This window comes from Dorea acetigenes, from assembly GCF_025567385.1.
In the GTDB taxonomy this organism is placed as follows: Bacteria; Bacillota; Clostridia; order Lachnospirales; family Lachnospiraceae; genus Claveliimonas; species Claveliimonas acetigenes.
On record NZ_JAOQJU010000004.1, the window covers coordinates 56,758 to 114,428 of the forward strand.

General features: G+C 42.1%; 54 protein-coding genes, 2 tRNA genes and 3 pseudogenes (1 of these 59 running past the window's edge). 49 read left to right on the plus strand and 10 right to left on the minus strand.

The annotated features are described in order from the left end of the window. The first annotated feature begins 194 nt into the window (after positions 1 to 194). From OCV99_RS05840 to OCV99_RS05945, 22 genes are all read left to right on the plus strand, one after another. Positions 195 to 758 (plus strand): MT-A70 family methyltransferase, encoded by a 564-nt coding sequence (locus tag OCV99_RS05840; protein ID WP_158369077.1) that lies wholly within the window; start codon positions 195 to 197, stop codon positions 756 to 758. Positions 759 to 764: 6 nt separating this feature from the next. After that, the gene (locus OCV99_RS05845) at positions 765 to 959 is read left to right on the plus strand and encodes a hypothetical protein (RefSeq protein WP_158369079.1); all 195 of its coding nucleotides are present in this window, start codon (positions 765 to 767) and stop codon (positions 957 to 959) included. A 16-nt stretch (positions 960 to 975) separates the two neighbouring features. After that, a complete protein-coding gene (locus OCV99_RS05850) occupies positions 976 to 3,132 on the plus strand; it encodes a type IV secretion system DNA-binding domain-containing protein (protein ID WP_158369081.1) in 2,157 nt (718 codons plus the stop codon). Beyond that, on the plus strand, positions 3,129 to 4,094 hold the full coding sequence (locus OCV99_RS05855) for a replication-relaxation family protein (protein WP_158369083.1): 966 nt from the start codon (positions 3,129 to 3,131) through the stop codon (positions 4,092 to 4,094). Before OCV99_RS05850 ends, OCV99_RS05855 begins: the two co-directional genes overlap by 4 nt. Before the next feature lie 113 nt (positions 4,095 to 4,207). Continuing rightward, positions 4,208 to 4,474 carry a hypothetical protein gene (locus tag OCV99_RS05860; protein WP_158369086.1) on the plus strand — a complete coding sequence of 89 codons (267 nt, stop codon included), beginning with the start codon at positions 4,208 to 4,210 and terminating at the stop codon, positions 4,472 to 4,474. A gap of 481 nt (positions 4,475 to 4,955) precedes the next feature. Further along, positions 4,956 to 5,186 carry a hypothetical protein gene (locus OCV99_RS05865; RefSeq protein ID WP_158369090.1) on the plus strand — a complete coding sequence of 77 codons (231 nt, stop codon included), beginning with the start codon at positions 4,956 to 4,958 and terminating at the stop codon, positions 5,184 to 5,186. A 388-nt stretch (positions 5,187 to 5,574) separates the two neighbouring features. Beyond that, positions 5,575 to 5,784, plus strand: coding sequence for a DUF5049 domain-containing protein (locus tag OCV99_RS05870; RefSeq protein WP_465245502.1), 210 nt, complete (start codon positions 5,575 to 5,577; stop codon positions 5,782 to 5,784). 29 nt (positions 5,785 to 5,813) lie between these two features. Further along, positions 5,814 to 6,473, plus strand: coding sequence for a DUF5688 family protein (locus OCV99_RS05875; RefSeq protein WP_158369092.1), 660 nt, complete (start codon positions 5,814 to 5,816; stop codon positions 6,471 to 6,473). Positions 6,474 to 6,505: 32 nt separating this feature from the next. Next, positions 6,506 to 6,754 (plus strand): DUF7678 domain-containing protein, encoded by a 249-nt coding sequence (locus OCV99_RS05880; RefSeq protein ID WP_158369094.1) that lies wholly within the window; start codon positions 6,506 to 6,508, stop codon positions 6,752 to 6,754. 14 nt (positions 6,755 to 6,768) lie between these two features. Beyond that, a complete protein-coding gene (locus OCV99_RS05885; RefSeq protein WP_158369096.1) occupies positions 6,769 to 7,833 on the plus strand; it encodes a hypothetical protein in 1,065 nt (354 codons plus the stop codon). Continuing rightward, positions 7,814 to 8,038 carry a DUF4314 domain-containing protein gene (locus OCV99_RS05890; protein ID WP_158369098.1) on the plus strand — a complete coding sequence of 75 codons (225 nt, stop codon included), beginning with the start codon at positions 7,814 to 7,816 and terminating at the stop codon, positions 8,036 to 8,038. The genes OCV99_RS05885 and OCV99_RS05890 overlap by 20 nt, the downstream gene beginning before the upstream one ends. A 90-nt stretch (positions 8,039 to 8,128) precedes the next feature. Further along, positions 8,129 to 8,416: a helix-turn-helix domain-containing protein gene (locus tag OCV99_RS05895; protein ID WP_158369100.1), complete on the plus strand. Its 288-nt coding sequence runs from the start codon at positions 8,129 to 8,131 to the stop codon at positions 8,414 to 8,416. Positions 8,417 to 8,481: 65 nt separating this feature from the next. After that, positions 8,482 to 9,795: a recombinase family protein gene (locus tag OCV99_RS05900; RefSeq protein WP_158369102.1), complete on the plus strand. Its 1,314-nt coding sequence runs from the start codon at positions 8,482 to 8,484 to the stop codon at positions 9,793 to 9,795. Continuing rightward, the gene (locus OCV99_RS05905) at positions 9,788 to 11,374 is read left to right on the plus strand and encodes a recombinase family protein (protein WP_158369104.1); all 1,587 of its coding nucleotides are present in this window, start codon (positions 9,788 to 9,790) and stop codon (positions 11,372 to 11,374) included. Before OCV99_RS05900 ends, OCV99_RS05905 begins: the two co-directional genes overlap by 8 nt. A gap of 497 nt (positions 11,375 to 11,871) precedes the next feature. Continuing rightward, positions 11,872 to 11,946, plus strand: a tRNA-His gene (locus OCV99_RS05910). A 1-nt stretch (position 11,947) separates the two neighbouring features. After that, a tRNA-Tyr gene (locus OCV99_RS05915) sits at positions 11,948 to 12,031 on the plus strand. A 135-nt stretch (positions 12,032 to 12,166) separates the two neighbouring features. Then, positions 12,167 to 12,703 (plus strand): RNA 2'-phosphotransferase, encoded by a 537-nt coding sequence (locus OCV99_RS05920; protein WP_158369107.1) that lies wholly within the window; start codon positions 12,167 to 12,169, stop codon positions 12,701 to 12,703. 41 nt (positions 12,704 to 12,744) lie between these two features. Next, the gene (locus OCV99_RS05925) at positions 12,745 to 12,888 is read left to right on the plus strand and encodes a hypothetical protein (RefSeq protein ID WP_262575009.1); all 144 of its coding nucleotides are present in this window, start codon (positions 12,745 to 12,747) and stop codon (positions 12,886 to 12,888) included. Between the two features lie 81 nt (positions 12,889 to 12,969). Then, a complete protein-coding gene (locus tag OCV99_RS05930; RefSeq protein ID WP_158369109.1) occupies positions 12,970 to 13,998 on the plus strand; it encodes an RNA ligase (ATP) in 1,029 nt (342 codons plus the stop codon). A gap of 54 nt (positions 13,999 to 14,052) precedes the next feature. Then, positions 14,053 to 14,724 (plus strand): hypothetical protein, encoded by a 672-nt coding sequence (locus OCV99_RS05935; protein ID WP_158369111.1) that lies wholly within the window; start codon positions 14,053 to 14,055, stop codon positions 14,722 to 14,724. Positions 14,725 to 14,960: 236 nt separating this feature from the next. Beyond that, entirely contained in the window at positions 14,961 to 15,392 is a 432-nt protein-coding gene (locus OCV99_RS05940; RefSeq protein WP_158369113.1) for a helix-turn-helix domain-containing protein, read from the plus strand. A 95-nt stretch (positions 15,393 to 15,487) separates the two neighbouring features. Next, on the plus strand, positions 15,488 to 16,093 hold the full coding sequence (locus OCV99_RS05945) for a class I SAM-dependent methyltransferase (protein WP_158369115.1): 606 nt from the start codon (positions 15,488 to 15,490) through the stop codon (positions 16,091 to 16,093). Between the two features lie 55 nt (positions 16,094 to 16,148). On the opposite strand, the gene OCV99_RS05950 is transcribed toward OCV99_RS05945, so the two are convergent. After that, the gene (locus OCV99_RS05950) at positions 16,149 to 16,721 is read right to left on the minus strand and encodes a flavin reductase family protein (RefSeq protein WP_158369117.1); all 573 of its coding nucleotides are present in this window, start codon (positions 16,719 to 16,721) and stop codon (positions 16,149 to 16,151) included. A gap of 78 nt (positions 16,722 to 16,799) precedes the next feature. Between OCV99_RS05950 and OCV99_RS05955 the strand changes: the two genes are divergently transcribed. Both OCV99_RS05955 and OCV99_RS05960 read left to right on the plus strand, forming a co-directional pair. Continuing rightward, entirely contained in the window at positions 16,800 to 17,633 is an 834-nt protein-coding gene (locus tag OCV99_RS05955) for an AAA family ATPase (RefSeq protein ID WP_264471520.1), read from the plus strand. Positions 17,634 to 17,654: 21 nt separating this feature from the next. Then, a complete protein-coding gene (locus OCV99_RS05960; RefSeq protein WP_227193492.1) occupies positions 17,655 to 18,203 on the plus strand; it encodes a hypothetical protein in 549 nt (182 codons plus the stop codon). Positions 18,204 to 18,467: 264 nt separating this feature from the next. Here OCV99_RS05960 and OCV99_RS05965 read toward each other — a convergent pair. From OCV99_RS05965 to OCV99_RS05975, 3 genes and pseudogenes are all read right to left on the minus strand, one after another. Beyond that, positions 18,468 to 18,707, minus strand: a pseudogene (locus OCV99_RS05965) (winged helix-turn-helix transcriptional regulator); the annotation flags it as partial. 252 nt (positions 18,708 to 18,959) lie between these two features. After that, positions 18,960 to 19,826 carry an SIR2 family NAD-dependent protein deacylase gene (locus OCV99_RS05970; RefSeq protein WP_158369123.1) on the minus strand — a complete coding sequence of 289 codons (867 nt, stop codon included), beginning with the start codon at positions 19,824 to 19,826 and terminating at the stop codon, positions 18,960 to 18,962. Further along, a complete protein-coding gene (locus OCV99_RS05975) occupies positions 19,777 to 20,556 on the minus strand; it encodes a protein-ADP-ribose hydrolase (RefSeq protein WP_158369125.1) in 780 nt (259 codons plus the stop codon). Before OCV99_RS05975 ends, OCV99_RS05970 begins: the two co-directional genes overlap by 50 nt. Positions 20,557 to 20,774: 218 nt before the next feature. Between OCV99_RS05975 and OCV99_RS05980 the strand changes: the two genes are divergently transcribed. The 6 genes from OCV99_RS05980 to OCV99_RS06005 all read left to right on the plus strand — a co-directional run bounded on the left by OCV99_RS05980 (position 20,775) and on the right by OCV99_RS06005 (position 34,540). Then, positions 20,775 to 22,190 carry a D-alanyl-D-alanine carboxypeptidase family protein gene (locus OCV99_RS05980; RefSeq protein WP_158369127.1) on the plus strand — a complete coding sequence of 472 codons (1,416 nt, stop codon included), beginning with the start codon at positions 20,775 to 20,777 and terminating at the stop codon, positions 22,188 to 22,190. A 413-nt stretch (positions 22,191 to 22,603) separates the two neighbouring features. Continuing rightward, positions 22,604 to 25,750, plus strand: a complete 3,147-nt coding sequence (gene ileS / locus OCV99_RS05985) for an isoleucine--tRNA ligase (protein ID WP_158369129.1) — start codon at positions 22,604 to 22,606, stop codon at positions 25,748 to 25,750. A gap of 29 nt (positions 25,751 to 25,779) precedes the next feature. Continuing rightward, entirely contained in the window at positions 25,780 to 28,269 is a 2,490-nt protein-coding gene (locus OCV99_RS05990; RefSeq protein ID WP_158369131.1) for a glycogen/starch/alpha-glucan phosphorylase, read from the plus strand. A gap of 94 nt (positions 28,270 to 28,363) precedes the next feature. Continuing rightward, complete coding sequence (locus tag OCV99_RS05995) at positions 28,364 to 29,251, plus strand: SpoIID/LytB domain-containing protein (RefSeq protein ID WP_158369133.1); 888 nt, start codon at positions 28,364 to 28,366, stop codon at positions 29,249 to 29,251. Between the two features lie 42 nt (positions 29,252 to 29,293). Then, positions 29,294 to 30,076, plus strand: coding sequence for a murein hydrolase activator EnvC family protein (locus OCV99_RS06000; RefSeq protein ID WP_158369135.1), 783 nt, complete (start codon positions 29,294 to 29,296; stop codon positions 30,074 to 30,076). A gap of 144 nt (positions 30,077 to 30,220) precedes the next feature. Continuing rightward, on the plus strand, positions 30,221 to 34,540 hold the full coding sequence (locus OCV99_RS06005; RefSeq protein ID WP_158369137.1) for an immunoglobulin-like domain-containing protein: 4,320 nt from the start codon (positions 30,221 to 30,223) through the stop codon (positions 34,538 to 34,540). A gap of 183 nt (positions 34,541 to 34,723) precedes the next feature. Here the strand turns inward: OCV99_RS06005 and OCV99_RS06010 are convergent. From OCV99_RS06010 to OCV99_RS06020, 3 genes and pseudogenes are all read right to left on the minus strand, one after another. Beyond that, positions 34,724 to 35,569, minus strand: a pseudogene (locus OCV99_RS06010) (SIR2 family NAD-dependent protein deacylase). A gap of 35 nt (positions 35,570 to 35,604) precedes the next feature. Further along, positions 35,605 to 36,147, minus strand: coding sequence for an NADH peroxidase (locus OCV99_RS06015; protein WP_158369139.1), 543 nt, complete (start codon positions 36,145 to 36,147; stop codon positions 35,605 to 35,607). Between the two features lie 94 nt (positions 36,148 to 36,241). Further along, positions 36,242 to 36,640 carry a Fur family transcriptional regulator gene (locus OCV99_RS06020; protein WP_158369141.1) on the minus strand — a complete coding sequence of 133 codons (399 nt, stop codon included), beginning with the start codon at positions 36,638 to 36,640 and terminating at the stop codon, positions 36,242 to 36,244. A 300-nt stretch (positions 36,641 to 36,940) separates the two neighbouring features. Between OCV99_RS06020 and OCV99_RS06025 the strand changes: the two genes are divergently transcribed. After that, positions 36,941 to 37,867 (plus strand): C40 family peptidase, encoded by a 927-nt coding sequence (locus OCV99_RS06025; protein ID WP_158369143.1) that lies wholly within the window; start codon positions 36,941 to 36,943, stop codon positions 37,865 to 37,867. Positions 37,868 to 38,251: 384 nt separating this feature from the next. Then, complete coding sequence (locus OCV99_RS06030; protein WP_158369145.1) at positions 38,252 to 38,455, plus strand: DUF1858 domain-containing protein; 204 nt, start codon at positions 38,252 to 38,254, stop codon at positions 38,453 to 38,455. A gap of 116 nt (positions 38,456 to 38,571) precedes the next feature. Here the strand turns inward: OCV99_RS06030 and OCV99_RS06035 are convergent, their stop codons facing one another. After that, complete coding sequence (locus OCV99_RS06035; RefSeq protein WP_158369147.1) at positions 38,572 to 39,306, minus strand: adaptor protein MecA; 735 nt, start codon at positions 39,304 to 39,306, stop codon at positions 38,572 to 38,574. Between the two features lie 433 nt (positions 39,307 to 39,739). Between OCV99_RS06035 and OCV99_RS06040 the strand changes: the two genes are divergently transcribed. From OCV99_RS06040 to OCV99_RS06115, 16 genes and pseudogenes are all read left to right on the plus strand, one after another. Further along, positions 39,740 to 39,952, plus strand: coding sequence for a hypothetical protein (locus tag OCV99_RS06040; protein ID WP_158369270.1), 213 nt, complete (start codon positions 39,740 to 39,742; stop codon positions 39,950 to 39,952). 256 nt (positions 39,953 to 40,208) lie between these two features. Next, on the plus strand, positions 40,209 to 42,011 hold the full coding sequence (locus OCV99_RS06045) for a glycosyl hydrolase family 18 protein (RefSeq protein WP_158369149.1): 1,803 nt from the start codon (positions 40,209 to 40,211) through the stop codon (positions 42,009 to 42,011). 62 nt (positions 42,012 to 42,073) lie between these two features. After that, a complete protein-coding gene (locus OCV99_RS06050) occupies positions 42,074 to 42,754 on the plus strand; it encodes an N-acetylmuramoyl-L-alanine amidase (RefSeq protein WP_158369151.1) in 681 nt (226 codons plus the stop codon). Positions 42,755 to 42,761: 7 nt separating this feature from the next. Next, positions 42,762 to 43,820 (plus strand): L-threonylcarbamoyladenylate synthase, encoded by a 1,059-nt coding sequence (locus tag OCV99_RS06055; protein WP_317247843.1) that lies wholly within the window; start codon positions 42,762 to 42,764, stop codon positions 43,818 to 43,820. Between the two features lie 14 nt (positions 43,821 to 43,834). Further along, positions 43,835 to 44,464, plus strand: a complete 630-nt coding sequence (upp, locus tag OCV99_RS06060) for a uracil phosphoribosyltransferase (protein WP_158369155.1) — start codon at positions 43,835 to 43,837, stop codon at positions 44,462 to 44,464. Positions 44,465 to 44,484: 20 nt separating this feature from the next. Next, positions 44,485 to 44,973 (plus strand): deoxycytidylate deaminase, encoded by a 489-nt coding sequence (locus OCV99_RS06065; RefSeq protein ID WP_158369157.1) that lies wholly within the window; start codon positions 44,485 to 44,487, stop codon positions 44,971 to 44,973. 104 nt (positions 44,974 to 45,077) lie between these two features. After that, positions 45,078 to 45,287 (plus strand): pro-sigmaK processing inhibitor BofA family protein, encoded by a 210-nt coding sequence (locus tag OCV99_RS06070; protein ID WP_158369159.1) that lies wholly within the window; start codon positions 45,078 to 45,080, stop codon positions 45,285 to 45,287. 254 nt (positions 45,288 to 45,541) lie between these two features. Continuing rightward, positions 45,542 to 46,462, plus strand: a complete 921-nt coding sequence (locus tag OCV99_RS06075; RefSeq protein ID WP_158369161.1) for a P-loop NTPase family protein — start codon at positions 45,542 to 45,544, stop codon at positions 46,460 to 46,462. Beyond that, a pseudogene (locus OCV99_RS06080) lies at positions 46,437 to 47,291 on the plus strand (CpaF family protein); the annotation flags it as partial. The gene OCV99_RS06075 and the pseudogene OCV99_RS06080, both read left to right, overlap by 26 nt. Positions 47,292 to 47,960: 669 nt before the next feature. Continuing rightward, positions 47,961 to 48,176 (plus strand): hypothetical protein, encoded by a 216-nt coding sequence (locus OCV99_RS06085; RefSeq protein ID WP_015525605.1) that lies wholly within the window; start codon positions 47,961 to 47,963, stop codon positions 48,174 to 48,176. Between the two features lie 124 nt (positions 48,177 to 48,300). After that, the gene (locus OCV99_RS06090) at positions 48,301 to 48,621 is read left to right on the plus strand and encodes a helix-turn-helix domain-containing protein (RefSeq protein ID WP_013976760.1); all 321 of its coding nucleotides are present in this window, start codon (positions 48,301 to 48,303) and stop codon (positions 48,619 to 48,621) included. 57 nt (positions 48,622 to 48,678) lie between these two features. Next, the gene (locus OCV99_RS06095; RefSeq protein ID WP_055150161.1) at positions 48,679 to 49,167 is read left to right on the plus strand and encodes a hypothetical protein; all 489 of its coding nucleotides are present in this window, start codon (positions 48,679 to 48,681) and stop codon (positions 49,165 to 49,167) included. A 110-nt stretch (positions 49,168 to 49,277) separates the two neighbouring features. Continuing rightward, positions 49,278 to 52,082 (plus strand): DNA methyltransferase, encoded by a 2,805-nt coding sequence (locus OCV99_RS06100; RefSeq protein WP_055150158.1) that lies wholly within the window; start codon positions 49,278 to 49,280, stop codon positions 52,080 to 52,082. A 22-nt stretch (positions 52,083 to 52,104) separates the two neighbouring features. Further along, the gene (locus OCV99_RS06105) at positions 52,105 to 53,826 is read left to right on the plus strand and encodes a DUF262 domain-containing protein (protein ID WP_055150156.1); all 1,722 of its coding nucleotides are present in this window, start codon (positions 52,105 to 52,107) and stop codon (positions 53,824 to 53,826) included. An 837-nt stretch (positions 53,827 to 54,663) separates the two neighbouring features. Continuing rightward, entirely contained in the window at positions 54,664 to 54,792 is a 129-nt protein-coding gene (locus tag OCV99_RS06110; protein ID WP_008374231.1) for a hypothetical protein, read from the plus strand. A gap of 238 nt (positions 54,793 to 55,030) precedes the next feature. Beyond that, entirely contained in the window at positions 55,031 to 55,597 is a 567-nt protein-coding gene (locus tag OCV99_RS06115) for a hypothetical protein (protein WP_055283378.1), read from the plus strand. Positions 55,598 to 55,654: 57 nt separating this feature from the next. Here OCV99_RS06115 and OCV99_RS06120 read toward each other — a convergent pair whose 3' ends face one another. Continuing rightward, complete coding sequence (locus OCV99_RS06120) at positions 55,655 to 56,047, minus strand: MerR family transcriptional regulator (protein ID WP_207747255.1); 393 nt, start codon at positions 56,045 to 56,047, stop codon at positions 55,655 to 55,657. A gap of 112 nt (positions 56,048 to 56,159) precedes the next feature. Here OCV99_RS06120 and OCV99_RS06125 point away from each other — a divergent pair, with 112 nt between their 5' ends. Then, complete coding sequence (locus OCV99_RS06125) at positions 56,160 to 57,047, plus strand: aldo/keto reductase (RefSeq protein WP_055151978.1); 888 nt, start codon at positions 56,160 to 56,162, stop codon at positions 57,045 to 57,047. Between the two features lie 469 nt (positions 57,048 to 57,516). Here OCV99_RS06125 and OCV99_RS06130 read toward each other — a convergent pair whose 3' ends face one another. Continuing rightward, a protein-coding gene (locus OCV99_RS06130) for a helix-turn-helix domain-containing protein (protein ID WP_055151981.1) crosses the window boundary here: on the minus strand, positions 57,517 to 57,671 show its final stretch. 643 nt of this gene lie beyond the right edge of the window; only the last 155 of its 798 coding nucleotides appear in the window; its start codon lies beyond the right edge, outside the window; its stop codon occupies positions 57,517 to 57,519.

Here is a 57,671-nt window from a genome sequence, read left to right on the forward strand (position 1 = left end):
TCGTTTTTTATATACCACAAAATGCATTTTCACCTCTGTTAGCGGGTGTCGCATCGTTGCGAAAGTGAAAACAAAATTGACTTTTTGTCAACCTACTTTTGTGGTTTACTCACTGCAAAGGCCGACAAAGCCTGGCACATTAACAAATCGATTGGGCGGTCGCTGTGGCCGCCCGGAAAGGAGAACAAACTATCATGCCTACGAAAAAATATTCCACCATCCTTGCCGATCCGCCTTGGAGTATTAATCAAAAAGGGAAGCGAGGAGCTGTCATGCATTATCAACTCATGTCTTTAGAAGATATTAAAAATATGCCCGTCGCCGATCTAGCGGAAGAAAATGCACATCTATGGCTGTGGATTCCAAACGGATTGCTCCAAGAGGGATTAGACGTCATGAAAGCCTGGGGGTTTACATATCGAGACCCCTTTGTCTGGATTAAGCCTCGTCTCGGGTTAGGAAATTATCTGAGAAATGCAAGTGAGACGATTCTGTTCGGAACACGCGGTAAAGCGCCTGTGAAGTTTAAAGCTCAGCCAAACTGGCTCTTTGCACCACTTCAGGATCATTCCCATAAGCCGGAGGAAATGTACCCCATTATTGAGCGCGTATCTCCCGGCCCGTATTTGGAACTGTTTGCCAGAAGACCACAGCCAAACTGGGATGCATGGGGCAACGAAATTGCATCCGATGTTATGATTCCCGGCTACCCCGTACCGGAATACAGCGATAAAGCAAAAGAACGTGAGGAGGTCTGATCATGTATGAATTCACCAGAAAGCCTTATTGCCAGAATTCTCAAATGGGCATTTGCCCTCTTCATTGCTGCGATTGTACTCCGCTGGACTGTATGTATCATCATGGAAATCTGGTGGGTACTCGTACTCCTCGCCGCCATTGGCATTGGAATTTATGTTGCTTTTCGTGTCTGGAAGAGCCGTCATGGAGGACAATGGTAAGAAAGGAGGGCGAGCTATGACCAGGCATCAAATAGAAACCATATGCTGGAAAGAGTTCGTCTGGCGGCGCTCATTCAAACTGGAACAGGTTCATGAGATGCTGGCACACCTGGCTACCGTATCCTCCCGTGGAGCAATCATCTGGGAAATCCGTGCAAGAGATGGATTTGTTAGGCATCTTCTTGGAACGGACTCGGCAAGTATCCGCAAAATCACCGAAGCGCTCCAAGTACATGGAGAGATTGAATTCTATCCGGTTGACGAACATAACCGCAAGGCAGTTGATACGGTAAGGCAAATAAAAGTATCTCATCCGAGCTTATCGCTTCGTACAGATATCACGGAATCTACGATTCGAGCAGGGCTGGCGGCTATGGCTGCCACAGCCCGTGGCGAAGAAGCGGTTTTACAGATCATTCTCGGCGCGGCTTATCCACCGAGCACAATTCCGAAGAACCTTCCCGATCCAAATGCCGGATGGCTACAGGCAGTGCTTGGAAATGTATCTCAGGCCTCCACCGAAACTCGAAAATCCATCAAGGAGAAAGCAGAGCAACATACCTTTCAAGCTATTGTTCGCATCGGCGTTTCTGGTGCAAGTGCAAAATATCGTATTAACTGCGTCCTGAGCGCATTACGCACTCTGGAAGCGGCTGGCGTCAGAATCTATGATGAATTTGATAAACCCGCGAAGCTGAACATTGCCCATGTACCATGGCACTTTCCGCTGAGGTTATCCGTTAAAGAACTTGCGGGATTTCTAATGCTACCATCTGGCGATGAGGAACTACCAGGAATGTCTGGCGTCCATCCTCGAGCAATGTACCCACCGACGTGGTATAGGGAACCGACAAACCGGTTTAATGACCGTTCGTTTGGAACAACCTTAAACCCAGCAAACAGTCAGAAGCTCAGTATCTCTCCGGACGATAGTTTAAGGCCGACAATCATCCTAGGTCCTACCGGCGCCGGCAAGACTACTGTGATGCAGGCCATGATTCTCGCGGATGTCAATGCTGGGCGCAGCGTGTTAGTGATTGACCCGAAGGCAGATCTGGTTACGAGCATCCTCGAACGTGTACCGGCCTCAAGAGCAGACGATGTGGTCGTAATTGACCCTTCCGACGATAACCCTGTAGGTTTCAATCCCTTAGCTTTGCCGGGTAACCCCACCCTCATAGCCGATGCGATCCTGGCAGTCTTTAAGGAGATCTTTTCGGATAGCTGGGGCGTTCGAAGCCAGGATGTGCTGAGCGCGGCACTATTAACCTTGGTTGAGACGGACGGCGCATCACTGCTCTGGCTGCCACCGCTTCTGACAGATGAGAACTTCCGTCATAAGATCACAAAGGACGTCAAAGATAAGATTACGCTCAAACCGTTTTGGAGCACCTTTGATAACCTCCGTCCCGCTGAGCGTGAACAATGGGTTGCACCTGTGCTTAACAAAATGCGCCAGTTCCTGTTTCGACCGGGACTACGAGGCATCTTAGGACAGAGCCATCCCAAGTTTCAGCTAACAGATTTGTTCTCCCAACGTAAGATTGTCCTTGTCCCCTTGAATCGCGGCACAGTGGGCGCAGAAAGCGCCAGACTGCTGGGCAGCCTAGTGGTAGGCCTTACCTGGACGTTAGCCCTTTCTCGGGCGAACGTCGCGCCGGAACGCCGCCATTTGGTATCCCTGTATATCGATGAGCTGCAAGATTACCTGACCTTGCCTACGGATTTATCCGATGCTTTAGCACAGGCCAGAGGTCTGGGCGTGGGAATTACAATGGCGCATCAATATCGCGCACAGCTCCCCTATGAGATTCGTGCCGGTATTGATGCCAATGCAAGGAACAAAATCATCTTCGGGCTTAATGCCAGCGATGCCAGAGAAATTGCCACGATGGCTCCTGGATTGGAAGCGTTGGATTTCATGCTCTTGCCAAGATATCAAATCTATACAAATTTTATGTCGGGTGGTAGACAGACTGGCTGGATACAGGGCAAGACAATCCCCGCTCCACCGGCACTCCATACTGCGGCAGAAATTAAGGCACGAAGTCAAACTCGCTATGGTCGATCCAGTGGTGAGGTTGAGGCAGAATATCTCAAACTATTTGAGGAAGCCCCGAGCCTGATCGGTCCAGATCTTGATGATTCTGTCATCGGTCGGAGGAAAATATGAAGACGAACCGCCCGACCTTTCGCAGCGATGAATATGCCGATGATTCTCCCGACATATCGGCACAAAAACCGTTTAAGGGAAGCGACCCCTACCGCCATGTAGCGGTAGCCTATTCCCCCGGCGAGGAGGTGATCCCCATAGGAGTCAGAGTCGGAAGAAACCAACTGGAAAAATACAACGAGGAGCTATCAACACGCGACCGAGAGATTCTTGCATCTCTAAAAAAGTGCAAGTTTCTGCTTACCGGGCAGATCCAGCGTCTACATATAATCAATGCATCTACGCAGAAGGCTGCTAGGCGAGCCGCCGCCAGAGAGCTTCGTAAGCTGAAAGACTACGGTCTGGTTGCTACTTTAGAACGCCGGATTGGAGGAAGCCGTGCAGGTTCAGGGAGCCTCATCTGGCATCTAACCGAGGCCGGAGAACGGTTCTTAGTCATGGATAATCCGGAGCAATATACACGAAGGCGCTATCTCGAACCTTCTAGAATGTTTTTGAAACATTCTTTGGCTATCTCAGAATGCTATGTTCAGCTTGTAGAAATCTGTCGCAGAACTCCGGGACTGACATTACTTACCGCAGACTGGGAACCGGATTGCTGGCGACCATATACCCAGCACGGCAAAATCGTCTCATTAAAGCCAGATCTGTTCGTAGCCACGAAAAGCGATGGCTACGAGGACAGGTGGTTTATTGAGATTGATTTAAGCACGGAATCGCCATCTACTGTTATCGGCAAATGTGACCGCTATCGCGATTACTACCGCTCCGGGTTGGAGCAAAAGCAATTCGGCGTATTCCCGGTGGTTGTGTGGTTGGTGCTGGATGCAGGGCGCAAAGAACGGCTCCGCACAGCTATTCAAGAAGCGTATCCGAAAGGTGGCAAACTATTCATTGTCATTACGGCAGATGAATTTGAACGCCTGATCCGGCAAGGCTTTGACGCAAAAGATCTCTGCTAGTGGTTATCCTCTGGCAGAGATGTCAAAGGCCTGCGGCATGCAAGTCGAGGCATCGATGCTGAGGCGAAAAAGGCCCGATGACTGTTTTTACTAAATTTAACGAAAGGAATTACATGATACAAAGACCAAGCCAAGAAGAGATTGAAAAAGGCTTAGCGGAATTTAAGGGCGACTACAAAAGACTGCTCCGAAACATCACGAATTGTTTGGAGTTTGATTATAAGGCAATCTGTTCGCTCAGAACGCTCTTAGCTGATTCTAAGGAAGATATCGCTGAAATCAAAAGAACCATCCGTCCATATGTCGTAGATCTCATCTATGTCTTGATTCTCGATGAAAAAGATCTGAATAGCGGCGAATACGGGGTGGATGAAGAATGACGCGAAAAACTCTCACCGAAGAAGAAATTAAAAGCAAATACAACTCTATTTCAGAATGCCTTGCCATCTGCTACATCCAATCCAAGAGAATATTGGAAGATGCAGAAATACTCAATATGGATACGAAGCCCATCAAAGACGACTTAGCCTGTTTCACTCAAGAATTCATGCAGCTTTGTATGTAGCAAGCACCTTTTAAAACAAACACAGCAAAAACAAAACATTAGAGCCTTTTGTAGTCTATGCAAAAGATGTTCTCGGCTTGCATACCCCAGGCCTTTGGCAAAAATGCAATTGCTTGGAATTAAAACGGATTAGTCGGCGTTTCCGGCTAAGCACCTTATACACCCCCAAAACAGACTAGCTCATAGTAGAACATTCTTAAAGTCGCCGGAGGCCTGAAGCGTGCAAGTCGGGCAAACATAATCAATAAACGAAAATCTATCTATTTTAGACTATTAACTTTAACGAAAGGATCAGCATGGATTACCACACACTCGTCAGTTTATATGACGAACACCGCGACGCCGTCAGCGAGCTGGAGAATGCTTGCGAACGATTTAACCAAGCAGTTATCGATATGCATAGCTACAACATCTCGCTAATCGGCACGGCGGAGCAGCTCCGGGAATTTATAGATAAACTGGAGCGTTGTTATAAAAGCATTATCGAATTTCAGGACAATAAAGATAAGGAGTCGAAAATAAAATAAGGTTTTTGTGAATTGAGGCGTTTGTCTCCGGCTTGCATACTTCAGGCCTTCGGAAATAACAACACATTAATAAAGGAAATTTATGAATCACACATTACATTTTAACTTTGAGGAAAACGGTATGTCGTAGCAATTACGGCATTAAGAGGAGATAGCTCAGGTCGTTTGGTTATCTATTCTTGCCGCTTTCCAAAGAATAAACGACAGTACATTAAAGGTATATAGCCACGCCGAAAGGAGGTTAAGATTCGTGGATATATCATTCTCGCAAATCCGAAATCACATCGGACGCACCTTAACATCGTAGTCTCAGACCATTCTGAGAAAACACTGTAACCTGCAGGAATAACTGCACAAATCCAATTCTTTGAGATAGGAGGACATGACAATGATGACACAGATCATTAAGGAACAGATTTTGGCTGTCCGGGATACCGGAGAAACCAACATGTTTGACGTAAACGCCGTTCAGTATATCGCTAACCGCGAAGGATACTATGAATTGGTCGTTTACCTGATGGATAACCGTAAAGAGTACTGCAACTTCATCATGACAGGCACCGCGCCGGGGCTTGAAAATGATGATAGTGAAATGTAACCAGAAACCGTAGAGAGGGGGATATTTCTATGACGTTAGACTTTAACGATGATAGAACCTACACCAAAGACGTAGCTCTCAAAAATGTCAGATACGCACTATTTGATCCAAAAAAATTGCGAGACGATGTAGTCTCTGCTGAATTTCTGGATATGGTAGCTGCATTCGTTTTAATGGATCATTTCGATCCAAACAGACCGAGATACAAGATTATCGACGCAGTAGATATGGTCTCATTGGATATCAAGCTCAATGAAATCATGGACGCTGCCAATGAGAATTGCAAAAAAGTCGGATATCGCATTATGCCTATGGAGGATGCCATATCCGAGATTACCGGAATAGCGATTCCGAGCGATGCTCCCTATCCGATGTATGTCGGAACAAATCCGGAACGCATACTCGGAGCTTCCATTCTGATGTATGAGACATATCTTGAAGATCTTGCGGCACAAATAGAGGATGACCTCTGCATCGCACCGTCAAGCATTCATGAGGTTCTCATCTTTCCACTTTCTCTCGTACAACCCTCAAAAATCATTGAAATTGTACGGGATGTGAATCGGACTGTTGTATTGCCGCAAGAGAAGCTCAGCGATAGTGTATATATTTATCGCCGAGGCACTCATGCTATCTCGCAGGCCACGCTGAAGAATCCTGATGATTCCACTTGCGAACAAAATGATTAAGAGTGATGAATGTATAAAAGGAGGAATTGAGTATGTGGCAAGAAGGATCTATTGGCATTCCGGTAGACAAAGCAACCGGAAAAAGTTACATAACGATTCATTACGCCTTAAAGGTATATGATGAACCGAGCGAATTCGGCATCAACCATGGCAAGATTTCAAAACTGGAATTAAGGCAAGATGGCGAGATTGTTGCTAATTACGATCGTGGCTGGGATATTTGTCCGACCACTAAGGAAGCTGAACTTGCTCTTTATATCTTGTTAAACCGACACAATTAAAGGAGGTCTCTATTATGACGACTATAAAATATGCCGCATCTGGCGAACAGAGAAAGAAACTCGTAAACGCCTTATCTGAGATTCTCGAATGCGAGTCTAAATATCTCAAAGCTCCAAGCTATGGATATGAAGTTGGTTCATGCGTTGTTAATCGTACTGGGGATATTGAATTTCCGGACGATATGACCGAAGAGGAAATCGAAGCTATCGTCAAGAAACTTACCTGGCATGGTTTTGAAAGAATTTTAGACGAGCCTACGGAAGAAATCGACGGTGCACCTGTATTGGAAGAGTCTGCTCTCGGAGCAGAAGATCCGACTGAGGAAAATGTATCCGATGCCGTGGAAGCAAACGTCGAAGAATCTGAAGATGTTTTAGACGAAACCGTTGTTGAGGAAGACAAAATCGCCGCTGCTGAGGATTCGGCCGCTTCTAAAGAAACATCGGCAGAGTCCATCGAGGAATCGGAAGCTCCAGTTTTGCCAGAAGGCAACTTTGAATCAGCGGAAGCTACGAAAGAAGCTACAGGCGAACCATCTGAGAAAACTTCTATTCCAGAAGCGACCGAACCAAAGAAGATCGTAATTGAGCTGCCAGGCTCTTACCTTGATGAGGCTGAACTTGGCAGAGTCAGAGCGATTGTTGCCAGTAAAGCAACGGTTCTCAAGAAAGCGCTCGAAACAGACAATCTGTCCATTGAGCGCAAAGAGGACAAGGTTTGCTTTCCGTGGTTCACTGATCATGGCATTGATGGAGAGGCGAAAGCATATATGCAGCTTGTATCTGGTATTGCGAAGAGAGCCAAAATGCTCACTCGCGTTACGGCTACGGAAAGTCCGTCAGATAACGACAAATTTACAATGCGGCTCTTTCTCGTATCTCTGAACTTCAAAGGGCCAGAATATGCCTTTGCTCGTAAATTCCTGCTTCGCAACCTGTCTGGAAACAGCGGTTGGCGAACCGAGGAAGCGAAAGCAAGACATGATGCCCGTAAGATCAGAACAGAAATTGAAGCACCGGAAGTAACTATTGGACAATCATCTGAAGGAGGTGAAGCTGATGCAGGAATTTCCGAATAAACAGACGATTGAAAGACTACGAAAAACATATCCAGCCGGGACACGCGTAGAACTTGTTTCTATGAACGATCCATACACTAAGCTAATGCCAGGAGAGCAAGGAACCGTGCAGTTCATTGACGATATTGGTACGATCTTTGTTAACTGGGACTGCGGCTCCGGCCTTGGTGTCGCTTATGGCGAGGATATTATCCGCAAAATTTAGGGCTATACCCACTCACACGCCAGCCCCAAGTGGGCTGGCAATTCTATAGTTAAGTCTATCGCACATTAACAGAGAGGAGGCATCAATAACATGCTTTTAAAAGACAAGCAGGCAATCGAAGCCCTTAGAAAAGAAAACTATTCGTATGCCTGTATTGCAAAAACACTTGGACTTTCGCCCAATACCGTAAAGTCTATCTGTCGCAGGAACGGCTATGTACCTAAGCAGGAGTTCAAGACAAAGGCCGAGAAAAGTGTCTTACAGATATGTAAAAACTGTGGTCGCATTTTGGATTGTTCTAATAGCCATAAGAAATACTTTTGTTGCGATGCTTGTCGCATAGAATGGTGGAAAAATGTCAGAAGAAAAGGAAAATAATAATCCATTTTCAACTGGACTTTTCTCCTTAAAAGAGTGATGAATGTCTGTAGGAGGTGGAATTTATGCAAATTAAAGAGATTAACGCAACAAAGCTACCGGATATCGGAATAAAACGTGTCGCCGCATACGCCCGTGTATCTTCTGAAAAAGGAGAAGCACTACATTCTTTATCCGCACAAATCAGCTATTATAACGAGTATATTTCCAATCATATCGGCTGGGAGTTTGCTGGTGTGTATGCTGACGAGGGCATTTCCGGGACAAAGGACTCACGTCCCGAGTTCCAGCGCCTATTAGCGGATTGCCGCAAAAAAAGGATAGATCTCGTCATTACGAAATCTATCACCCGCTTTGCCAGAAACACAGTAACGCTCCTTGATACAATTCGGGAACTAAAGTTGCTAAATATTGATGTGTTATTTGAAAAAGAAAACCTTCACAGCCTCGGCGCGAATGGGGAACTCATGCTAACGCTCCTAGCAATGTATGCAGAGGAGGAAGCACGTTCGGCCAGCGAAAACCAAAAATGGCGCATCCAAAAGATGTTTGAGGAAGGACGACCAAATACTGGTCGCATGTTAGGCTATTGCCTGAAAGACGGGCAGTTGACCATTATTCCTAAAGAAGCGGAAATTGTCCGTATGATTTTTGATGATTACCTCTCCGGAATGGGGAGGCTTGCTATCGCTAAAAAGCTGAATGCTATACATGTTCCTACGGTGCGAGGCTGTGATGATTGGCGCGAAGGCAGTATCTATCGAATTCTCCATAATGAGAAATATACCGGAGATATGATTCTGCAAAAAACCTACGTTGAGGATTTTCGAACGAAGAAAGGAGTCATTAACCGAGGTGAGAAAAGAAAATACTTTGTAGAAAACAGCCACGAGGCGATTATCTCAAAGGAAATTTTCGAACGGGCGCAAGCCGAAGCAGAACGCAGAAAAGCCAAGATAAAGTTACCCGAAAAACGCATGAAAACTATCTTTACAGGTATGCTTATCTGCGCTTGCTGTGGTAAGCATTTCAATAGAAGAGTCGCGAATGCCAGCACTAAATATGCGAAGCCCGCTTGGATATGTGCAACATTCATGAGGAAAGGAAAGAAATATTGCAATAACCGGCAAATACCAGAAAAAATATTGATAGCAAAGACAAAGGAGGTTCTTGGCTTGCCGTCGCTCGAGGATATTGATCTAAAAGATTATATATCCGAGATTGTCTGCGGTAAAGATTACGACCTCACTTATGTCATGAATTCTGGCGAAGAAGTTAAAACAATATGGCATCCCTATTCCCGAAAAGACAGTTGGAATGAGGAAATGCGACAACAAGCGCGAAATAGAACCTTAGAAAGGAGTACTTTGTATGAATAACGCAAAACGAGTGACTGTTTGGGAACCGATAGATATCCAAGCTATGTGCGAAGAAGAATCGGAAATTCCCAAACTAAAAGTTGCCGCATATGCCCGTGTTTCTACGGAGCAGGACGAGCAACAGTCCAGTTATGAGGCACAGGTGGATTATTATGGCAAATATATCCGTAGTAATCCGGCCTGGGAATTTGTCGGTATCTACGCCGACGAAGGTATAACCGGGACAAATACCAAAAAACGCGATGGCTTCAACCGTATGATCGCCGACGCAAAAGCTGGCAAAATTGACCTGATTCTTACGAAGTCGATCAGCCGTTTTGCCCGCAATACTGTCGATACGCTTCAGACAGTTCGTGAGCTTTCCGCCCTCAAAATCGAAGTAATCTTTGAAAAAGAGGGAATCCGAACCTTGGATAAGCAATGCGAAGTTATGCTGACAATCATGTCCAGCCTTGCGCAGGAGGAAAGCCGGTCTATCTCGGAAAATGTTCGCTGGGGAATGCAGAAAAGTATGCAGGATGGTAACATCTCTTTGCCATATAAACGTTTCCTCGGTTATAGAAAAGGCGAAGACGGCAGGCCGGAAATCGTACCAGAAGAGGCTGAAATTATCAGAGATATCTACAAAATGTTTCTTGATGGAAAAACGATCCGCACCATTGCGGACACTTTAACCGAACATGGCATTAAGACGCCCGGCGGAAAAGATAGGTGGTCAGTCAGTACTATTAAAAGTATTCTCTCAAACGAGAAATACAAAGGCGATGCCTTGCGTCAAAAGACCTACACTGTAGATTATCTGTCGAAAACAGTCCGAAAAAACAATGGCGAAGTAAAACAGTACTATGTGTCGAACTCGCATGATGCCATCATCGACGAAGATACTTTTAATCTGGTACAAGCAGAGCTTGAGCGAAGAAGCAATTTTAGGTCTGCCCTAAGAGATAACAGCATGTTCAGTACGAAGATCATTTGTGGTGAATGCGGATATTTTTACGGCAGAAAAGTGCTTCACAGCAACAGCAAAAAGCATCGAAAGGTCGTGTGGTATTGTAACCATCGGTATGATGGTGACGAAAAATGTGCATCTCCCAGCATTTCTGAATCAGATATTAAGAAATATTATCTGGAAGCCCTGGAAAAATTACTGTCCAACAAGGATTCATACATTACAGAATGTCAGGAGCGTCTCGAAAATGAAGATGTATTAGTACAGCTTAAAGAAACGCGCCAGCAGGCTGAAATTTCACTTGAGGACCTTATGGCAGAGATTCAGGGGGTAGTCCACGAAAACGCCCGAAAGTCTCAGGATCAGCAGAAATACCGAGCTAAATTCAATAAGTTCGTCCAGCAAATTGATGAACAGAAAAAGCGCATGGCCGTTCTGAAAGCCGAAGAACTTAAACTGGTGGGTATGCGCGAGAAACTTCATCGTTTTATTGAGACGCTGAAAAACTGCAAAGATGCTACAGTATTTAAAGAGCAAGAATGGAACAACTTAGTAGAGCGTGCAGTCGTGAAGACAGAATCGCTTGACTTTGAATTTAAGAATGGCGAGAGGATAAAAATCACAATCTAATCTCAGGCAAACTATATACCACAAAATATGAGCGGCCAGCAATTGACCGCTCTTTTTTCTTGCTTCTTTTCTACTCATATAGCCTCACAGAACTCTAGTTCTCATAAAATTGGTGCAACTGTGAAAAGGCGTGTGCTTATGATTATTCTCCTCAACTCCAAGATAATCCGTGCGGCTTGCGCTTATTTCTTTTCAGAATGTAAGAATCCGTGCAACTTATGCTTGTAATGCACCAATTCTGAGCAAGACAGAGATCATTAAAATTGGTGCAGACTGATACTGAGTCTATAGCAGTGATTAGAAAAACACTCATTTTCTAACCCTGTGTTTATATTGTTCCTAGAAAAATTGGTGCAGACATAAAGAAAAACCCCCGAAAAATCGGGAGTTTTTCTCACGCCATTTTGTATCAAAAGTGACGTCTAAACCTGGTCTAAAGGTTAGGACACAACCCTTTCAAGGTTGTAATGCTCGGTTCAAGTCCGGCGGGGATCACTGTGGCTATAGTACAACGGTTAGTGCGGCAGATTGTGGCTCTGCATATCCGGGTTCGATTCCCGGTAGTCACCCCATGGGTAGGTAAGCCTAGCGGCGAAGGCGGCGGACTGTAAATCCGTTACATCAGAAACATCGAAGGTTCGAGTCCTTCCCTGCCCACTTTGTCAGCGTGTCTGAGTTGGTTTATCCTGATTATTCCAAATTGCTTTCTTAAAGATGAGCAGAACTGGCTAATACTACAGATGAGTGTGATTTTATGAGTGAAAGGTTTAAATGGTACGAGGAGTGATGTAAATGGATTTAAATAAAACAAGCAGATTTATCAGTTTGATTCTCCGGCACAGGCCAAATACTATTGGGATCTCGTTAGATGAACATGGATGGGCAAGTGTTGAAGAACTTTTGGCTGGTATCTCAAAGACACAGTACATTGATATGGAAATGCTTGAGAAAATTGTGGAAACAGATAGCAAGCAGAGATATTCTTTTAATGAAGATAAGACATTGATCAGAGCAAATCAAGGTCATTCCATTGACGTGGATGTAGAACTTCCGAAGAAGCAGCCTCCGGTAATTTTATATCACGGAACGGGAGAAAAATACGTAATCTCGATTGATGAACAAGGCCTGATTTCCAAGAGCCGCCTCTATGTCCATTTATCTGGTGATGAAGCAACTGCGGCTGTTGTCGGTTCACGGCATGGGAGACCCGTGGTGTATGAAGTACTTGCGAGTCAGATGTACTATGACGGTTATGAATTCTTTCAATCTGTAAATGGAGTATGGCTCACGAAGGCAGTACCGGTACAGTATTTGAAAAAACTTAAATAAAGCAGTGGGAGAATTAAATCCTATGACATGTACGATGCTAAATGGCAAAGGTTACAATTCTTTCTAACATTACAAGCATTCATCGAATTACTATAGACCGGGCAACAGAAAAAAAGGACAAATGGCGGAGTGAAGAAAAGTCAGTCAACGATGTGTTGAATGACAAAAACGGAGTGCTCATTTAAAATAGAATTATTCTGTAACACAAAATGCTTGCGAGTCAGATTGAGGAGGAGAAAAAGAAAGATAAGGAAGGTGTGAAATAATTGGAGAAGAGAAAGTTAGCATCCGTACAGTATGTACATCATATCACACCCATTGAAGGTGCAGATAAGATTGAGTGTGTACATGTCCTGGGATGGCAGTGTGTAGCCAACAAGGGGCAGTTTCAGGTGGGAGACCGTTGCGTATATATAGAAGTGGATTCATTTCTTCCTGTATGTGAGGAATTTGAGTTTCTAAGAAGCAGCAGTTTTAAAAAGTCAGAGATTCTTGGAGAAGGTTTCCGTTTAAAGACATTGAAGTTCAGAGGACAGATTTCACAGGGATTGGTCCAACCTTTATCGATTCTTCCGGAAGGTAAATATGAAATCGGAGCGGACGTGACAGAAGCTCTGGGTATTCGAAAATGGGAGATTGAGGAGAGAGTTACCAGCAGTGGTACGGTAATCGGAGATTTCCCTTATGGTATTACAAAGACAGATGAGCTTAGAGTTCAGTCTTATCCAGACTTAATCAGTGAGTTCAAGGAAATACCTGCTTACTATATCAGTACGAAGATGGATGGAACCAGCGTGACAATGTACTGGAAGGATGGTAAGTTTGGCGTCTGTGGACGAAACTATGAATATGAAGATAACGATAAGTGTGCCATGTGGAAATATGCCCATGAGCATAAGATTGAAGAGCGTTTAAAAGAGAATAACATTCCTGATGTGGCAATTCAGGGCGAGTTCTGCGGAGCAGGGATTCAGAAAAACAGATTGAAGCTTGTAAAACCGGAATGGTATGTCTTCACGATAGTCAATATGGAGACCGGACGTAGATATTCGCTTCAGCAGATGCAGGAACTTTGTGAGAAGGTCGGCCTTAAGATGGTACCTGTCGAAGAACAGGGAGAAGAATTTCCTTATAGTTCTGTTGAGAAACTGCTTGAAAGAGCAAAAGGAAAGTATGATTCCGGGATGAATAAGGAAGGGATTGTTATCAGACCAGTGGAGCCTGTTTATTCAAGAACAATAGAAGGACCATTGTCCATGAAAGTTCTGAATAATGATTATTTGCTGAAGGAGTGACAGGGATGACAAGAGGAATTATGTGAAAGATGGCGCAGGTTCAGGAGAAACCAGATGTTTAAGAAGAGAAGAAAAGAGGATCTTGAGGAAGGACATACAAATAATATATGGAACAGGCGCGATTTTGTAATGTGCGGCTTGGGAGAAAAAAGCAGAGTGTTGGCAATTGTTAAGCATATCAGAAAGTGTATGAAGTGGAGTAAGCAGAGAGTTGTCAGAGGATATGCAGATTCGGATATCTGGAATATGTATGGTTATCTACAGGTATTATTGCCGGACATGCTGGAATATCTGAAAAATCATCGTTGCGGTTCTCCTGGTTATTTTGGAGAGAACTATACAAATGAGGATGGGATTCTTGTAAATGATACTTGCCATGAGGTCTGGGATAAGATACTGGATCGTATGATTTTTCTTTGGAGAGAAACAGATGAAGAAACATGCTCTAAAAAAAATCCATACGAAGAGGAGTATATGAAAGCTCTCGATGAATTCACAGATAAATATGGAATATTTGGAGAAAAACTTCAGACACCGGAAGAACTGGAAGCCAATCGAAAACGTGGAGGCGGTGGCACTGTTCATTTTATGCATGAGCTGCCAGAATACAAAGAGATATCGGAAAAAAACATGGAAGAAGAAAAGAAGTTGGAACAGTACAGAATCGACTGTAAAGACGAGGTTATGGATTTGATGAAAGAACACTTCTTTGCCTTGTGGGATTAAAACGAATGAATTTTCCTGGAGAAGTGGTAAGAAACTTCTGAGATTGGCTTGCGATTTACCAGCGGATAAAGTAAACTAAAACTAAGAAAGTATAGGGAATATATGTTGAAGCAATTGCTTGCTGAGAATGGGGAGTGAGCAATTGTTTTTTCAACTATTATGGAAGAACGCCGCCGGTTCCGTGAAAAGCTGAAAGAGGCTCTGAAAAAAGTGGTGTGAATCAGGAAGGAGAGTGTATGAAGTACAGACCTGAATATGATCCAAAGGTAATTGGGAAAAATTTAAAACGGCTGAGAGAAGCGAAGAATCTGTCTGTGAATGAGGTAAGAGAGTACTTGCGTCTCAGCAAACAGGCAGTTTATAATTATGAAAGTGGTAAGCGATATCCGCAGTCAGATACCATGTTTGCGTTAATGGAACTGTATGAAGCAGATCTGCATGACATTATAGATGAACACGTGGAAGTCTCTGCGATCATGGACATGCCATGTAATGCATTGGAAGAATCTGAACAAACGATTTGTAAGGAAGCAAGTTGTGATGTATTAGAGAATACGGAGCCTGAGGCAGTACAGGGAATCGAGATGGTGGTTACGAATGTAATCTCGATTGAAGAGCGCAGGAAAAAATATGCGGAGTTGTTAGGCAAATACTATAAAGCTGGGTAAAGGTGGACAGCCATAAGCTTATGGATATGAGTGTGAGGCTGATGATCTGTATGCCTATAGCAAAACGCTCGCGGATCAGGGGAAAGGGGTTGCAAATGAATAAAAAAATATGGGATTTATATGCACCAATATATGAACGGGCAATGCGTTCAGATCGTAAAATTTATCAGACAATGTATGACAGGATTCCAAAAGTTATTCAAGAAAAAGATGTGCTGGAAATCGCTACCGGTCCCGGATTGCTGGCAAAGCATGTGGCATATGCTGCAAATAAAATGATTGCCACGGATTATTCCGAAGGAATGATTGCGGAAGCCAGAAAAGGAAAATACCCTGCTAATCTGACATTTGAAGTTGCAGATGCTACAGACCTGCCGTTTGATGATAGTTCCTTTGATGTGGTTCTGATTGCCAATGCACTTCATGTTATGTCGGATCCGGAAAAGGCGCTCATGGAAATAAAACGGGTATTGAAGGATAAAGGAATACTGATTGCGCCTAATTTTGTAAATCATAAAGGTGGGTTTATAAGCCGCATATGGTCGGGCATACTGAAAATAGCAGGAATAGGTTTTGAACATCAGTGGAAGGAAGAGGAATACAGGCAATTTCTTGAAAAAAACGGATGGAAAGTAAAAAACTGGAAATTAATGCAGGCGCGTATCCCTATTGTCTATGTTGAATGTGTAAGAGAACGGTAGATTCCGGTGTTATGTGGGGCCGCAGCCTTCTAAGCTGCGGCACCACTAAGTTTCATTATTTTTTCATCAGTTCGACACCGGCATTCCAGGCAGTTGCAACTTTCTCTCCGGTGGAGTAGTAACCATTCTGGAATTGATCAAACATGAGTGCCTGAAGTTTTGTCGGATCGACCTTTCCATTTTCAGAGAGTACGTTTTCTTCTGCTTTAACATTTACAATCTTTCCAACGATTGCGGATACATACTCGGTTTCCAGAAATTCCAGCAGTTCGCATTCCATAACAACAGGAAATTCCTCAATAATCGGAGCGTTTACTTTATCACTCTTTACGGCATGGTAACCGGTACGTTCAAATTTGTCATTAATTTTATTTCCGGAAGCGATGCCAAAGAAATCTGCAACATCTACATGTGCTTCATCAGCCAAAGCGACAGTAAAAGCTTTGCTTTCCTGAATATTCAACCAGGTCTTCTTGCCTTCGCCGATAAACAGAATGATTTTATCCATATCGCAAATCTGACCCCAAGCTACATTCATTACATTTACTTTTTCGTTTGCGTCATATGCGGCTACCATCAGAACCGGCATTGGATAGACAGCCGGAATGACACCAATATCTTTCTTCATATTGTAGATACCTCCTTATAATGATTTGATTGTATTTCTTTATGAATCTACTTATAATTATATTAATATCGGGAAAGGATGGCAAGTTTTTCAGTGATATATTTGAGTAGTTTTAAGCTAAGTAAAGAGAGAATAAATAACCCCAATATATATCCGTATAATGTATTTCATGGGAAAGATGTGGAGCCATTTGTCTTTTCGCCAGTTACAGTGCTATATGGGAATAACGGATCCGGGAAATCTACTATTCTAAATATCATAGCGAACAAGCTTATGTTAAAAGGCAAGGAGTATGCAACCAGCAATTCTTTCGGGAGTGTAGATTACTGTGGCAGATTTTCATCGGAATGCAGGTTTAGTTTCGGAGATGATGAGTCTGGGAATACAATTAGAAAACTTCCGGAGAATAGCAGGTTTATTAAGAGCGAGGATATTTTATACGAGATCAAAAAAATTCAGCAAAGACAGATTCTGGCTGATGGCATGGAATATGATTATATGAAAAATGGACATTCGCACAAAGAGGCAGCAGATTATTTCCGGACGAAAGAAGGAATGCAGCAGATTGAATATATAGAATTTGCGCAGGAAAAATATTCAAATGGGGAAACAGCGATGCAATTCTTTGAGGACTATCTGCTACCGGATGCATTATATCTGCTGGATGAACCGGAGGTATCGCTGTCACCGGCAAATCAGGTATTACTGGCAAAAGAGATTAATAAGCTGGCGAGACTGCTTTCGTGTCAGTTTATTATTGCGACACATTCGCCGTTTATGCTTGGAACACTGGATTCTAAAATATATAATATAGATACGGAAGATTATAGTATTTGTGAATGGTACGATCTTGAAAACGTGAGATATTTTTATGATTTTTTTAAGAAGCATGAAAGTGAATTTGAAAGATGATATAGTATAAGATACGGGATTTTGGAGGGGTACGATGGAAATATAAAGAACAGGAATATAAATATCATAACGGATTTGAAGGGAAATAAGATTGTCCTGATTAATGATATTATTTTTAAAGGAAAGAAAGCAATCAACTGGAATGATGTAAAGGTTTACCTGGAATCCTATGTAAGAGAGTTTTATGAAATTGCTGATACAAAGGATATTGTGTATATCGGGAAAGACTTGCCGGATGAATATACAGGTTCCAGATATACTTATTCGCTGAAGGGTGCGAATGCAAAAGCAAAGGCGAATGCTTCCCAAGGGATACCGGAAATGTTGGAAATAGCAGTTGGTAAACAATTTCGGGAAAACTCCGGAGAGAAACATTTGAGAAATGCGGCAAATGGATGGTACAGGTATGATTCCCGTTTTGCGCTTCCTGTTTATGATGAATCGGGAGAGGTGGAGCGGTATAATATTTTTCATGCGTCTATGCTGATACGCCACGCGAATGATGGAAAAATGTATTTATATGATGTTTTAGACATAAAAAAAGAAACGAGCAACCCGTTCAAATCATAAAATTCTACTTGGCAAAAACCCATTTCCTAAGACCCACTATAGAATATGATTGGGCATCTGTCAAGCAATATTTTGAATCCAGCATTGAAACTGTAACAGTTCAGCCCGCGTCATTCGCAAAACGCATCTGCGATGCTTCTCCGCTGCTATGCAGCTATTTTTGCTCATAAAATGGCGCTCCACTCATAAGTCAAACAGTAGGAATCAGAGATATATCAAAAGAGTGAAGATACCGCGATGGAAAAGTATCTTCACTCTTTTCTTTTACAACATGTTTTTATAAGCATTTCCCCACTCAACCATGGAATCAAGAATTGGTTTCAAAGACTTTCCTAAATCACTTAATGCATATTCTACTCTTGGCGGAACTTCCGGATAGACCGTTCTTGTAATCAAACCATCGTTTTCCATAGAGCGAAGGCTGTCAGTGAGAACCTTCTGGCTGATGCCTTCTAAATCCCTTTTGAGTTCGTTGAAACGCCAGGGGCGTTGTAAAAGATTCCTTTTTTATATCATCTACAATTACTTCCTTCAGCTCTACGGTTTCACTTTCCCGGAAAAGTATAATACCATCTCCCTTGCTTTCATTCGCTGGACACATTATGCCCACAAATACAGATAAGTATTACACCTAAATCAGTGCTGTTTTCCAAGTTACAGAATGAGAACATATCAATTCTACTCATTATTCTAGCCAGCGTTTGATACGATTGACACGATAAATGATATCATAGAAGTGTAATTGAATCTGTTGTCTTATAATTGTTCCAATACCGCTCCAATGTCTGCATCGATGCAGATGGAGCGCTCTGCGATTTTTGATGGTGCATAAGCTTCCCCATAATTGATACAGGCATAGACAGCCTTCGGGTTCTGCGCAGTCATCTGCCAGAATGGATATTTAATAATCCCGGGGGTGTTTATACCAACGCCAAGCTCCAAGAATAATACGTTAAGTCCTTTATGCCTGCGGAGAAAGTCAGAATATCTTTCACTTGCACGGTACCAGCCGTCATCCTGAACAAAGGTATTATCAGCTCTTAAATTCATTGTCATTGGTTTTCCACAGACGGGGCAATAGGGAATTAGCCTGGCAGGTATCTTCCGATTGGTCTGTTGTTTTACCATATCACGGATAACTGTCTCGTTATCATAGGTGGCATTATGGCAAGGCTTGCTGCATTGAAACAAACCGTAATCACCCTGCGTATAAAACAATCTGTGCTTATCAAACCCTGCTTTCTGGAATTGGTGGTCAACATTGGTTGTAAGCACAAAATAATCTTTGTCTTTTACAAGTTCAAACAGTTTTTTATATGTTCCATTATCCCTGTCTCGATAGCGATTGATAAAAATATATCTCGACCAATACGCCCAATGTTCTTCAAGGCTTTCAAAAGGATAAAATCCACCGGAGTACATATCACGGAAACCGTATTTTTGGGTGAAATCCGAAAAATTGTCCTCGAAGCGTTTTCCTGTATATGTGAAGCCTGCTGAGGTGGATAATCCTGCGCCTGCTCCGATAATTACCGCTTCTGCATTTTGCAAAAGTTCTTTTGTCCGGTTGATATTATCCAAGTATTCTTTTGTAGATGTCGTAATCTTCCTGTTTGAAAACATTAAATACCACCCTTTCTATCTGTGTGTCTGTCTGTAAAAATTCTGTAACTGTCTGTACGGCAATTTCTGCCGCTTTTTTCTGTGGAAAATGAAACTCTCCTGTGGAGATACAGCAAAAGGCAATACTTTTCAGCCCCTTGTCAGAAGCAAGTTGTAAACATGACCGATAGCAGTCTGCAAGCTGCCTTCGATGTGTTTCCGTAAGAAGACCGGACACAATCGGCCCGACGGTATGAAGCACATAGCGGCATGGAAGATTATAGGCAGGGGTTATTTTTGCCCCGCCTGTCGGCTCGTCATAGCCCTGTTCGTTCATAATTTTATCGCAAGCTAAACGAAGCTGTATGCCGCTGACGCTGTGAATGATATTATCCACGCAGGAATGGCAGGGGATGAAACAGCCCCTTAAAGCGCTGTTCGCGGCATTTACGATTGCATCAATTTTTAGCGTGGTAATATCGCCGCGCCATAATACCAGACGGCTATTCAAAGGAGAAACCGGCAATAAAGCGCTATCTGTAATTCCTTTTTCTGCTACTTCTTCACTTAAATATTCATTCTGAAGCGCAAGAAAGCTGTCACTTATCGGACGGGGGGAACGAATATTCATCAGACTCCTAAGAAGCCTTTTTTGTTCATTTTCATTTGTGGGTATCTGCATTTCTCTGTACTGCGGCAGTTCTGTAAGCAATTCTTTAATCAAAATTTCCCGCTTTTCTTTATGTGTCATTTCTATCCCTCCTGAATATTATGCCATCATTGTATCGCTGACGGTGTCAACTGTAAAGTACGTACAATATTGTGCCGTAGTTACCGCAAGGAAACCATAGTGAAGAAATATACGATGGCTTTAGAGACGAAAGGAGAGGTATAAGAACACTTTCAGAAGTTGTTTTTTACTTATAAATAGGGTAAGATAATAAGTAAGAAAGCAAGGGGGATGCGGGAATGAGGTATTGCAGGTACATATTGGCAGTGATCCTGGCAATAATGGTATTTTCGGTTTTTACACAGCCTGCAGCAGCTGCTGAGCCTACAGAAACTGCTGCATCAGATGCGAAACCCGCGGCAGATGCTGAGGAAGAGAAAACAGAAGAGGAAAAGAAGAAAGAAGCCTATGAAAAAGAGCTTCAGGCCGTCTATCAGCTTCCGGTTCAATCCAATGAATTAGAGGACTGGGCGCAGGGACCGGGAACATATGGCGATGCGGCAATTGTTATGGAAGCCGGGAGCGGCGCCGTTCTCTATGCCAAGAATATTGATGCGAAAGAGTATCCTGCCAGTATTACGAAGGTTCTGACGGCACTTCTTGCGTATGAGTATGGGGATATGAACAGTAATGTTGTGATTACGAAGGAGGCATTGTCCTGTCTTGGCTCCGGCTATGCGTCAATTGGTATGAAGGAGGGCAACTCGATTTATATGCGTCAGGCTATGCACGCGATGCTGCTCGCTTCCTCGAATGAGGTTGCCTATGCGGTCGGTGAGACGGTTGCCGCCGGGCAGGGACAGAGCTATGACTGGTTTATCAGTCAGATGAATGAGAAGGTAAAGGAACTTGGCGGAGTAAATTCTCATTTCATTAATACGAATGGGGTTCACGATGAGAATCATTATACTTGTGCCAGAGACATGGCGCTGATTGGAAAGGAATTATTTGCTTATCCCGAATTTTTTGAGACCTGCCGGACGCAGCAGTATAAGATTGATGGGTCGGCCACCACGGAGGAGCATGTATTTCAGCAGAAACATGAGATGCTTATTGCCAATAACAGTGAGTACTATGAGAAGGCGGTCGGAGGAAAAACCGGATATACCACGGAAGCGCAGAATACGCTGATAACGATGGCAGAAGATGGAAATCTCCGGCTGGTATGTGTAGTTTTTAAAACTTACGGCGGCCATGTGTATTCAGATACCAGGGCGCTTTTGGAGTATGGCTTTCAGAACTTTCAGAAAGTGTCTGTTCTGGAAAATGAGGCGGATAAGCGAATGAAAAATATACCGAAAGACGCATATGTCTGTCTGCCGGAGGGAATAACCTTTGAGATGCTGGATAAGGAAATTGAAAAGATTGACGGCAGCAGTGAAGCGAAAATCACCTATCTGTATCAGGATATGCCGGTGGGGACGGTTACAGCGGAGGTGGAGGATGTTTTTGCAAGTAATCAGACAGTCAGAGTTGCGGCAAAGACTTCGGAAGAATCGGGAAAAAACAGTGGGAGTGGCTCCTCACAGTGGATGCGGACATTTGCTGCCACACTGGCAGCATGTATTGTGCTGGTTATTGTAATGATGACAGTATTATCTGTCAGGCGGGAAAGAAAGAGGCTGGAAGCAAGAAGAAAGAGAAGGAAAAATTAAAGCAAACCCTTGACTTGCAGAAAATTTACGATTATAATATCCCCGTATATAAAAAGATGTTAAAAATGTTGACGAAGACAGTAAGGCATAAAGGAACGTGTCAGAGAGCCGGTGATGGTGGAAATCCGGTGCAAGTAGAGTATGCCCGAATATCACTTCTGAGTTTCAGTTTCTGAAAGGAATCGTTGTTTTTGGCGAGTAAGAACTGACGGTGTCCGCCGTTATATGGAGAACATATGATAGTATGTTTAGGTGGTTTATAAGCGAATTTAACTTTCGTCCTATACAGGACGGAAGTTTTTTTATATAACAGGAAATTCCTTTGGAATCCCCTGTTATATAAAATGCACTTCGTGCAGCGATTGCGCGCAGGGCGCAATCTTTTTCATGATATAGGAAAGTGAGGATTGGATATGTATAAGAAGGTTTCTACAGATCTTAAGTTCGTGGACCGTGAGAAGGCTACGGAAAAGTTCTGGGAAGAGAATCATATTTTTGAAAAGAGTATGGAGAACCGCAAAGAGGGCGAGACTTACACTTTCTATGACGGACCTCCGACAGCAAATGGGAAGCCTCATATCGGGCACGTTCTGACACGTGTTATTAAAGATATGATTCCCAGATATCGTACAATGAAGGGATATATGGTTCCGAGAAAAGCGGGATGGGATACACATGGACTTCCGGTAGAGCTGGAAGTAGAGAAGCTTCTCGGTCTGGACGGCAAGGAGCAGATTGAGGAATACGGAGTGGAGCCATTTATCAACAAGTGTAAGGAAAGTGTGTGGAAATATAAGGGTATGTGGGAGGATTTCTCCAGTACGGTTGGCTTCTGGGCTGATATGGAGCATCCATACGTAACCTATGACAATAATTTTATTGAATCGGAATGGTGGGCGCTGAAGCAGATCTGGGAGAAAGGGCTGCTTTATAAAGGATTTAAGATTGTACCTTACTGTCCCCGCTGCGGTACGCCGCTTTCAGCACAGGAGGTAGCACAAGGCTATAAGGACGTGAAGGAACGCTCTGCTATTGTCCGCTTTAAAGTGAAGGATGAGGATGCCTACATTCTTGCATGGACAACAACGCCATGGACGTTGCCTTCTAACATCGGACTTTGTGTGAATCCGGATGAAGAGTATGCAAAGGTAAAATGTGTGGATGGATATACCTATTATATGGCGTCTGCACTTCTGGATACAGTGCTTGGTAAGTTAGCTGAGGAAGGAAAACCGGCGTACGAGATTCTTGAGACTTATGTCGGAAAGGATTTGGAATATAAGGAATACGAGCCGCTTTACCAGTGCGCGTATGACTGTGCTGCGAAGCAGAATAAGAAAGCATTTTATGTAGTATGTGATTCCTATGTAACGCTGACCGATGGTACAGGCGTTGTTCATATTGCCCCGGCATTTGGTGAGGATGACGCTAAGGTAGGACGGAAGTATGATATGCCGTTTGTCCAGTTGGTAGATGAGAAGGGAAATATGGGAGAGACAACCCCATTTGCCGGAATCTTTGTGAAGAAGGCAGACCCGCTTGTGTTGAAAGACCTGGAAGAGAGAAATCTTCTTTTCGAAGCCCCGAATTTTGAACACAGTTATCCACACTGCTGGAGGTGTGATACGCCGCTGATTTATTATGCGCGTGAGTCCTGGTTTATCAAGATGACGGATGTGAAAGAAGACCTGATTGCAAATAACAACACCATTAACTGGATTCCTGAGAGTATAGGGAAAGGCCGTTTCGGCGACTGGCTGGAAAATGTACAGGACTGGGGCATCAGCCGTAACCGTTACTGGGGAACTCCGCTAAATATCTGGGAGTGTGAGTGCGGACATCAGCATTCCATAGGAAGTATTGCAGAGCTTAAGGAGATGTCTGATAACTGTCCGGAAAATATTGAGCTTCACCGTCCGTATATTGACGAGGTAACCATCCGCTGCCCGAAGTGCGGCAAGCCGATGCACCGTGTGCCGGAGGTAATTGACTGCTGGTTTGACAGTGGTTCCATGCCGTTTGCACAGCATCATTACCCATTTGAAAATAAAGAAGTATTTGAGCAGCAGTTCCCGGCAGACTTTATTTCCGAGGCTGTTGACCAGACGAGAGGATGGTTCTATTCTCTGCTTGCGATTTCAACTCTGATTTTTAACAAGGCACCATATAAGAATGTTATTGTTCTTGGCCATGTGCAGGATGAGAACGGGCAGAAGATGAGTAAGTCCAAAGGAAATGCGGTGGATCCTTTTGAAGCCCTGGAGACTTACGGGGCAGATGCAATCCGCTGGTATTTCTATGTAAACAGCGCGCCTTGGCTTCCAAACCGTTTCCACGGCAAGGCGGTTGTAGAGGGACAGCGCAAGTTTATGGGTACTTTATGGAATACCTATGCATTCTTTGTTCTGTATGCGAACATTGATGAATTTGATGCAACGAAATACAGCCTGGATTATGAGAAGCTTCCGGTTATGGATAAATGGCTTCTGTCCAAGCTGAATACCTTAATAAAAGAAGTGGATACGGATCTTGAAAATTACAGAATCCCGGAGGCTGCAAGAGCGCTGCAGGATTTTGTGGATGATATGAGTAACTGGTATGTAAGACGTTCCAGAGAGCGCTTCTGGGCGAAAGGGATGCCGCAGGATAAGATTAATGCATATATGACCCTTTATACCGCCCTTGTTATCGTGTCTAAAGTAGCGGCTCCGATGATTCCTTTCATGACGGAAGAAATCTATCAGAATCTGGTGAGAAGTATTGATAAAGAAGCGCCGGAGAGTATTCATCTGTGTGACTTCCCGGAAGCAGACGATGCAATGATCGACAAGGATCTGGAAGCGAATATGGAAGAAGTTCTGAAGTTGGTAGTTATGGGACGCGCCTGCAGGAATACGGCGAATATCAAGAACCGGCAGCCAATCGGACAAATGTTTGTGAAAGCAGATTTTGAATTGCCGCAGTTCTATCAGGATATCGTGAAGGAAGAGCTGAATGTAAAAACTGTGACATTTACACAAGATGTAAGAAACTTTACTTCTTATACTTTTAAACCTCAGCTAAAGACAGTCGGGCCAAAATATGGTAGAATGTTAGGAGGTATCAAGGCAGCTCTGAACAGTCTTGACGGCAATGCGGCGATGGATGAAGTGAACCGGACAGGTGCGCTGAAGCTTCAGATAGACGGACAGGAGATTACACTTCTGAGAGAAGATCTGCTGATTGATACTGCTCAGACGGAAGGTTATGTATCTGAAGACAATAATGGAATTACAGTAGTCCTGGATACGAATTTAACAGAGGAACTTCTGGAGGAAGGCTTTGTGCGTGAAATCATCAGTAAAGTTCAGACGATGCGTAAAGAAGCCGGATTTGAAGTGACGGATAAGATTCAGATAACCTATACAGGAAGCGGGAAGGCTGAGAATATCTTTGCGGCAAATGCAGATACCGTGGGAAGCGAAACACTTGCGACGGCCGTAAGTAAGGATGAGCCAAAGGGCTATGTAAAAGAGTGGAATATTAATGGCGAGAAGGTAACCATAGGCGTAGAAAGATAAAAGAATGTTGTGAGAGGGAGGAATTCGGCATGTACAACCCAAGATTTGATAAGAAAACATTTAAGAAAGAAGTAAAGAATAACGTAAAGTCTCTTTATAGAAAAACGGTAGAAGAGGCGACACCGCAGCAGTTATTTCAGGCGGTATCTTTTGCGGTGAAGGAAGCGATCATTGATGATTGGATTGCAACACAGAATCAGTATAAGAAAGATGATCCGAAGATCGTGTACTATATGTCCATGGAGTTCTTAATGGGAAGAGCGCTGGGGAATAACCTGATTAATATGACTGCATATAAGGAAGTGCAGGAAGCTCTGGACGAGATGGGAATTGATTTGAATGCAATTGAGGATGAAGAACCGGATGCGGCTCTGGGGAATGGCGGTCTGGGACGTCTGGCTGCATGTTTCCTGGATTCTCTTGCATCACTGGGCTATGCGGCATATGGCTGCGGCATCCGTTATAAATACGGTATGTTCAAACAGAAGATTGAAGATGGATATCAGGTAGAGACGCCGGATAACTGGCTGAAGGACGGTAATCCTTTTGAACTGCGCCGTGAGGAATATGCGAAGGAAGTACGTTTTGGCGGAAATATCCGTGTAGAGTATGATGTAACAACAGGGAAAACCCATTTTGTACAGGAAAATTATGAATCCGTAATGGCAATTCCATATGATATGCCTATCGTAGGATATGGTAATCATGTAGTAAATACGCTTCGTATCTGGGATGCGAAAGCGATTGTGGATTTCCAGCTGGAGTCTTTTGACCGGGGAGATTACCACAAAGCGGTAGAGCAGGAAAATCTTGCAAAGACGATTGTCGAGGTGTTGTATCCGAATGACAACCATTACGCAGGAAAAGAGCTGCGTCTGAAACAGCAGTATTTCTTTGTATCTGCAAGTATTCAGGCAGCAGTGGCAAAATATAAAAAGACACACAGCGACCTTCACAAACTGCCGGAGAAGGTTACCTTCCAGATGAACGATACCCATCCGACCGTGGCTGTTGCAGAGCTGATGCGTATTCTTCTGGATGAAGAGAATATGGAATGGGATGAAGCATGGGAAATCACAACAAAGACCTGTGCATACACTAACCATACAATCATGTCCGAGGCGCTGGAAAAATGGCCGATTGACCTGTTCTCCAGACTGCTTCCGCGTGTATACCAGATTATTCAGGAAATTGACCGCCGTTTCGTAATCAAAATCCGCGAAATGTATCCGGGCAATGAAGAAAAGGTACGCAAGATGGCAATCCTGTACAACAATCAGGTTAGAATGGCACATCTGGCAATCGTAGGAGGATTTTCTGTCAATGGTGTTGCAAGACTTCACACAGAGATTCTGAAACAGCAGGAACTGAGAGATTTCTATGAGATGATGCCGTCCAAATTCAATAATAAGACCAATGGTATCACGCAGAGACGTTTCCTGAAGCATGGCAATCCGCTGCTTGCAGATTGGGTAACAGAGAAGCTGGGAACAGAAGATTGGGTAACGAATCTGTCCTTGATGGAAGGATTGAAGCCGCTGGCAGAGGATACGAAGGCACTGGCAGAATTTATGGATATTAAGTATAAGAACAAAGAGCGCCTGGCAAAATATATCCTGGAACACAACGGAGTTTCCGTAGACCCGCGTTCCATCTTTGACGTACAGGTAAAACGTCTCCATGAGTATAAGCGCCAGCTTCTGAATATCCTGCATGTTATGTATCTGTACAACCAGATCAAAGAACATCCGGAGATGTCCTTCTATCCGAGAACCTTTATCTTCGGGGCAAAGGCAAGCGCAGGTTATATCCGTGCAAAGGAGATTATTAAGCTGATTAACTCTGTGGCAGATGTGGTAAATAATGACAGAAGCATCAACGGCAAGCTGAAGGTAGTATTTATTGAAGATTACCGTGTATCAAATGCGGAAATTATCTTTGCGGCTGCAGATGTGAGTGAACAGATTTCTACGGCTTCCAAGGAAGCATCCGGTACGGGTAACATGAAGTTCATGCTGAATGGCGCACCGACACTGGGAACGATGGACGGGGCGAATGTAGAGATTGTAGAAGAAGTAGGCATCGAGAATGCATTTATTTTCGGACTCAGCTCAGATGAAGTTATTAATTATGAAAATAACGGAGGATATAACCCGGTAGAGATCTACAATAACGATCCGGATATTCACCGTGTGGTAGATCAGTTGATCGATGGAACTTATTCAAATGGTGATACAGAGATGTACCGTGACCTTTACAATTCTCTGTTAAAGGCACAGGGAGGCGCCCGTGCGGATATGTATTTCATCCTGAAAGATTTCCGTGCATATGCAGACGCACAGAAGCGGGTAGAGGAAGCATATAAAGATACCGAAGGATGGGCGAAGAAAGCGCTGCTGAATACGGCATGCTGTGGTAAATTTACTTCTGACAGAACCATTCAGGAATATGTAGATGACATCTGGCATCTGGATAAGGTAAAGGTAGAGCCGATTATAGACCAGACGTCACAGTATTAAGCTTAGCTTTAAAAATAAAGGGATAATTAAACAAGCCCTCTCATACATTGAAGTATACCCTTTGGGCAGGCTTCGGTGTATGGGAGGTTTTTTTATGCGGCAGAAAATAAAACAATGGGGATGTTATGCAGTTATTATTATTCTATTGCCTTATATAGTGACGGTATTTTTAAATGGCCCGAGTATAGAAACTTCTGCGAATGTAGATCATATTTATATAAAAGTGAAAAGCGGGGATCAAGAGATAGAACTTCCTATGGAGGAATATTGTATCGGCAGACTGGCAAAGGAAATTCCGGCTTCTTATGAGACGGAGGCATTGAAGGCGCAGGCGATTCTGGTGCGCACGGCTGTTTTGAAGAAAATTAAGGAGGCAGGAAGCGGCGCGGTTCTGGAGGATGAATTCTGGAGTGAGGAAGAGATGAAGAAAAGCTTTGGCACTTCAAAATACAAAAGCAGCTATGAAAAGCTTAAGAAGGCATGGATGGATACGGAGGGAAAGGTACTTATGTATGAAGATAATCTGGCGCATACACCGTTTTGCCGACTGACCAATGGAAGTACCAGGGATGGAAATGAAGTGCTGGGCAGTGAAGAATATCCTTATCTGAAAATCAAAGAATGTCCGCTGGATATTGAATCTAAGGAGCAGATTCAGACAGTGGTACTGGAAGATATGGACGCGGAGATAACGGGAACGGATACGGCAGGATATGTGACGACTGTGCGGGTAGGGCAGGAAACGATAAACGGAGAAGAATTCCGGAATACCTATCATCTTGTTTCGGGCTGTTTTACAATACAGAAATATGACGGAAAGCTTCGAGTTACAACAAGGGGCGTGGGACATGGGCTTGGAATGAGCCAGTATACAGCTAATGAGATGGCGAAAGAGGGCAATAAAGCGGAAGACATACTGGAATATTTTTTTGAAGGAACCCAGATAAAAGAAGTTGCGGATATTGTGTTGGATACTGAATAAGAAAAAGCACTTCTGGCAAAAATACTGTCAGAGGTGATGATTATGAATAAGGAGCAAAAGCCTTCAAAAAGCAAGAAAGGCGCATCGGTCGGAATCGCAATCTGCTTCGTGGCTGCAGTTGCAATTGTAGGAACATATACCCTCAGGGACTATCAGGAAGCGAAACGTCAGGAGCTTTCCGTGACGGAGGATACTGACAGTGCAGAAGATACCGACGGCACAAAAGAAGAAGAACAGCCTCTGGAAGAGGCAAATAATGATAATTTGACGATTGGCACGGAGGAGGATGCGGACGGTACGGGTACACAGACAGAAGATGGCGCAGGTGGGCAGGAGACTACGGCGGCTGATACAGCCCAGACCACAGGGACAGCCCAAACCACAGGATCAGGAACTTCCGTTAATTTTACGGAGGACAGTCAGATTTTATGGCCGGTAGACGGTAATGTCTTAATGAGTTATAGTATGGACAAGACTGTTTATTTTTCTACATTAGACCAGTACAAGTATAATCCTGCAATGATTATCTCCGGTGCTGAGGGAGACCAGGTAATCTGCGGAGCGCCCGGCATCATAAAATCTATTGATGTGACTGCTCAGACGGGAACAACGGTTACGGTGGATCTGGGAAATGGGTATGAACTTCTGTACGGACAGCTTAAGGAAGTTCCAGTCAACGCAGGGGAATATGTGGAATCAACGACTGTTCTCGGCTACGTCAGTCAGCCTACGAAATACTACAGCTTAGAAGGTTGTAATGTCTATTTTGAGATGAGAAAAGACGGGCAGCCTGTCAATCCGATGGATTATATGTCAGAAGATTAAAAGTAACAGGATGATTCTTTAATGCCATGGTGCAGGAGAGGAATCATCCTTTTTGTGTTAAAAGAAAATTCCAGAAAAATGTTTTGTTTTTCTGAAAATAATGATACAATGACAATATCAGCAAAATAAAGGAGGAAAGAATTTATGAAAAAGAGACGACTAATGTCAGTATTACTGGCAAGTGCGCTCACAATTACTTCAGTGCTTCCGTCTATGGCGGTATCGGCTGCTGGGGATTCTGTGGAAGACGCATTGGTTGCATCTTATGATTTTGATGATCAGACACTGAACAATTCAAAATTAGAAGGCGACGTGGCTCAGGCGATTGTTACCGGACTTAACAATTATACTGGTACGGTAACATACGGAGAAGGAAGAAATGGTGGTAAAGCGGTAAAGCTTGGAGACTATGGCCTTAAGCTGAACAAGCAGAATCTGGGCGATAACTTCACCGTATCTCTGTGGTTAAAAGCGGAAGGCAGAATTGCTAATAACCAGAGCGTAATGTTCCTTGGATACCATAATCCAGAGAAATGGTATGCTATAGCAGGAAGAGATTCCAATAATGGCGTCAAGATGTGGGCAAATGGAGGAATTTACGGCTGGACGGAATTTGGGACACTGCCACTTGCTAATGACTGGCATTCTGTGGTTATAACAGGAGATTCCGAGAACATCACCACTTATTTTGACGGGGTAGCCGTTACATCAGACGAGACAAATCATCCGTTGGCAGGAACAAACCAGGACATTTACCTTGGTGTTACATATTGGGATCCAGAATTTACGGGCTATGTGGATGATGTGAAGGTTTACAATACTACCTTGACAGAGGAGCAGGTTCAGGCAGAGGATAAGGAATATTATGAGAGCGTGCTTCAGGAGAAAGTGGATGCAGTGTCAGCAGACAGTTTACTGGGATTGAACGACAGTGCGGATGCAGTTGAATTTGATCTGGTGCTTCCAGAGACAATGGCAAATGGAGCTGTAACGTGGACGAGCTCCAATGAAGCAGTCATTGCTACAGACGGTACTGTTAAGAATCCAGACGAGGATGCACAGGTAACACTGACGGCTACAGTAAAAGCAGGAAGCCTTACTGCAACAAGAGAATTTACATTTACGGTTAAGGCAATTGACAGAACCGATATTGACGCATTGATTGCAAAAGCAGAAAGCCTGGATACATCCAAGTATACGGAGGAATCTGCTGCAGAGCTTGCCGATGCATTAGAAGAAGCGAAGGCGGCGGCAAGTAATGCTGAAGTGAAAGCGGCTGTAAAGAATCTGCACAGCGCAATCGCGGGACTTACGTATATGGAAGAGTATAGCAATCCATTTGCAGCGATTGATGCAGCAGCTCCGGCTGCAAGCAAGGAAATGGCTGTGGGAGACAGCGAGCAGCTATTTACCCTTCCTGACAGTGTAAAGGATAATGTTACGGTAGAATATTTCTCCAGTGATGAAGAGTCCGCTACATATGCAGACGGCAAGGTTACAGCGCTGAAGGACGGCAGAGTTACCGTGACCGCTATCGTAACGGCAAAGTCCAATGGCTATAAGGAAGAGTATTCTACAGCACTCAATATTTCTGATGCAGATGCAGCAGAAGCACAGGCAGTTCAGACGGCAGAAGCCTCTGACGGACCGCTTACCATCAAAGAGTCTGAGATTAACCAGCTTCTGACAGAAGACCTGGAGCTCCCGACTCAGATAGATGGAAAAGATGCAGACATTACCTACAGTGTAGGTAACGCTGATGCCGACTATGTCAAGGTAGAAGGTTCAACATTAAAGGTTACAAGACCATATGCAGGAGAGGGCAATTATTCCTTTACATTGACAGCAACGGTGAAGACTGCTGATGGAACGGTAGAGCAGGAATTCCCGCTGACAATTGCAGAAGGAATATCTGCAGATACCTATGCAGGATATGTCTATGTATGCTTTGGTAATGTAGGCGGCGCTGATGTGCAGCAGCTTCATATGTTCCTGAGTGAAGACGGACTGAACTGGACGGCATTGAATGGATTTAACCCGGTTTTTGAAGTGGGAACCGATTATGCAGATTTGATTCAGAATGCAGGAACCCATAACTATACCATAAAGAGCGGAACAGACATTACGAAGACGGTATCCGGAGATGCTTCTGTATTATTCCCGTTCGAGGGCGATGATCAGGGTATCCGCGACCCATATGTATTAAGAGGAAGCAGAGAAGAAGATAAGAATAAAGTATGGATTCTGGCAACAGACCTGAATACCATGTCTTCACAGTACGGCGGAAATCTTTCCAGCAACAGAGTAGGTAACTGGGGAACCATGTCAAGCGCCGGAAGCACCAGCATTTTTGTATATGAGACAGAAGACTGGGTTCACTGGGAGAGACGTTATATTGACGTTGGATCAGAAATCGACGCAGGCGCAGCGTGGGCTCCGGAAGCAGTGTACAATCCGGAGAAAGACAACTATCTGGTATACTGGTCCTGCCGTGTAGGGACGGACGGTTATGCAAGAAACAGACTGTACTGTAATGAGACTACAGACTTTAAGACCTTTGGCCCGACCAAGATGTATGAGGAAGAAGCTTTCTATCAGAAATGGGGTCAGCTTGTAAATGCGAATGATGGCTATGGAAATATCGATACTTCCCAGCTCTGGGTGGCAGATGAAGACGGCAATCCGTACGGCACTCTGTACAGACTGGTAAAAGATGAAACGAATAACCATATTGAGCTTATGAGTGCAGACACAGTTCTTGATCCGGACGTTGATTATGACAATACGGATCCGAAACGCATTACTCCATATACAAAGAATGGTAAAGAATATGCAGCACTTGCAGATCTTGCCGGATTAAATGATTTTGAGAAGGCTGACATAGTATGGAACTGGTTCAAGAATGAGAGCACAGGAAATCATTTTGAATACATTTCCCAGAAAAACATGGAAGCAAAGAGCGGCGCTTATGAGGGTGCTACCATGTTCAAGTTCAACGACAGAGACGAATGGTGCGTTATGATTGACTTCTATGGAAATAACAGTGTCCGTTATGAACCATACACCACCACAGACCTGTCAAAGGCCGACAGTATTACGAAGGTAAGCAGCGGTTATGGAAGAACCGGCGGCGACGTAGGATGCCACGGCGGAATGATGCCGATTACCGTAGAAGAATACAATACATTGATCGATACTTATAATGCAGATTCTTCTGTTGACAATTATCACCAGATTGATTACATCGAGTGTGATAAGAGAGAACTTGAAGATACTGTTAATACAATTAAAAAAGCTCTGGAAGACGAAAATATTTCTGACGCAGTACGTAAAGAATTAGAAGCGAGTCTGATAAAGGCAGAGAGCATGATGCAGATGCCGACTGTTGACAGTGATGAGGTTGCAGCATTGACAGAAGTTCTGGATGCAGCAGAGATTACCGTTTCTGACGAGAAAGTTTCCTCAAAAACAGGGGAATCCAAAGAAGTGACGGCAACTATCGATGCAGAGGGCGTTGACCTGACCTGGAATAGTGCAGATGAGAAGGTTGCAACAGTAGAAAACGGAAAGATTACGGCTGTGGGCGGAGGCTCTACATTTGTATTTGTAAGAGCCGGAAGAACAGCGCTGGCGAAAGTTCAGGTAACTGTAACGGAACCATCCGTAACTTCCATCACAGTAAAAACTGCTCCTGAGAAAACGGAATACAAGATTGGCGAAGAACTGGATCTGAGCGGAATCGCTATCGAAGCAGCTTACGATGATGGAACAAAGAAAGAAATCGACATCAAGGATTGTACAGTAACCGGTTTCGATAATACTAAGGCAGGAACACAGAAAATTACAGTTACTTACGAAGAGCAGACTGTAACCTTTGAGGTAACGGTTTCAACAAAAGCGGTTAGCGATATCTTTGATGATGTTGACAGCGAAGACTGGTTCAATGATTATGTACAGAATGTATATGACAAGGAAATTATGACCGGTCTTACTCCGACCCACTTTGGACCGACAGATACCCTGGCACGTGCACAGTTCGCACTGATGCTGTACCGTATGGAGGGAGAACCGGCGGTTACTACCACAACGGCTGCATTCCCGGATGCCGGTGAGGACTGGTTTAAGGATGCTGTTATCTGGGCGAACCAGAATAAGATCATCACAGGATATACGGACTCCGGTTTATTCGGACCGGCGGATCCGATTACCCGTGAACAGATGGCAACGATTATGTACCGCTATGCGAACTACAAAAAGTGGGATGTTACGAAATCTGCTGACCTGAGCACATTCCCAGATGCATCCAGCGTAAGTGCATATGCAAAAGACGCGATGTCCTGGGCAGTTGCAAATGAAATCATTCAGGGAAATAACGGACGTCTTGACCCACAGGGAAGCGCTGTACGTGCACAGGCGGCTACGATTGTTTCCAGATTTATAGCAATTTATCCGGTCTTTGAATAAGACAATAAAATGAAATTTCCGATGAAACCGGCGTGGCGGAGACCACGCCGGTTTTTCTAGTCTTTCAGACAGCCAATCGGAATCATCAAAAAAGATGGGGCTTTCTATATTTTCGGCATTTTGGCATTATTCGCAATTTTTTTTCTGCCGTTTTATCTATCTCTCCTTCTCCCTTTCGTTGAATCAGTCTGACACGATATCTTTCAATATCTCGCTGATATCGCTCTCTATACAAAGCGCGGAATCCACGATTTCCCGCGGAGCATAGGCCTCCTGCTTATTGATACAAACATAGACCGCTTGTGGATTTTTCGCCGTCATTTTCCAGAACGGATACTTGATGATAACCGGGGTATTTGCGCCGACTCCAAGTTCTAAAAACAGAATGTGCAATTCTTTGTGACACAGGATAAACTCATCATAACGGTTTGAAGCAGCATACCAGCCATCATCCTGCACAAAAGAATTATCACAGCGCAGATTCATCGTCATTGGCGCGCCGCAGACAGGACATTTCGGAACCAGTTCTGTTGGAATCTTCATGTCTTTTTGTTCAGCGACCATCTGCCGGACAACATCTTCATTATCGTAGGTTTTGTCATGGCAGGCTTTGGAACACTGCCAGAGGCCGTAATCGCCTTGTGTGTAGAACAAGCGCTTTTTATCAAAACCAGCAAGCTGGAACTGGTGATCCACATTGGTTGTGAGAACGAAATAATCCTTATCTTTTACCAGTTCCAACAGATCGGCATAGGGCTTTCCGATACCGGTGTCATAGCGGTTTACAAAAATATGCTGCGACCACCATGCCTAATACTCTTCTAAAGTGTCGTAGGGATAAAAACCGCCGGAGTACATATCCCTGATTCCATACTTCTTATGAAAGTCTGAAAAGTATCTTTCAAACCGTTCTCCATCGTAATGCATTCCTGCGGAGGTGGACATCCCTGCACCAGCGCCGATCACAATAGCATCGGCCGTTTCAATCGAATAACAAAAAATGCTATGCAATCGGCGAACCTTTTGCATAGCATTTTTTGTTATTCCTTTTGGCTGGTTATTGATTAGCCGAAGTATCTCTTTAACAGACCTTCAAATGCTTTTCCATGTCTTGCCTCGTCTCTTGCCATCTCATGTACGGTATCATGGATTGCGTCAAGATTAGCAGCTTTTGCACGTTTTGCAAGGTCGAATTTACCTGCTGTTGCGCCGTTCTCAGCATCAATACGCATCTCAAGGTTCTTCTTTGTGCTGTCAGTTACAACTTCGCCTAATAATTCTGCAAATTTAGCAGCGTGTTCAGCTTCTTCGTAAGCAGCTTTCTCCCAGTATAAACCGATTTCCGGATAACCTTCTCTGTGAGCAACTCTTGCCATTGCAAGGTACATACCAACTTCTGAACATTCGCCTTCAAAGTTTGCTCTTAAATCAGCAAGGATATCTTCGCTAACGCCCTTTGCCACGCCTACAACGTGCTCAGCAGCCCATTCTCTTTCGCCTGTCTGCTCTTTGAACTTTTCAGCGCCTACGCCGCAAACTGGACATTTATCCGGTGCTGCTTCTCCTTCATAAACATAACCACATACTGTACATACAAATTTTTTCATAGTTCATATCTCCTTTTTATATTTATTTTTAATATTAGTAACGATTACTAATATTAATTTACCATGTTATTACCTATCTGTCAAGTGCTATTCTTTAAATACTTTTTTTCTTTTTTAGACATTCCCGGCAAGTTCCGTAAAAGAGAGTCGTGTGAGAATGGATGCTGCCATCAAAGCATTTTTCAGCCTGTTCATTGATTGAATGAACAATATCCATGTTTAGATCAATAATTTCTCCGCACTCGGTGCATAATACGTGATAATGCGGTTTGGTAACGCCATCGAAACGATCGCCGCCGTGCGGGGTCGTGATTTTGATGACTTCTCCCATATCAGCCAATAAGTTGAGATTGCGGTATACAGTTCCCAGACTAATATGTGGAAACTCTTCTCTTACATGAAGATAAACTGCGTCCGCGGTGGGATGACTGGTAGTACTGGCCAAATATTCTTTGATAGATTCTCTTTGCCTGCTGTATTTTAATGCTGCCATGTGCTATCCTCCCTCTGTTAATAACAATAACAATTACTATCATTGTTATAATAAATGAATTTGACGGAAGTGTCAATATATTTTTCTTTTTTGTATCGGCGTTATTGTAACATTTTGTAACAAATTAATACAGTAAAAGTCTGTTTATTTAAGAAAAAGATAATAATTTGAAGATAAAATTTCGGATAAATGCCTTGACAGCCCGAATTTGCGTTGATATAATAACGGCGTAACATTTGTAACAATTCTGTAATATTTACAAAAGATAAGAAAACATAAACGTATATAAGGAGGTTGTTTATGAATTCTAATCTTAAGAAAGGATTGTTTCTGGTTACTTTATTTGGAGCAATATCGGTTCCCGGGGAGAAAGCGGAAGCTGCCGATGAGGATGCATCGGCAATGCCCGGTGTGGGAATCGAAGAGGTGCTGAATGACTGTTATGCTGCCGATGGGCAGATTGATGTGGAGAGTTATCTGGTACCAACAGAAAAAGGTGAGTATTTAGATATGGCGTTCGCAAATGTAGATTCAGATACGTTTCTGTTTATACGGAGCGAACCGACGAAAGAAAGTGAGTGGCTTGGTAAACTGTACCCGGATTATGCTGCGAAGATTATAGGTCCGGTGGGAGAATGGACGAAGGTACAATCCGGTACAGTTACCGGTTACGTCTGCACAAAATATATTACAATAGGAAACAGTGCAGAACAAAAAGCGCAGGAGCTGATACAGAATGCTTCTGTAGAAGTGGCAAATGAGCCGGAATATGCATTTTCATACGCAGAGTCTCGTGAGGAAGAAGAAGAGCGGCTTAGACAGGAAGCAGAAGCGGCGGCTGCTGCAGAAGAAGAAAGGCTGGCAGCAGAACAAGCTGCAAATGCGTCTCTTGGACAGCAAATTGTCGATTACGCATGTCAATTTATCGGAAATCCTTATGTGTGGGGCGGGACAAGCCTTACAAATGGTGCAGATTGTTCCGGATTTGTACAGACTGTGTATGCGCAATTCGGAATCAGCCTGCCGAGAACTACCTGGGATCAGGAATCTTCCGGAACGGGTATCAGCTATGAAGAGGCAATGCCTGGCGATCTGATTTTGTATGAAGGACATGTAGGAATCTATATAGGGGACGGGCAGATTGTAAATGCAATTAATCCATCAAAGGGAATCGGAATTCTTTCTGCTACGTGTATGAACATCAAAACAGTAAGAAGAGTACTTTAAAAAAGCATCAAAAATTATGTAATATTTCAAAAATCGAATATTTGTACAAATTACACAAAAATGTAAAATGCTGTAAAAAAATGTAAATACCACTTATCCAAGTTATCCACATCGAAACCAATGAAAAAGGTGGAAAAACTGACATTTTCTAAAACTTATCCCCATTATCCACAGAAAAAGAGGGGATTTTGGTGGATTACTTAATGAAAAAAATGGAACAAATGTTTTGTGAAGAAATAATGAAATTATGATTTTGTCGAAAAAAATGGAAAGATTTATTGACTTTTAAATAATCAAAAATTAAATGGAAATTCATTTTAAATGTTTACACAATGAAAAAAAGCGGATATAATATAGATTACCACGGTATACAAAGGAGGCGTAATGATGGCAAAGGTAACAAAGGATATGACGATTGGTGAAATCGTTACTACCACTCCGGAAGTTGCACCGCTTCTTATGGAAGTCGGAATGCATTGTCTGGGTTGTCCTTCTGCGCAGGCAGAGACACTTGCAGAAGCGGCAATGGTACACGGAATCGATGCTGATTTATTAGAAGAAAAGATTAATGCATTTCTGAATGCATAATAAATGAGGCGGGATGTGGATATCCCGCCTTGTTTTATATAACAGGGAATTCCAAAGGAATTCCCTGTTATATAAAATGCACTTCGTGCAGTGATGCGCACGAGGCGCAATCATCTTTATAAAGCAGCAAGCTGCTGAACGGCATGTGTGGAAATCAGAAGCTCGCAATGTTCTTCCAGGAATGCCAGAGCAGCACCAGAAGACTTTTCCATAGAACCATATTCAGACAGCATATTGCAGATACGGTTAAAATCATTTGTCGTATGGTCTGACTGCGTCAGGGCAAGAAGGTACAACCCCATCCCGGTATCTTTATATAAAGTGTTGGATCCAAAGTACATTCCATCTAATAATTTGGCGGCATGTATCACGCTATCCATTGTGGCGAATGAAAAGAGGCGAAGAGCCGGTTTCTTTGGCTTATTGTCCTTTTCAGAAGAATCGCCGGTTTCCTTCTTCTCAGGAAGAGATTCCTTGACTTTATTCAGCAGGTTGAAAAGTTCTTCAGCGCCTTCCAATTTAGAAAGCGGGCTTTCCTCTCTGCCGTGCGAATCGCCGGATAATGCCGGTGCAAACTTTGAAAATCTGGTGTCGAGCTCATCAGGATCTTCGACTTTAGTAATTATCAGCACAATGGAATCGGCAGAGGCAGGAATCGCTTCTATCATAAGCGGTATGTCATCTGCCTCGAAGCCAAACTCAAAGGCTGCTTGCTGCATCATATCATGGAAAAGTGATTTTGCTTTTTCAGTTCCGTAGGCTAGTTCGCTGAGTCTGAGTTCGCGGGCCGCCAGATCAGCACGTGTAAGAGTACAACGTATCTGATTATCGTTAATTTTCTCAATTTTCATAATCATCACTTCCTTTTAACACAGTATAGCATAGAGCATAATCATAGTTCAATAAAATAAAAATAAAAAAACGCTTGCGTTTACATAAAGAATCATATATAATAGTCGTACAGAAAATAGTATTCCCCAATAGCAGTGTTCCTAGAACAAGAGAGAGGAATCTTTTCAGTTCTATCAATATGTCGGCACCGCCGATGTATGAATATCAGCGTAAGGTCATTATAATGGTCAATTTAATTTTCAACAAGAGTCAAATCAGACAAATATCAGCAGATTTTTAGAACTAATTTTTATAATATCAATGTATGATACTATTTTCTGCAAGGTTCGGTATTTTTCAGGGAAAATCATATCACGCACTTCCAATGGAAAAATTTGAAAATATGCCGAGAATCTGAACATGCTAACAATACATTGGGAACAGGAGAAGGTTATGCCGGAAGAAACACAAGTGTTCCAGGATATGTTTCGGGAACTGAACCAGTATGAAAAAAGGGGAGTATACATGGCGATGGATGGGAAACCGGCAAGTCCGACACAGATTGTTAAGGCACATATGGTAAAGGAAGAATCCGGCTATATGCGAGATTATGTTTTGAATGAAAGGGGAGATTTAAAAGCACTTTATTTTTATATGATAAAATGATACTGATATGTAAATATCCCTCTTAAAATATTATTAAAATGTCGAAATAATTAATGACGGAACCCCCAAATGTTGATATAATGAACGCATAGCGACGAACGCAAGACCGAAAGAAATCCGTCTGCCCGCTTGCGGGCAAGAGGATTTCTAAGGTCTTATGTGAGTGCAACGAACACTGAGGAAGCAGGGCTTCCGAAGTGGCGTTCGGAGCGTAGGGAAACGCGAGAGTGCGGAACACAAATGTAGGAGGTGCAGTATGGATGATCAGGGACGGAGAGAGTTAGCTCGCCGTAGACGGTCACAAGCCAAAAGAAGACGTCAGAGAACCATCATTCTGAAGGGAATTTTTACATTTATAATAATAGTAGGTATTATTGCAGCATTATTTTTGTGGAGACGGTATGGCCCTTCAAAAGAAAGAGCGGATTTGGATGAATATTATGGAATAAAAAGTGAAAATCAGCTTGCAGTTGTTGTAAATAATGGGATTCTTGAACCGGGAGGAATGCTTTCTGACGGCAAGGCTTATGTGGAATACAGTCTTGTACGTGACTATATCAATGAAAGATTTTATTGGGATCCGAATGAAAATACCTTGCTTTACACTTTGCCCAACGATGTGGTTTCAGTGGGAGTGGGTAACAAAGAATATTCAGTATCAAAAGCAAAAAACAGTGTGGATTATACTATACTGAGAACGGAAGGAAGTACTGCTTATATTGCCCTTGACTTTGTGAAGCAGTATACCGACATGGATTATGAGGTCTATGACAATCCGGGACGGGTTATGATCTGTACAGAGACAGGCACGACGACGGTTGCTGAAGTGAAGCGTGATACGCAGGTACGTTATCAGGGAGGCGTCAAGAGTCCGGTTCTCACAGATGTTGAGAAAAAGGAAGTTGTTACGGTCATTGAAACAGAAGGAAGTTGGAAGAAGGTTCGGACAGAGGACGGCTTTATCGGATATATAAAAGAGAGCGCTCTTAAAAAAGAGAAGACGGAGAAGATTGACAGAGGCTTTGAAGAACCGGATTATACCAGTATTTCTAAGGATTATACCATTAATATGGCATGGCACAATGTGACAAATACAGATGCTAACAGCAGTGTACTGGAGATGATTGCGCAGACAAAGGGTCTGACTACGATTTCGCCGACTTGGTTCCATGTGGCGGATACGGCGGGTAATCTGGAGTCAATTTCCAGCGCGGATTATGTAAATTATGCGCATCAGTCCAATATTGAAGTGTGGGCTTCAATCCGCGATTTTGACGGAGGTATTAATTCCCAGGAAGAATCTTATGAACTGCTGAGCCATACGTCTAACCGTGATAATCTGATAAATCAGTTGATTGCGGCAGCATTGCAGGTAGGGCTTGATGGAATTAATGTGGATTTTGAAAAAATTTCTACAGAATGCGGAGAACATTATATTCAGTTTATCCGTGAATTATCTGTCAAGTGCCGGCAGAACGGGCTGGTTCTTTCTGTGGACAATTATGTTCCGCAGGCGTATAACCAGCAGTATCACAGGAAAGAGCAGGGAGTTTTTGCTGACTATGTAATCATTATGGGGTACGATGAGCATTACGCAGGTTCACCGGAAGCAGGACCGGTTGCATCTTACAATTTTGTCAAAGAAGGTATTGAGCAGACATTAAAGGAAGTCCCTGCCGAGAAAGTGATTAATGCGGTGCCGTTCTTTACGAGAGTATGGAAAGAGACGGCGAAAACGGCCGAGGAACTCAGGCAGCAGGAAGGAACGGAGAGTGCGGAATATTCCATGAATGTGGAGAGTGAGGCTTACAGCATGACGGAAGTAGAGAATATACTTTCTCAGGTTGGAGTTACACCGACATGGGATGACGAAGTTAAGCAGAATTATGCGACGTGGGAATCCGAAGGAAGTACTTATGAAGTGTGGGTTGAGGACGCAAGTTCCCTTGAGCCGAAACTGCAGCTTATAAAAGAGTACGGACTGGCGGGAAGCGCAGCATGGCGTCTTGGATATGAGAAGACTGAAATCTGGGATTTGATTTTGAAATATGTGAATTAGTTTAATAAATGTCCCCTGACAGGAATATATTTAACCAATATAGACTGTTAGGGGATGTTTTTTTGCGTCAAAAAGCAGAATTTATTCTGGCGGTTTTATTTCTGGCGGGGCTGATTGCTGCCAGCAGAAATATTACCAGGTATGTGGCTTCTGCACAGGTAGGGAAATCAAGCGAGCTGGTGGTTCTGGATGCTGGACACGGAGATTCTGATCCCGGCAAAGTAGGCGTGAATGAAGCGAAGGAGAAAGACATTAATCTGGCGATTGCGAAAAAGGTAGAAGGGCTCTTGAAAGAGAAAGGAATTCAGGTGGTTATGACAAGGAAGGATGATACATCGCTGGCGGAAGAAGGGGCGTCCAATAAGAAAATAGAAGATATGAAAGCAAGGGTTGCGCTGATTAACAAAGAGTCGCCGCGGCTTGCCGTGAGTATTCACCAGAACAGTTACCATGAAGAAAATGTGTCGGGAGCGCAGGTGTTTTATTACAGTCATTCTGAAGAAGGTAAGGCGGCCGCAGATGTTATGCAGAAGGCGATGCTTGCATGTAATGCTGAAAATACCAGGCAGGCGAAGGCGAATGACACCTATTATCTGCTGAAGCGAACGGAAGTTCCGACTATTATTGTGGAGTGCGGTTTTTTAAGCAACTGGAAGGAGGCGGAACTTCTGATTACAGAGGAATATCAGGATAAAATAGCGGGAGCGATATGCCAGGGAATTCTCGACTATCTGGGAAAATAATGCTATAATGGAAAACATGAAGACGAGAATAGAAAAAATAGACAGAAACAAACTGAATAAAAAAATTCTCTGTGAAGCCGGAGATATTTTAAAAAAAGGTGGTCTGGTGGCATTCCCGACGGAGACCGTATATGGGCTTGGGGCAAATGCGCTGGATGAAGAGGCAGCCAGAAAGACCTATGCCGCAAAGGGAAGACCGTCTGATAATCCGCTGATTGTACATATTGCGCGGATGGAAGATCTTCCGGCAATTGTAAAGGAGATACCGGAACAGGCAAAGGTGATTGCAGAAAAATTTTGGCCGGGACCGCTGACTATGATTTTTGAAAAAAGTGAGATTGTCCCATATCCTACGACAGGAGGACTTGATACGGTAGCGGTGCGTATGCCCGTTGATGAGGTTGCATGTGCCTTGATTCTTGCAGGAGGCGGTTATGTATCCGCACCAAGCGCCAATACATCCGGAAGGCCGAGCCCAACCACAGCGGAGCATGTGGCAGAGGATATGAATGGGAAGATTGAGATGATTCTGGATGGCGGAGCTGTAGAGATTGGGGTGGAATCTACGATTCTGGATATGACAGTTACGCCGCCTATGATTCTGCGTCCCGGAGCAGTTACGGAAGAAATGCTGGAAGAATTAATCGGTGAGGTGAGTGTGGACCGGACAATTCTTGACGCAGGCAGCAAAACGCCGCCGAAAGCCCCCGGAATGAAATACCGTCACTATGCGCCCAAAGCCGAACTGAGTATCGTGGAGGGAGAGATAGGACAGGTTGTATCTTTTATTAATGAGATAGTAAAGGAGAAGATAGAAGAAGGCTTTAAAGTGGGGATTATTGGAACAGAAGAGACGGTGGGACGCTATCCATACGGCGATGTAAAATGTGTAGGGACACGGGAAGATGAGATGACAATTGCAGGACATCTGTATGGGATTCTCCGGGAATTTGATACCGACGGCGTGGACTATATCTATAGCGAATCATTTGCCGCAGAAGGAATCGGAAGCGCAGTAATGAACAGGCTGTTGAAGGCGGCAGGACACCATGTGATTACTTTGTAAGGAGGAAGAAAACGATGGCAGAGGTACATGTTATGGATCACCCGTTGATTCAGCATAAAATAAATTTTATTCGCAGAAAAGAAGTAGGCTCCAAAGATTTCCGGTCGATAGTCGGAGAAATTGCAGCGCTGATGTGCTATGAGGCGACGAGGGATCTGAAATTGCAGGATGTGGAGATTGAAACGCCAATTTGCAAAATGGTGGGAAAAGAACTGAGTGGAAAGAAGCTGGCAGTAGTGCCGATTCTCCGTGCCGGTCTGGGAATGGTAGATGGAATGCTGAACATGATTCCGGCCGCTAAGGTGGGACATATCGGATTATACCGTGACCCGGAGACATTTAAACCTGTTGAATACTATTGCAAATTGCCCGCCGACTGCGATGAAAGAGAGGTCTTTGTGGTAGACCCGATGCTGGCGACGGGAGGATCCAGTTCAGCGGCAATCACCATGCTGAAGGAAAAAGGCGTAAAGCATATCCGCTTCATGTGTATTCTTGCAGCCCCGGAAGGCGTTGCAAGGATGCAGAAGGACCATCCCGATGTGGATCTGTATATTGGCGCGCTGGACGAATGTTTGAATGAACATGCCTATATTGTTCCGGGGCTTGGAGATGCAGGGGACAGGATATTTGGTACAAAATAACCGGAAGAAGGAGGAAAATGATGGGAAGCAAGCGGAAGGATTATATAAGCTGGGATGAGTATTTTATGGGAGTAGCGATCCTGTCAGGGAAGCGTTCCAAGGATCCGAATACGCAGGTGGGGTGCTGTATTGTGAGCCAGGACAATAAAATCTTGTCTATGGGATATAACGGGTTGCCGACAGGATGTTCTGACGATGAATTTCCCTGGGCGAGAGAGGGTGAGAATCCGTTGGAAACCAAGTATGTATATACCGTCCACAGCGAGCTGAATGCTATATTGAACTACCGCGGCGGAAGCTTGGAGGGAGCGAAGCTCTATGTGTCGCTGTTTCCCTGCAATGAATGCGCTAAAGCAATCATCCAGAGCGGAATCAAGGAAGTTATTTACGACAGCAATAAATACGAAGGAACGCCTTCCGTACAGGCATCCATGAAAATGTTTGACGCGGCGGGGGTACGGTATTATCAGTATCACCGGACAGGGCGGAAGATAGAGGTAGAATTGTAGGAGAGTGAGGATTGAATAAAAACATCGGGTAACCGGTGTTTTTTATTGCATACAGTTCTTTTAAGGTACATATGTATAGAAAAAGAACGAAAAGAGGGCTTCATATGTCTGAGCGGAGACCGGGATTTCTGGTGAATTTTTTCGTACGTGCAGTAATTGGGATGGCAATGATTTTTTTTGTAAATGAATTTCTTTCTATGAAAGAAATTCAGGTGAGCGTAGGATTGAATGCGGTTAGTTTTGTGGTATCGGGAGCGCTGGGAATTCCGGGTGTGGGGCTTTTATACGGAATTATGTTTTACAACATTATGTAAAACATATACGAAAATAGAAAAATATATTTATGTAAAATTCGTGAAAAACAAACAAAGTTTACATATTTTGAAAAAAGGTATAGACATTTGTGCGATGTGCGGATATAATACATCGTACAAGTTGTCATAACTTGTATCTGATTTGTTGAAATTTGTTGAATCTTGTTGAAATCTGATTATGTTCTGATATTCCGAAGCCTTATCGGCAAAGAATTCAAAACAGAAAAAAGAATATGAACTTACAGGAGGTAATAGTGAGCAGTAAGAATTTGGTCATCTGCGATCCGGAGAAAAGTTACGCCTCCAGACTTGCCGCATTTTTAAATGGGAAAAGGGGACTTGCCTTTCAAGTGAAAATATGTAGTGATCCCGAACAGGTGCGGGCAGTTCAGGAGGAGTTGACGGTTGATTTTCTGCTTATCAGTGATAAGTATCCTATTGAACAGCGAAAAGAACTGGCGGCAGAGGTTACAATCGTGCTTCTCTCTGAGATGTGCAGTACGACAGACAAAAATGAAAACAGTATATTCAAATATCAGTCGGCGGAGGAAGTGTTCAGCCAGATTATGAGAATTCTTTCGGAAAAAGAGAAGGAGGATGTTCTCTATGTCCGTAAAAAAGGAACCGGGAAGATGATAGGAGTCTTTTCTCCGGTACATCGAACCGGTCAGACGGTATTTGCGCTCAGAATGGGGAAGGAACTGGCGAAGAAGCAGAATGTTCTTTATCTGAATTTAGAGACTTATGCAGGAATTGACGGGCATTTTCCAAAGACAGAGAGAAATCTGTCCATGCTTTTGTATTATGCAAAACAAAGGATGGGGAATCCGGGAATTTTGCTGCCATCTTTAATCAGACAGATGGAACGGCTGGATTATATTCCCCCGGTTTCTCTTCCGGAGGAAATTAAGGCAGTGACGGAAAAAGAATGGCTGTGGTTGTTTTCGGAGATTTTGAGAACCAGTATTTATGAGGTGCTGATTCTGGACATAGGCGAGTGCGTCCAGGGTTTGTACGAGATTCTTAAAAGCTGTGATACTGTATATCTGCTTACGGCGGATGACCCGATTGCTGCTTCTAAATTGGCACAGTTTGAGCAGGTTATGTACCAGCTCGGTTATGGAGAAGTATGGGAAAGGATGGTGCCCTGTGATAAAGGCAGAACAATTATATGACAGGATCCTTGCAAAACTGGACCTGTCGCGAGAGGTGGAGGACGAAGAACTGCAGGAACTAATTTTCAGGGTCCTTGAGGAACAGAGCAGGCAAGAGTACATTCCGCTGCAGGAGAAAGCGGTTTTGGGAAGAGATTTGTTTAATGCGTTCCGTAAGCTGGATCTTTTGCAGGAGTTAATTGAGGACGATGAAATTACGGAGATTATGATTAACGGGACGCAGAATATTTTTATTGAGAAGAAGGGAAGGCTTTATCTGACGGACAAAAGATTTGCTTCCCGGGACAAGCTTGAGGATGTGATCCAGCAGATTGTGGCGGGATCTAACCGTATGGTAAATGAAGCTTCACCGATTGTAGATGCAAGACTTGCGGATGGTTCGCGTGTCAATGTAGTGTTGTATCCGGTTGCATTGAATGGTCCGATTGTTACAATAAGAAAATTTCCCAGAGAGCAGATAACGATGGAACAGTTGATACAGTTTGGGACGCTGGATGAAGAATTGGCGGATTTTTTGAAAATTCTGGTAGCCGCTGGATACAATATTTTCATAAGCGGGGGGACGGGATCCGGAAAGACCACATTTCTGAATGCATTGTCCCAATTTATTCCCAAGGATGAGAGGATCATCACAATTGAGGATAATGCGGAACTTAGAATCATGGGCGTGGCGAATCTTGTACGGATGGAAGCCCGCAATGCAAATCTGGAGGGAGTGGGTGCCATTCCCATCCGTGAGCTGATTCGCGCGGCGCTCCGTATGCGGCCGGACCGGATTATTGTGGGGGAGGTAAGGGGCCCGGAGACGATTGATATGATTCAGGCAATTATATGTACTATATAATAATTATATATATAACGTATATAAGGATGGAAAATATAGATTAGAGGGAGAGACATAGGAACGATATGAACATTAAGTATAGGTTATTGTGTAAAAGGTTAATAGAGGAAAGGAAGAGAGTAGGTGTCATTCAATATTATAATGTACTGTTCATAATGGAGTTAGTGTCAGATAAAGACATATGGTCTTTAGAACAGTGGGTGAATGGTATAAATAACATATATATGAAAGATATACATAATTGGTGTAGAATACATTTTGTTAAATATCACACTGTATTTGTTTACAGGAAAGAGTATCCGGTAAAAGCAAATATTTGGAATGGGTATTCATATATAAGGTGGCGGATGGAGCGGATGATGAATTTGGGATAAGATAAAATAGTGATTCTCTTATACGTTTGCCTATAAGTGCATAATTTATTTCCATGTCCTCACCTCCTTTCCATCACAACTTGACTTTTTTGTGTTGTAGATAGGAAAAATGGTGAGCTATACAACAGCAATTGGTTGTATAAAGAGAAGTATATCATATGTATATAGCAAAAAGAAGATTGTCGATTGATGGGAGAAAAAGGCGATAAGTTGTAATTGAACAACAGCGAAAAAAGGGTTATCACTTATGTATTAAAAATTATGTTTGGGAGGAAAATACATGGCAGATAAAGAGGAAATCAAAACACTGGAGGAATTAGAGGAAAAAGGAAGAATACTGCGGGAGTACAAAGAAAAATTCCGGCAGATGTGCCAAGAAAATAAAATGATAAAGGGTTCGACAGTGCTGAAACTATATGATAAAATTGAAGAAATACAAAGAGAATATGAGCATTTAGATAATAAGCTGACATTAATGGAATACAACTTTATATAGTTCTATTTTTTTTGTTTTAATACTACTGTTTCCCTTAGTAAATACTTGTAAGATACATCTCTAATATTTTTGCGGATTTCTAGTTACAATTAAGGTAACTACTATCGGAAAGAGGTGTATTTACTTGCGCACAGAGGATTATATTGCGGACAATATTATAGCTTTATGTAAAAAACGTGATATGAGTAAATATCGGCTGTCACAATTGACTGGTATATCTCAATCTTCGATTGGAAAAATTATTGCTAAAGAAAGTTTACCAACTATGCCTACTGTAGAAAAGATATGTGATGCACTGGGAGTAACAATGGCACAATTCTTTGCCGGAATGGATGTTCCAGTAAGCTTATCAGAATCACAACAAGAGGTTCTGAATATTTGGAATAATCTTGATGAAAAAGAACAGAATGTAGTGATACAAATGCTCCGGGGACTTCAAAAATAAAGGAAACAGTTGTAACGAAAATGTTGACTGTTTCTTTTTTTATGGAGTTGGGAGATTATGGTGATTGAAAAGAAATATTATGATATTGCACAGCGTGAATTGGAAGAAATGCAAAGAGAAATTAATGAAGAAAAAGCGCAAATGTCAGAAGAAGAGATACTAGAAGATAAAAAATGGCATGATGAACAATTGGAAACAATTATTAAAAAGGCAGAAGCTCATATGCGTCGTTTTAAGAAAGTTCCAGATTCTCAAAAAGTAGTGAAATTCACTTTTTTACAAAAAGATGCATTGGAAATTGCACGAAATATGCAGATGAATATAAAAACTGAGCGTAAAGAAGATGATTTATGGGGGACGATAGAAATGTCATTTAATAATATGTGGTTTTTAGATTCGGCTCCTAGTGAATGGAAAGATATTTGGAATAACTTGATGAAGGAAGCTCAGAGAGTGTATATAGAAGCAAAAGATAACATGATCATGTATCAATATTATTATGATTTGGCGGTAGAAGTTCCTTGTGTGCAGACACAATACAAATAATGATATATGAATGCTGTTCTGTAATAATTTTATGATATACTGTGGATATGATATGTAAAAATAGTCGGAGAAAGATTTGTGAATGCACGATTATTTAGGAGGAAAAAAGCATGACAGATGCAGAACAAAGAGAGGCTGCCCGTCAATTTGTAAACCGATGGATGGGAAAAGGGAAAGAAGATGAAGATGGACGTTCTTATTGGATTGATTTATTGACGAACGTTTTGGGAATGGATAATGTGACAGAACGTTTGAACTTTGAAAAGAAAGTTGTAATTGATGGAAATACAAAACGTATTGATGTATATATTCCTGAAACACGAGTAATTATTGAACAGAAGAGTCTTGGAAAAGCATTGGATCAGAAAATCAGGAATTCAGGAGATGTTGATCTTACTCCATTTGAACAGGCAGACAGATATAATGGAAAGCTGACTTTTGATGAAAGAGCTCGGTGGATTGTTACGTCAAATTTTGCGGAAATTTGGATTTATGATATGAACCAGAAACAGCCAGAACCGACAAAGATTGCTTTAGATGAATTACAAAGCAAATATCCATTGTTGGATTTCTTGGTAAAAAAAGAAGTAAAGACAATATCGCATGAAATGGAAGTATCAATAAAAGCAGGAGATATTGTTGGGCTTATTTATGATGCGTTTTTAAAACAATATCGTATACCGGATATTAAAGAAAAAGATGAAACGTCCGAACAGAAAGAAAAAAGAGAGCATAAATTAAAGAGCCTGAATGCTTTATGTGTACGGATTGTCTTTTGCTTATATGCTGAAGATGCTGGAATTTTGGGTAAGAGAAATATGTTTCATGATTATTTGGAAACATATGAAGTAAGGGATTGTCGAAGAGCATTAATAGAATTATTTAAAGTATTGGATACGCCGATATCAGATCGGGACGAGTATTTGGAGGAAGATCTTGCTCAGTTTCCATATGTAAATGGCGGGTTATTTGCTGATGAAACTATTGAGATACCACCTTTTACAGAGGAAATTAAAGAATTACTTCTTACAAAAGCGTCAGAAGATTTTGATTGGAGTGATATTTCTCCAACTATATTTGGAGCCGTATTTGAATCTACATTAAATCCTGAGACCAGACGTTCTGGAGGAATGCATTATACATCTATCGAAAATATTCATAAAGTCATTGATCCACTTTTTTTGGAGGACTTACAGGAAGAGTTTAATGCAATAAAACAAATTCAGGTAAAGCGGACTAAAGATAAAAAGCTGGATGAATTTCAGAATAAATTAGCAACTCTTACATTCCTAGATCCGGCATGTGGTTCTGGAAATTTCCTCACAGAAACTTATTTATCACTTCGACGTTTGGAGAATGAAGTGATACGTGAAAGAGTTGGCGGACAAATGACTTTAGTAGAAGCTCATAACCCAATTAAAGTCTCAATACAGCAATTTTACGGAATAGAAATTAATGATTTTGCAGTAACCGTTGCAAAGACAGCACTATGGATTGCAGAATCTCAGATGTTAGAAGAAACAAAAAGTATTGTTTATGGATTTAATGATGATTTTCTTCCTTTGAAAACATATGTAAATATTACAGAAGGAAATGCTTTAAGATTGGATTGGAATGAGGTCATTCCAGCAACAGGTCTATCTTATATTATGGGAAATCCACCTTTTGTTGGTGCTAGGTGGATGAATAAAGAACAGAAAAAGGATATGGAACTGGTATTTCATGGAATAAAGGATTTTGGAAACTTGGATTTTGTAACAGCTTGGTATAAAAAGGCAAGTGATTACATTCAGAACAGAGATATATTTACTGCATTTGTTTCAACCAATACTATTACACAAGGTGAACAGCCTGCAATATTTTGGAAGCCATTATTTGAAATGGGGATACATATCAATTTTGCTTATAGAACGTTCCGTTGGGATAGTGAGGCGAATTTAAAAGCACATGTTCATTGTGTAATTGTAGGATTTAGCCATGCTAAAAGTAATAAAAGAAAAGTCATTTATGATACGAATGGGGATATGAAAATTGCTGAAAATATTAATGCGTACTTAATTGATTCAGACGATATTTTTGTTGGTAGTAGAAAACACCCTATTTGTAGTGTACCGGAAATAGGAATTGGAAATAAACCAATAGATGGGGGATACTATTTATTTGATAAAGAAGAAATGGAGGAGTTTATAAAACAGGAGCCGAAATCTCAAAAGTATTTTCACCCATGGTATGGAGCAAGAGAATTTATTAATCGTACTCCAAGATATTGTTTATATTTGGGAAACTGTTCACCAAAAGAACTAAGAGAATTGCCAGAATGTATGAAAAGAGTGGAGGCTGTTAGAGAGTATCGACTTCAAAGCACAAGTGCAGGTACACGAAAAATTGCAGATACACCAACAAGGTTTCATGTATCCAATTTCCCTAAAGGGAGCTATATAGTAATACCACAGGTATCTTCTGAACGAAGAAGGTATATACCAATGGGATACATGGATGAAAGTGTGCTATGTAGTGATAAAGTTAGAATAATGCCAATGGGAACATTGTATCATTTTGGTGTACTTGAATCTAATGTACATATGGCGTGGATGAGAGCTATATGTGGAAGATTAAAGAGTGATTATAGTTACACAGTAAATCATGTGTATAATAATTTCCCTTGGCCAGAATTACAGGAAAAACAAAAAGAAAGAATAGAACAATCGGCACAAGGAATATTGGATGCAAGAGCATTATATCCAGATAGCAGTCTTGCAGATTTGTATGATCCTTTAACGATGCCAGTGGAATTAAGAAAAGCACATATTGCAAATGATAAGGCAGTTATGGCAGCTTATGGTTTTGGCATAAAAATGACAGAAGAAGAGTGTGTTGCAGAATTGATGAAACTATATCAAAAAATGCAAGGATAAGTAAGAGGAGTAGCGAAGAAAGATGGATGCACATAAAGCGTTAATTACCAATATTTTTAATAATTCGACATTGGTGGAAGTCCCTTTTTTTCAGAGATCGTATGTGTGGAAAGAAGATCTCTGGGGGCGACTTCTTGAAGATATGGAGTTTGTAGTAAAGACAAAAAAACCACATTTTTTGGGCTCTATTATTTTAAAAGAAGGTCGCAAACCTAGGCAAGGAGAAAATTTTGCAGATTGTAGAACTATAGTTGATGGTCAGCAGAGATTAACAACTTTTTTGATTTTTATGAAAGTGCTTTGCTTAAAATTAGGACAGACTGCACTGTTTGACTGCCAATTTAGAATCATGGGTCAAATGATTGCGCTTAGGCATGGAAGGAATGATATACAGGCTTTTGAAAAAGTAATGACATTAAGCAAAGCGGAAATAATCGACAATCCAGAGCCGGCGTCCAGAATAATAGGAGCATTTAATTATTTTGTGGAACATATTGACGAAAGTAAGTTGGACATTATGACAATATTTGTAAATACGCAATTTGTTCGTATTGATTTGGATGCGGATGAAGACGAACAGCAGATTTTTGATACAATTAATTCTTTGGGCGTGAATCTTACTACATCTGAGTTATTAAAAAATTATTTTTTCAATCGAGAGACTGTTGGCGAATATGAAAGAAAATGGGCAGATGTATTTGAAAAAGATGATGAGACTAAAGTATATTGGGATAGGGAAATTGAGACAGGACGAATAAAGAGAGCAATTATTGACATATTCTTTGATTCCTATTTTCAATTATTTATTCAGGATAAGCAGTACAATATTTCTAATGAAGACAAACTTATGTATTCCAGGGTAGACAGGCTTGCTCAGTCTTATCAGCATTTCATTAATAAGTATTGTGGTGGCAATAAAAATATTGTGCTAGATCAGATGAAAGAATATGCGGAGTGTTTCAGAAATAATTTGAAGCCAAATCAATGTGGAATGAGTATACCGAAGGAAGAAGGTATTGAACGTATAAATGTTGTGATTTTTGGATTAAAAAATACGACGATGATACCATATATTTTATATATTGCAAAAAACGTGCAGGACAAAAACGAGCTAAATAAAATGTATGGAATTTTGGAAAGTTATATAATGAGAAGAGTTGTGGTACATGCATCTACTAAAAGTTACAATAATTTATTTACTTCATTGATTTTGAATAAAGTGCTGGATTCGCAGACTTTAACTTTACGTTTAAAAGGAATTGGTGATGCAACTACATATTGTCCAGATGATAATGAAATGAAAATTGGCTTTGAAACATCAAAACTGGTTAATCTGCAATCAAAAGGAATTATTTATTTGTTAGAAAGTAAAATTCGTTCAGACAATAGTTCTACAGCATTGCTTGGATTTAATAATTACAGTTTGGAACATTTAATGCCAAAGAAATGGAGAAATAATTGGGGAGCTTGCGCGACAGAAGATGATGCAAAAAAAAGAGATTCTCTATTACTGACATTGGGGAATTTGGCGATTATTCCACAAGCTTTAAATGCATCTATACGTGATGCTGCATGGAATGTAAAAAAGGCAGGAAAGGGACAAAATAAACCAGGTTTACTTTTGTGTGCGAGCGGACTTTATACATTACATGACGTACTTCAAAAAAATGATTGGAACGAACATGAAATAGAAAATCGTGCAGAATGGCTCTTAGCTAATGCACAGAATATTTGGAAAATATAGAATATTCCAAATCCATAAAAGCTGAATGAAAACCAATATGGGAATTTTACAGGTGGTACAAAATTTGTAAAATTCTCATATTGGTTTTTTGGTAATCTGTAAAAATTATAAATTTGGATATCAAGTAAGGTTTCGGATTTTTGATTTTTATGTATTTTTCAATTTTGGATATGGCTCCGAAATTGGCAATTTTGCGGAAGTGTATCCACACTTCCTGTCCTTGCTGTTTTTATAATCACACAGTGATTTCACAGGGATATAGGGATATTTAGCCTATTTTATATCCCTGTGTTGTGACCGGAAAAATTCGGGGAACCAAGTGTATATTTATGCTGAATGTGAGGAACTGGGGAGCACAATCCTCAGCAAGATTCCTACGTCCGGAAAATACTATATTGCTAAAATAGCGATATGGTATTACCGGGGTGGATCTTGCTCTAGTGTGTACTGAGACCTCGGCATAAATAGAAAAATGGGTTTGGGGAATCCCCAGCAAGATGAAAACCTGATGAGAGAATATTGTGATGAAAGACAATATTGTTAAACACAGGTGGATCTTGCTCTGGGGTAAGAAAGAAGTATCTTTATATTATCAAAATGATATTTGGAGTTTATGTTGTTGGAAAGTCGTAAGCAGGAAGATAACTTCAAGTTGTTGGTGCAAATATAATGAATAGAAGTGTCCAGTACATTTTTGGTGATGGGTATTTTGGTGGAATCCATTTTTATTTATTTTTGAATAATATAATTTTGAATCTGCAGCCGATTCTGCCTGCCGGACAATGTTTTTAGATATCTGTAAACGTCACGGACTGGAACTTGATGAAGAACCATCGTATGATGGAAGAAAGTATTTGGAAACACGATAGAAGCAAACGCTGTACTTATCGTCTTGTCTGGCAGGGAAGATTATTAGGCATTAACCAGAGAGATATCGGCAGAGAAAACAGAAGTGATAGACAATGATATTTGTTAGATATGCTTCTTGTCGTTGGCTGCATCATATTAAAACGCTTTTTACGTTAAAAAAGTGCTGTGATCACAAGGCTTTTTGCAAGCAAAAATGAAAAGGCTATATATAGGTAGCCTGTGAAACTGGAAGTGCCCATTTTGGGCCTGATTTAAAGAATAATGTTCTGACAGAGACCAATGGAATGACTCTCTGCTGGGGCTCCAAAAGAAAGGAAAAATGATTATGGAAAAAATGATGAATACAAAAACAGAGGGTAACACATTTACAAAGAAAATCGGGCAGACAGTCTATGTTGACTATACTGCACAGTTTCCATGGGAAGCAAAAGAAGAATTTCCATTACTTTTTAATTCAATTTATAGAAACTACAAGACTGTCGAAGTAATTGCCAATAGCATTGGAGCGTATTTTGCTATCAATGCCTTATCAAATCAGCAAATAGAGAAAGCATATTTTATTTCGCCCGTTGTAGATATGGAAAGGCTTATTGCTGATATGATGATTTGGGCAAATGTTACAGAGGATGAACTCAAAGAGAAAAAAGAAATTCAGACAACCTTTGGAGAGACTCTTTCATGGGATTATCTTTGCTATGCAAGAGAAAATCCTATTATATGGGAAATCCCAACGCACATTTTGTATGGTGAAAAAGATAATCTTACCGCTTATGGAACGATATTTGAATTTGTACAGAGGACTAATTCAACACTTTCTATTATGAAAAATAGAGAGCATTGGTTTCATACGGATGAACAAATGAAATTTCTTGATGAATGGATAATAAAATCTTCCAAATAAATTCAAGTTTGGAGAATTGAGAAAATCGGAAGTTGCTGTGTCAACTGTACCGATATATCACTTCAGCAATTCCGGAACAAGATTACTGTAATACGCTGTCTTGCCTGACAGCACATCGTCATAGAATCTCTGCTTCCAGTCAATGTATGCCACTGCCTTTTGCAGTTCAACAATGGATTGGAGCAAGGTTTCTTTTTTTTCCGCAAGAATCACCTTACGTTCTGGAATTGTGCCTTCGCCCTCCATGCACAAAGCAAGATATTGCTTCATCTCTGCAATGCTCATTCCACAGCTTTTCAGGCAGTTCAGACTCTGAATCCATTTGATGTCATGTTCGTCAAAGACACGATAATTTCGTCTGTCTCGCTTGACATTGGGGACCAATCCCTCGTTGCAGTAGAATTTCAGATTTTCATAGGTCATATTGGTGAGAGTACAAGCCTCTTTCATAGAATACACAAAAAAGCCTCCTGTTTTTGAAAAAAATCCTTGACCGGTAGTAACTACCGGCTGTTACGATAATATCACAGAATAAAATTTAATACAACAGGAGGTTTTTGTTATGGACTATATTACTTTGAGCAATGGTGTGAAAATGCCACAGTTGGGCTATGGTGTATTTCAGGTGCCACAGGAGGAATGCGAACGTTGCGTACTGGATGCACTAAAGGCCGGCTATCGTGCCATTGATACGGCACAAAGCTATTTTAATGAAGAGCAGGTCGGTGCAGCAATCGAAAAAACCGGTGTTGACCGTAAAGATATTTTCCTGACCACAAAGGTCTGGATCGAGCATTACGGCTATGAGAAAGCTAAAGCGTCGGTTTTAGACTCTATGGAAAAGCTACGTACAGATTATCTTGATCTTTGCCTGCTGCATCAGCCGTATTCGGATTATTACGGGGCATGGCGGGCACTGGAAGAACTATACGAAGAAGGAAAAATTCGTGCCATTGGTGTATCTAATTTTTATCCTGACCGTTTGGTGGATATTTGCTCCTTTTCCCGCATTAAACCGATGGTAAATCAGGTGGAGGTACATCCTTTCTATCAGCAGGAAGAGGCAAAGAAGTGGATGGACAAGTACAGCGTACAGATTGAGGCCTGGGCTCCGTTTGGCGAAGGCAGAGGGAATATGTTTCAGAATCCTGTGCTGAATGAAATCGGCAAAAAGTATGGTAAAAGTGCAGCACAGGTTATTCTCCGCTGGCATTTGCAACGAGGCGTAGTGGTGATTCCAAAGTCCACACATATTGAACGAATGCAGGAAAACCTGAATGTATTCGACTTTGCACTCTCTGCGGAGGATATGGCAAGAATTGCCGCACTGGACACGAAAATGAGTGCTTTCTTTTCCCACTATGACCCGGCTAAGGTGGAATGGTTTGCAAATATGGTGGAAGAACGCAAAAAGAACCATGACTGTACAAAAGAAAAAAAGGATTGGTAAGGGAGGAAAAGGTTAGCAACGAAAGTACGTAACATAAGCAGATAAATTCCAGTTTGTAGAATTCAAAAATTTAATATGAAATGTGAGATAGAGCGTATGGAAATAATCTATACGTTCTATTTTTTTGCCTTTTTTGAAAAAGTGATTAAAAAACTATTGACATTTTGTTACTGGTAGAAGCAGATGGTTATAAAAAGCTTTTGATAACTATGAGTGCAAAAACAGATAGCTGCGAAAATTTATTATGAGCTAATAGCAAAATTTGATATTTTGTGATATTGAGGGTATGGGGAATCGTAATCTCCATTAAGTTCGTCAGAGAATCATAATCCAGAAATGGGATTTTGAGTTACTCTAGGCGATACTTGCTTTAGAAAATGATTTGCCATAATGAGTTAGAATATGGGAGGAGGAAGCGTTAAAAAAAGAGAGAGCCATAAGCAACTCTCTCTGTGATAAAATCAAAAAGTTATAGTATCAGTGATTCGGTAAGATTACAAAAATCCTTAACAGGAATATTTTCTTTAAGTGGTAAAGCTGTCTCTAAAAAGGTTTCGTCTGCAAATCTTTCGAGTTCAGAATCAAAATATATAATTGAAGCATTTGTATTTAATTGGAATGGTG

Coding starts and splice junctions, on each gene's coding strand:
- OCV99_RS05840 (WP_158369077.1), top strand. CDS start 195: ATGCCTACGAAAAAATATTCCACCATCCTTGCCGATCCGCCTTGGAGT.
- OCV99_RS05845 (WP_158369079.1), top strand. CDS start 765: ATGAATTCACCAGAAAGCCTTATTGCCAGAATTCTCAAATGGGCATTT.
- OCV99_RS05850 (WP_158369081.1), top strand. CDS start 976: ATGACCAGGCATCAAATAGAAACCATATGCTGGAAAGAGTTCGTCTGG.
- OCV99_RS05855 (WP_158369083.1), top strand. CDS start 3,129: ATGAAGACGAACCGCCCGACCTTTCGCAGCGATGAATATGCCGATGAT.
- OCV99_RS05860 (WP_158369086.1), top strand. CDS start 4,208: ATGATACAAAGACCAAGCCAAGAAGAGATTGAAAAAGGCTTAGCGGAA.
- OCV99_RS05865 (WP_158369090.1), top strand. CDS start 4,956: ATGGATTACCACACACTCGTCAGTTTATATGACGAACACCGCGACGCC.
- OCV99_RS05870 (WP_465245502.1), top strand. CDS start 5,575: ATGATGACACAGATCATTAAGGAACAGATTTTGGCTGTCCGGGATACC.
- OCV99_RS05875 (WP_158369092.1), top strand. CDS start 5,814: ATGACGTTAGACTTTAACGATGATAGAACCTACACCAAAGACGTAGCT.
- OCV99_RS05880 (WP_158369094.1), top strand. CDS start 6,506: ATGTGGCAAGAAGGATCTATTGGCATTCCGGTAGACAAAGCAACCGGA.
- OCV99_RS05885 (WP_158369096.1), top strand. CDS start 6,769: ATGACGACTATAAAATATGCCGCATCTGGCGAACAGAGAAAGAAACTC.
- OCV99_RS05890 (WP_158369098.1), top strand. CDS start 7,814: ATGCAGGAATTTCCGAATAAACAGACGATTGAAAGACTACGAAAAACA.
- OCV99_RS05895 (WP_158369100.1), top strand. CDS start 8,129: ATGCTTTTAAAAGACAAGCAGGCAATCGAAGCCCTTAGAAAAGAAAAC.
- OCV99_RS05900 (WP_158369102.1), top strand. CDS start 8,482: ATGCAAATTAAAGAGATTAACGCAACAAAGCTACCGGATATCGGAATA.
- OCV99_RS05905 (WP_158369104.1), top strand. CDS start 9,788: ATGAATAACGCAAAACGAGTGACTGTTTGGGAACCGATAGATATCCAA.
- OCV99_RS05920 (WP_158369107.1), top strand. CDS start 12,167: ATGGATTTAAATAAAACAAGCAGATTTATCAGTTTGATTCTCCGGCAC.
- OCV99_RS05925 (WP_262575009.1), top strand. CDS start 12,745: ATGGCAAAGGTTACAATTCTTTCTAACATTACAAGCATTCATCGAATT.
- OCV99_RS05935 (WP_158369111.1), top strand. CDS start 14,053: ATGTTTAAGAAGAGAAGAAAAGAGGATCTTGAGGAAGGACATACAAAT.
- OCV99_RS05940 (WP_158369113.1), top strand. CDS start 14,961: ATGAAGTACAGACCTGAATATGATCCAAAGGTAATTGGGAAAAATTTA.
- OCV99_RS05945 (WP_158369115.1), top strand. CDS start 15,488: ATGAATAAAAAAATATGGGATTTATATGCACCAATATATGAACGGGCA.
- OCV99_RS05950 (WP_158369117.1), bottom strand. CDS start 16,721: ATGAAGAAAGATATTGGTGTCATTCCGGCTGTCTATCCAATGCCGGTT.
- OCV99_RS05955 (WP_264471520.1), top strand. CDS start 16,800: ATGGCAAGTTTTTCAGTGATATATTTGAGTAGTTTTAAGCTAAGTAAA.
- OCV99_RS05970 (WP_158369123.1), bottom strand. CDS start 19,826: ATGTTTTCAAACAGGAAGATTACGACATCTACAAAAGAATACTTGGAT.
- OCV99_RS05975 (WP_158369125.1), bottom strand. CDS start 20,556: ATGACACATAAAGAAAAGCGGGAAATTTTGATTAAAGAATTGCTTACA.
- OCV99_RS05980 (WP_158369127.1), top strand. CDS start 20,775: ATGAGGTATTGCAGGTACATATTGGCAGTGATCCTGGCAATAATGGTA.
- ileS (WP_158369129.1), top strand. CDS start 22,604: ATGTATAAGAAGGTTTCTACAGATCTTAAGTTCGTGGACCGTGAGAAG.
- OCV99_RS05990 (WP_158369131.1), top strand. CDS start 25,780: ATGTACAACCCAAGATTTGATAAGAAAACATTTAAGAAAGAAGTAAAG.
- OCV99_RS05995 (WP_158369133.1), top strand. CDS start 28,364: ATGCGGCAGAAAATAAAACAATGGGGATGTTATGCAGTTATTATTATT.
- OCV99_RS06000 (WP_158369135.1), top strand. CDS start 29,294: ATGAATAAGGAGCAAAAGCCTTCAAAAAGCAAGAAAGGCGCATCGGTC.
- OCV99_RS06005 (WP_158369137.1), top strand. CDS start 30,221: ATGAAAAAGAGACGACTAATGTCAGTATTACTGGCAAGTGCGCTCACA.
- OCV99_RS06015 (WP_158369139.1), bottom strand. CDS start 36,147: ATGAAAAAATTTGTATGTACAGTATGTGGTTATGTTTATGAAGGAGAA.
- OCV99_RS06020 (WP_158369141.1), bottom strand. CDS start 36,640: ATGGCAGCATTAAAATACAGCAGGCAAAGAGAATCTATCAAAGAATAT.
- OCV99_RS06025 (WP_158369143.1), top strand. CDS start 36,941: ATGAATTCTAATCTTAAGAAAGGATTGTTTCTGGTTACTTTATTTGGA.
- OCV99_RS06030 (WP_158369145.1), top strand. CDS start 38,252: ATGATGGCAAAGGTAACAAAGGATATGACGATTGGTGAAATCGTTACT.
- OCV99_RS06035 (WP_158369147.1), bottom strand. CDS start 39,306: ATGAAAATTGAGAAAATTAACGATAATCAGATACGTTGTACTCTTACA.
- OCV99_RS06040 (WP_158369270.1), top strand. CDS start 39,740: ATGCCGGAAGAAACACAAGTGTTCCAGGATATGTTTCGGGAACTGAAC.
- OCV99_RS06045 (WP_158369149.1), top strand. CDS start 40,209: ATGGATGATCAGGGACGGAGAGAGTTAGCTCGCCGTAGACGGTCACAA.
- OCV99_RS06055 (WP_317247843.1), top strand. CDS start 42,762: ATGGAAAACATGAAGACGAGAATAGAAAAAATAGACAGAAACAAACTG.
- upp (WP_158369155.1), top strand. CDS start 43,835: ATGGCAGAGGTACATGTTATGGATCACCCGTTGATTCAGCATAAAATA.
- OCV99_RS06065 (WP_158369157.1), top strand. CDS start 44,485: ATGGGAAGCAAGCGGAAGGATTATATAAGCTGGGATGAGTATTTTATG.
- OCV99_RS06070 (WP_158369159.1), top strand. CDS start 45,078: ATGTCTGAGCGGAGACCGGGATTTCTGGTGAATTTTTTCGTACGTGCA.
- OCV99_RS06085 (WP_015525605.1), top strand. CDS start 47,961: ATGGCAGATAAAGAGGAAATCAAAACACTGGAGGAATTAGAGGAAAAA.
- OCV99_RS06095 (WP_055150161.1), top strand. CDS start 48,679: ATGGTGATTGAAAAGAAATATTATGATATTGCACAGCGTGAATTGGAA.
- OCV99_RS06100 (WP_055150158.1), top strand. CDS start 49,278: ATGACAGATGCAGAACAAAGAGAGGCTGCCCGTCAATTTGTAAACCGA.
- OCV99_RS06105 (WP_055150156.1), top strand. CDS start 52,105: ATGGATGCACATAAAGCGTTAATTACCAATATTTTTAATAATTCGACA.
- OCV99_RS06110 (WP_008374231.1), top strand. CDS start 54,664: ATGATGGAAGAAAGTATTTGGAAACACGATAGAAGCAAACGCTGTACT.
- OCV99_RS06115 (WP_055283378.1), top strand. CDS start 55,031: ATGATGAATACAAAAACAGAGGGTAACACATTTACAAAGAAAATCGGG.
- OCV99_RS06120 (WP_207747255.1), bottom strand. CDS start 56,047: ATGAAAGAGGCTTGTACTCTCACCAATATGACCTATGAAAATCTGAAA.
- OCV99_RS06125 (WP_055151978.1), top strand. CDS start 56,160: ATGGACTATATTACTTTGAGCAATGGTGTGAAAATGCCACAGTTGGGC.